Source organism: Lysinibacillus sp. A1, from assembly GCF_000801965.1.
GTDB classification, from domain to species: domain Bacteria; phylum Bacillota; class Bacilli; order Bacillales_A; family Planococcaceae; genus Lysinibacillus; species Lysinibacillus fusiformis.
The window spans coordinates 1-57,671 of sequence record NZ_JSZM01000005.1 but is presented as its reverse complement, the minus strand read 5'-3'; the positions used below and the strand labels follow the sequence as shown (position 1 = coordinate 57,671).

Below are 57,671 nucleotides of genomic sequence, written 5' to 3'. Positions count from 1 at the left end.
TAAATAGGTGTCTTTATTACTAACGTCTAAAGCACGAGAAATAAGCTCAGTTTGTACTTTACTTTCACTTAAAGGTCTGGCGATAATCTCAACATCTTGCTCTATTTTCCCTACAGCAATTAGTTTATATGTTGCTTTAAAGCTGTTGTGAGGACTTACTTCAATTTCAGTATATACTTCAAAGGATTTATTAAAGGGTATTGTATTCTCAGTTACTATTTCATTTCTATGAGAGGAAATGTCTGTTTCTAATCCAAAATCTTGATCCTCCATAATCTCACTTCCTTATCACATTGTATTGTGATTAGGCTTTTTCTGCTCTCACGATAATGTCGAATGAACCGTTAACGTCAGGCGTTGAACCTAATTCAGATTTTAGTCGAATGAAAAATGGAATTTCTTCATTGTTTTTTAACACACCACCTAGTCTTAAATCAGGTTGAGGTGTAAAAGGGGATGAACTTGTACTAAATTCACAAGTCATTCCTGTAGGAAAATTTGCTGTATTAGCATACAAGTGAATATCTTTAATATCATAGCCATATTGGTTTTTAAGGAATACTTCATGTTCAATTGTAGTTTGGCCGGCAATGATGATACCAAAATCTAGATATTTAAGAACTTCACCGATTTCACTAGAGAAGTATTGGCCATAAACATCTTTGAACATAAGACCTGTATAGGTTCCCATGAATTGAGTAGACCAATAATCAGTAGTACCAAAGAAATCTTGGAACTCTACTTTAAGTGTGTTCCAATTATCAATCCTAATGTCTTTACTACCAATCGCTAACTCAATATTCTGAGGGGCTTCACCTAGTTTAGTAAAGCTTCCATCAGAAGGGTAGTAGTAACCATTGTTTAGTAATACACGATATTGAACACGCGTTAAATCATCATCACTTAACACTGCCTTAAGAACATTTGTGTCAAAAGAAATGTCAATTTTAGCAGTAGTGTTTAAGATGTATAGACTTGAGTTTTCAATAGTTGTCGTATCACGAGGTAGATAGTCTTCGAACGAGATTTCTTCGACAATTGTTTTGACTGTGTCACGAGGGTTGTCTGTAATAAACATACCAATATTAATGTGGTCACTTGTCCATGTCCGCCATTGCATATCAGTGATATTGTTTAAGTCTTTGTAAGTCATGCCTGTTAACATGATTTTTTGTGGACTTGAAGCATCAGCAACAACGAATTTCTTTTCTTTTTTGTCCCATACATACCATTTATCAGGTGTTTCTCTACCAACAAAGTAACGAGCTGCATCACGATAGGATTGTGAAATATCATTGACAAATACATCATCTAAAGAACCATACAAACGTTTAGGGTTAACTAGTTTAACGAATTGAGGTTGTGGGATTGCTTTCATATCAAGCACTCGTTTAGCAGTATCAGAACCTTCATCTGTCCATATCACTACTTCAAAATCTCCTTCAAGTTCATCTAAAGGCGACCAATTAGCTTCAAGGATTAAATCAGCATTTGTTACAGTTTCATCATCTGTGTAGTAAAGAACCTCCACACCATCACCAAATTCATCATAAATATCAAAAGGCTCAGTTGTAGTTGATACAATAATATCGTCACTAGATTCTGTATATATGAATACAGTAGGTAGCTCACCAATATAGTCATAGATACTATATGGGTCAACGCCTGTTTCTACAGCGATTTTAAAAGTGTCTGAATCAGTGTAGTAAATTGCTTGAGCTGAATCACCTAGTAAATCTTGTGCTTTGAAGCTCTCTTTGTTTAACACAACCGATGTGTATTGTTTATCTTCAAAGTCAGACCACATAATTACTGATTTATCTCCTGTTAGCTCTTTCCATTGTTTTTCTGTAATATGGTTTAGATTGTTCATACCATATTGGATGAAGTTTTCTTCTGTTGGTGTTGTTGATTTCCAAGAAGTGCCATCATGGTATTTGTATTGTGAGTTATGTTGGATGAGATATTTGTCTGGGATAGGGGAGATTACTCTGTCGTAGATTTCGATTTGGTCTAGTTGACAATTCAAATACATATCATTATGAAAAACTCTTCTACAAATTTCAAAGTCGTGTTCTTGTACAAGGTCGAATGGCTGAGATAGCGAATTACTATAAACTGGACTGTCAAATGAATCTAAATAGTATTTCACTCTACCATCTTTCATTATTTCCACCATAATATCATGCCATAAATTATCACATATATTACTACCGACACCAAAGCTTTCTAGAGTTACCCCTTTAGTGTTTGAGCAATAAATATAAAACTGACCTGTTCCACTAAGTATTCCCAATCTAAAACCATTGTAGTTTGCACCTCTTAAATTGCCCATGATAGCTCTGTTTGTAGAGGGTATTTGTGGTATTTTTATTTTAAATCTTATTACAATACTATTACTCAGGCGTATGAAATCAGATTTAAATGAAACATACTGATTAGTGCCATTAAAATCCATAGCATAGCCCTTACCATTCCAACCTGTTACACGAGTAGGGGCATTATTTAAAGTTCCTGTATATCCACCAATAGAATCCATAGCATTACCACTAGGTTCATCAAAACCGATTAAAGATTTACCATACTTACTTAAATTATCTTTTGTATTAGCCATTGTATTGACCTCCAATATTTTTCCATATTAAAAGGACAACCAAATTAATAGTTGTCCTCAATCATTGCTGTTTTAAAATCAGTACCAATAGGAATTGTAAACATTCCACCTTTTCCTAATGGTGTTCTGTTATTAGTTACAAGCTCATATTCAGTTGTAGGCTTAGTAAAATCAATTGGTGGTCTATCGACTGCTGAGTCAATCTCTCTAACTACACCACCTTGAGCTAACATCATATATTCTGCTGTGTTAGGAATCTCTTTTACACGAGCTGAGGTAGGAGATAAAACAAGGTTTTTATTGTCTTTTGTTTTAACGACTAAGCGTTTTTGTTCGAAGTCAGAAGGGGAGAGAGCTTTGTTGTAGATTTGTAAATCATCAAGCACACCTTGAAAATACTCATTGGCATTATTATAAAATGCGTCTGTGCCAATAAATAGATTGTTAGTACCTTGTTTTTCTACTGTTCCAATTAAAGATTTAAAGACTAATACCTCATTGATATAAAAACTTATGCTATCTGTTTCTGTGCTACCGCTAAAAGCAATCATAATATCTTGAAATACATTGATTTCTATTTGCATTGGTGTCGTAAGTGATTTCGCATTAGTTCCACGAATAACACATGATACTTTTCCATCAACAAACATAACTGATAGACCAACTCCTGTTATACTAGTGGCATTTGAAAGCAGTCTTGAGGTAGCTTTATAACTAGGAATTTTAACCTTAAATCTAATAGTTTTTTCTCCAACAGGTATTATAGGGTTGTTCATTTGGATAATTTGACCACTCCCACTAAAATTCATGGAAGAAACTTTACCATTCCAACCTTCAACTCTTGTTGCGCCTGTAACTGTACCAATATAGCCATTGCCTAATTTATCGTATACATTACCACTAGCTTCATCAAAACCAAACCATGCAATGCCATATTTGCTCAATGGTTTCTCTAAGCCTGACGTTAGGTAATCATATTTGACAAGAATTCCATCTGTATCAATAGCATCTACAACTAAGTAATTATTATCATTTAATTTAAGCTCTACTTTATGAAGACCGTTGTTTAGCCCTATTTTTTCATAAATTAAAGCTTGGTTTACTGTGGTTGTAGAATACGCATTGTAATTCTCTGTTATCCCATCAATTGTAATGGTCGCATTTTTACTTCTATTTACTCCTGTTGATACAATAAATCTAATCTTTGTACCTTCAAAATAAATAGTAGATGCTCCATCTTTTATGTTTGTATAAGTTTCTGTATTATTATAAGCTGATGTCATACCTGTAGCATGAATCCATGTGCCAAAGTACCCTATAAAATTGCTTGTGTCGTCATATCGCTTCCATCCATTCTCAGGTTGTGGAAGAGTTTGTCCTATAGTCGCCAAATCTATTTCACCTCTCTTATATTCAAAGTATTAATTACTCCAATATCGTGTGTAAACACTTTACCACTCGTACCATCAACAGGTGTGTTGTTAAAGTATCTATGCTTATCAAAAGGCACATCTAATTGAATGATTTTACCTTGTTCAACACCATGTTCAATAATGCTTTCAGTTGTGTTATCAGGAAGGTGAATAAGAGTGTTGTCTGATAGGGAATAGAGTTTATCTATTGTTGGATTTTTAATAGTCATTCTTTTTGTTTTTCCATATATATAAGGGGAATAACCATCAGGCAACCTATAGGTGAAATCAGAGCCACCAAAATTAGTAGTATATGAGCCACCAATTGCACTACCACCGTCACTAATTGCAGGAAACACTTCGCCCATGCTTTTTAAATCGGTAAACGCAACCCCTTGACTCACACCATTCTTCCAAAACTCAATAGTACCCATGTCTAGGTTTAACAAAACACTAACTATATCGCCTGTTGTATATGACGCTCCATATGTACTTTTTGGATTCCATTTTTGCCCATTAGTGTAGTAGTATCTTACATCACTGTTACTTAAACTCGAAGATAATAGAGAAGCGTTTGAGCCAATTATTCCAATCAAAGGCGCTCCTGCTGTATTCAATACTATTTCCCAATACCATTTTCCATCAGAAGCTCCTTCTGTTGCTCTAACTGAGTTAATGTGGCTTATTGAGCTAACAGAAAGCCCATCCTCTGAAATTATACAGCTAGCCCCTTTGCTTATTCTATCCCATGTCATATTATCATTCCTTTTGTCATATGATTTTCAAATAAAAACTCAGCACTAGTTAAAACTAATGCTGAGTGGTTTTTTATTTATTTGTTTTATCCAAAGACCTTGCTCGTTCTCTATAATGGTATCATCTTGTAAGATGTAGTTTTTAGTAGCTATTGGTTCATTTAGATTTAACAGCTCATTCTGACCATATTCAATGAAGTTTTCTTGTGAACACTTTGGTAAGTCAAAAATAGTGTTTCCTTTATAACCAAATTGCAATTGTCCAATAGCACTATAGCTACTATATCCATCATTAGAAATCACTGTTAGCCTATATATACGATATTTCCTAGCGTTGTCAAATGTAATCATACGTGTTTCATTCAATGCCCAATTTGTCTGTCCTGTGATAGTTGCTATTACATCAAAAGTTAAACCATCATTTGATGCACTTATTGTAAAATCCTTTGGACAAGCATTTGCTGTACTTCCTGACCTAGAAGTAAGTTTTATTTTATTGCAATATTTAGGAGAACCGAAGTCTAGTTGTATCCAACCTGTTATAGAGCCACCAACTGTTACCCAACAATCTTCACTACTAATATTTGTTCCATTAAATGCTTTCCATGCAGGGAAAGTAGAACTCCAAACACTACTAGAGCTTGCTATTAAAGGAGAGGGGGAGGTGTCACTTGTCATTTTTGTTTCATACCAAGTGTCAACTTGTTTGTCAAATGAGTATATCTTATTGTTAGAGTGAAGTAGTATTCTTTTTTCTTTGAAATAATATTTATACACATTAAATATCTCAATGTCCGATAAAGTAGATTCCCAAATTATAATGTCATCGTAAGAGCCATATATATAAGTGTAGGTATTGTAAGTACCATTAACATAACAAGTTGAGAAGTTTAATCCAACATTATGCGACAATGTAATTGCATGTATTTGAACACCGTTTAGATAAATCTTGTATACACCGTTTGAAGCAGTAAGAGATAGGTGTACCCATTCATTTAAGTTCAGGAATATACCACTACCACTTACTAAATGTGCTGAACCATTATAATAGTAAAAAGAAATCTCTCTGAACGGTGAAATAGCAATAAAGACTCCATTTGCACCACCTGTTGTTATACCTAATATTGCATTTGTGTAAGTATTGCTAGCGGTATTGATAGAGTTCAATTTATACATCGTTGATATTGTGAAACTAGCATAGCTTGATAATACATTTGTTCGATAAATACCTTGAGAAGTGGCACTAACTTTTCTTGCTGACCCTTTGTTGTTAAAAGAACTATCTAGAGTTGAGGAAGTAGTAGCATTTAAACCATTTCCACTACTATCTAGTAAAGTGGTAGAAACAGCATCATCCATCAACCATCTTGCTTTGTATCCTTCTTTTATTTTCAATTTTAAATCACCTCATTTTCAACTAAAACTAATGCTTAGTGGTTTTTTGTCTAACTCTTTTATCCAAACTTTATCTTCATTCTCTGAGACATCTGTTTGTAATACATAATTATTTTCATGTATAGTTCTATTCATTGGGGGTGTGTTAGACATACCATAATCTAAAATATTTCTCATGGAGCATGATGGTAATTTATAAGACCTTAATCCTTTAAAGCCAAATGTAATATCACTTATTCCGATATAAGGCGCACCATTATTAGACTCAATGAAAATTCTTATATATTGGAATTTTTCATAGTTTTCAAATGAAAAGGTTTTTATTTCTTCTTGTGTCCAAATCAAACTAGTAGCATAGTATAATTCTTTCCAACTAGCATTATCATTAGAACCTTGTATTTTTAAATTTTTAGGATTAGCTGATATTACGTATGCAGAAGTTATGGCAGAAGATATGCCTTGAATACTAACCGAGTCAATATTTACTTTTTCACCAAAATTAAGAGTTATCCATTGATTTGTTGTACTTCCATTGGGTGCTAACCAAGAAGTTTTAATGTCTCTGTCAAAAGCTTTCCAAGCATGGTAAGCAACGCCATAGACACCACTAGAACTCACAGAAAAGGGGGGAGGGGAAGTATCAGAGGTTAAAATAAAGTCCAACTTACGTTCAACTTCTTCAAAAGAGTATCCTTTGAGATTTGATTGGAACAAAAATTTGTTTACAAGCCAACCATACAACCCTGAGTAAACACCAATCCCTTGAATAATTTCATCAAAATTTGTGATATGATACTTAGAATCAAAAGTACATTTATTATATACATTTACTCTAGTTCCTTCTGAATAAAAGGTGAAGTTTGTAACACAATTTTCTAATGTTGTTGAGCCTATTCCTGAATAGCTACTAGTAAAATTCTTTTGTACATCAAATATACAATTTACAAACTTAATAGTAGCACTAGTGCTATTCCCATACATTAAACTAGGAGATACGTTTGTGTTGTATCTTATAACGCAATTGTGTACTTCACCCCTAACGTTTGCGCCTGCATAGCAAATTGAGGTTTCATAATTAAGAGTTCTACTACCTGTATTAAAATCAAATATAATCTGATATGCTCTTGTACCTGCGTTTTTGAACATAATACAATGTGTATCTCTATTACTATGTTTTGTGCCATCACATAGAAAGACTGTTTTTCCTTTTTCACCAATAAAAGATATTGCTTTATTATCATCCCAAAGTCCACCTGAATCATAAGCTCCTGCAATTCTAGTAACATCATGAGTACCTGCTTTTGCAAAAATAGCGTCACCATCTGTGGCACATTTAGAGACTGCATAATTTACAGTTGCAAAAGGAGAGGATAGTGAGCCATCATTTGTATCCAATCCTTTTGTTGAGTCAACATAATAAATATTATTAAATGTTAACACTTGTTTATTTATTTTTATAGTAGGCACTTATTTCACCTCAATTCCTATGCTTCTAATATCAAAATATTTCTTTAAATCTATAGTTTTAGTAAATACTTTACCTGTCTCACCATCACCTAAAATCTCATTTTCATTTACCATTGCAGGGTCTAGTCTTGTTAATTCTCTATCGAATAGGGGAGCTAGATTGTCCATACCTTCTTCTGAGAACTGAATATAGTTTGGAAGACTGTTAGATACTGTTAGTATTTTTTTGGGGAAGTATTCAATCATAAAAGAGGTATTGTAATAAGTTCCATCACTAACATATTGGCTTTTGTCTTTACATACTGTTCCAGTATTCTCACTTTGTGGATACCATGCCATTAAATTATCTGAAACACTATCTATATCAGATAGTTGGAACATGTTTTTTGATATTTGTAATTCTGTTCTAGCAACAGACCAAATTCTTGAGTCTTTTAATTCTCCATTAAAATACTCTATATATCCCGAAGTTGCGGCAGGATTAGCTCCCAATGAAAATATAGCAGATGTGCTTCCAACTGTTCCACTGTAGGCAAGCTCACTCACCTTAGTACCATTAACATACAATTTAATAATATTTCCATCAAATGTTGTAGCCAAATGTGACCATATGTTCAATGGAAGCATATCTCCATAGCAAACCCTATACGCACCATTTATATAAAATCTAGCATAGGGTTTTCCATTTAAAAGACCAATAGAGTGTCCTCCATTTTCAACATTTGACATAATATCTTGATTTGTACTAGAGAATGTGTATGGCTTCACCCAAGTTTCTAATGTTACCACGTTATATTTGTGGACTTTTGTTGTTCGCATACGAGAGCTTGTGCCATTGTAGAATACTGAGTAGTCTTTTCTCTGTGAAACTTTTTTATACTCGCCATCATGTAGAATAAATGATTTATTTACTATCATTTTTTGTGCGAAGAACTCTGAGAATACAGGGTATCTTGAAGTTGAAGTAGCAATTCTGTAAGTTCCTGCTGATATTTTTCCTGTCATATCCAACCAAACAGTAGCATTTAAGGGGCAATTCGATTCTTTTAGATTTACAAAATTTCCATCATTTTGTTTTTTTTGAATGAATACTTTCCCTGTACCTGAGTTACCACCACTATCTGAGTAATATCCACCACAAGCCCACAAAGTAATTTCTTCGCTACAAGAAAATTCAATATAGCCATTTATATTTAAGAGTGTAGCGTTTGATAGTCCATCACCTACTACACCATTTAATAAAATTGACTTTGGGTCTGCTCCTTCGTGATATGAGGACAATATAATAATATTAGATTCATCCTCACCTTTTAAATGAGGGGGTCTTCCTTGTCCTGCCATTATTTCACCTCAACTCTAATACTCCTAATATCAAAATATTTCTTTAAATCTATAGTATTACTGAATATCTTGCCAAATTCACCAGCATCTAAAATGTCTTTTCTCTGTGTCATTGGGATTGGCTCTAATTTTCCAACTCTACGGTCAAGTAGGGGAGATAGATACATACCTTTTTCAAGGAATTGGTTTGATTTAGGGAGAGTGTTTGAAACTGTTTCCCAATGTGAGGGAACAGCAGATAGGGCTTTTCCTATTAGTTCAATTTCTCCAATGGCAATAATTACACCACCATTGTTGCTTTCAACTAACAAACGATAGAAGATAAAACTATTGCTATTATTGAATAAATACTTTCTAGATTCTCCACTTCCCCAATTTATTTGATTGCTTATAGAGATTATTGTTTCCCAATTACTCCCATCATTTGAACCCAATAAATTAAAATCCTTTGGTGAGTGTGTATCATACCCTAAACCATTTCTTGAAGTAACTTTTAGCTCTGCCAAAATTCTAGGAGAATTAAGCTTTACCTGTATCCACGCATTTGATACCACACCATTTTCAGTCATCCATGCTGTTGTCTCAGATAAAATGCCATTAAATGCCCTCCAAGAAGGAAAACTGCTTTGTTCTGAACTAGAGGAAATAACAAAAGGTGCAGGGGCGCTGTTACTAGTCATTACAGGAACAACGTTGGTGCTTGTGTATTCAGGTGTCCCTATATCCCATTTTTTATATGCACCATCTTGATAGATAAATGATTTATCAGGAACATAGTGTGTTTTCAACTCAATCTCTCTTACATATGTCCAATAAGTACCACCCCCTGATTGATTGTTTCTACCTTTAATGGTTAGCTTATCGCCTTTTTTTATTTTTAACATAGATAGTGGTTGGTCTACATTCTCTGCAAAAGCTCCTAAAGGCACATCGTTTAAAAGTACCTCTCTATCAACAAGTGCATAACCGGTTCTGATTACTTTAATGCAGTCAATATATAGCTTTCCCTCTAAACCACTGAAAACAATATCTATAGTAGCTTTTTGACCATTATAGTAACCTAAATAGGTAGTTTCAGTTCCATCAAATACTTCTGAGTTACCACTAAGTATGCTTCTTCTGTCGCCTTTTCCACCCCAATTGTCATAGCTTGTTACAATATCCATTTACAACACCTCTAATCTGTCTATTCTTTGCCATTGGCTACGAGTGATTTTTTTTCTGTGTAAACTTCCTGTGTCTGACCAAGTTGAATCTAACTCCTTGTCATAAGTGTAATCACGTTTGAGACTTAAAGATGTTGTACCTTCTCCATAGAAATCTAATTCTCCTAAGCCTGTGTATGAAGCATGTCCATTGTTTTCAGTGAATTTAAGTCTATATGCTTTATAAGTATCTTTGTTTGAAATAGAGTATTCTTTGTCTTGATAACCTACTGTCCATGATTGATTAGTTTGAGTATCTAAGTTCACCCAAGTTCCATTAGTACCATTTGTAGTATCTAAGCTCCCTTGAAGAACCCATGACTTAACCATACCTGATAGCTGACCACTAGTACCACCTGCGCTTCTTACCTTATATTTACTAACTCTAACAGGATTGTTAAAATAGAATCCTACAAAACCTGTTAGAAAACCATTTCTAGAAAGATAACCTTCAGCTTTGTTTGCTTTATCAAAAGCATACCAAGCTGAATAACTACTACTATACTCTGTTTCTGAGAACGCAAAACCCAATGAGGATGAAGTGTTTGATGTTAATTTAGGAACAACATATCCACCTATTTTTACTTCCTTTTCTTCAAGAAATTCATTGATATTAAAGTCTCTCTTAGCAATAAAGAATAAGTCAGTTACAAACCCTGCAAACAGGTCAATCCTTACCTGAATAAACTGTTTAGTAGCAGATTGAATAGTTCCATCTTCCGCAATAGCAACCCAATCAGACCAATCATAATTGTTTGATGAAACTCTTGTTAACACAGCGAAAGAGCTTGCACCATTTACTATGCTGTCTGTAAATACTTTCTCGAAATCTTGAAAAATATCTCCTAGATTAATAACATCAGAAGTCCACGAGCCTTGCTCTACATAGATAGGTTTTCCTTCACCATCTACATCAATATCCACTAATTCTAAAAAACCAGTGTCTTTGTTGATCTTAGTTTTATCATGTGTTCCGGAGACACCAATCGATAAACCTATTTTTTTCTTCTCTGTATTGCCACCTATAAGAGCCATATGAGCATTTTCCTTTCTTAATTGTTGAGTATGATTATATGGTCATCTTGTCTATCGCCTGTATCAATAGATTCGATGCCACCCATAAAAGTAACAAAACTCCCACTTAAGTTTGTATATGAATTATCTAAGAACAACACCAATAGTTTTTTATTTTTAGGTGCTTTAATTTCTCCAATTTTGGCGTTTAAACCGTTTTTAACAAGGTCGTCTATTAGCTTGTTTAGTGAATGTTTTCCTGTTTCTATTGTGTAAACTTTTTCATTTGAAGACTCAAATAAAGATAGCTTGTTATTAGAGGTTGTTATTTCTAAGGAATCATTTTTATCGGGAAGATGTAACCAAAATCGTTTCATCATGTATTTCCTCGCTTTCTATTATTTGATTGTCCAATTAATTTGACCTGCTCGATTGGCTTCTAAAGGGGCATAGAAGCGTTCCACCTCAATCCCTCTTGTTTTGAATACCAAATGACCGTCCATTGTTTTATTGGAAGTTAGCTTAACTTCAATGAACGCACTCTTATTAAAGGGAATTGAGACAATAGGCTGAAAGAATAATTGAACATCATCTTTCCTGTAAGTTGTTTTATAGCCAAAATTAATGGACTTTATATCTGAGCGTTGTACAGCACCCTGTACACCATTGAAGTCCGAGTAGGCTTCTTTATATGTAATAAGGTCTTTGTCTGCAAAATTTGTTGTTAAATGAAACGTTTTTCCGTTTTCATCAATATACTCGATTTCAATTCTTTTACCACTTAGGTTAAAAGAGCCATCGGTCATTTCGAAGAAAAATTTCATTCCTTGACCAAACAAACCAAAACGTATGACCTGATTTCTCTGAATTAAATAATAATCATTTTTCTTATGCGTGAGTAGGTCATACTCAGCATAGTTTTTACCATTTACATAATCAGCATTCCAATTAAAAGGAATGCCGATTGCTTGAGCATTTTCTGAGCTTGAGAATAACATTTTTATCATCTCCTTCATTGCATTGAAGTTTTTCTTTTAATAAATCCATAAAAAAAGGGTAGGGGAGAAATCCCCTTACCCTTTAGAATAATTATTTTATTTCTTAAATATGATTATGTTCCTTTTACACATAACGGTATGAAACGCGTTGCATTAACAGATTTTTACCTGCCGAAGCGGTCATAGGCACATCTGCGAAAACAGAAATCTGGACAAAGTTACCGCCTGCAAAGTCTGCATTACTACCATTAACGTCAGTGTTGTTAGCTAAACCTAAAATCTCTTTTGCATTAGGTTTTTTCTCAATTTGAATAGCCATATATTCTACCTTTCCATCAAGTACAGGATTTCCCTCAACTTTCACCCATGATGTAGGCTCTGTTACATCTGTAGTACCTGCTTTTGTTACTTTATAAATGAAACCATTGGCTACTGTTGGTTGAACATAAGTATCTAATGTCAAATCCTTAGAAGCTGACCAAACATGAGCAGTCGCAGCATTCACATTTGTTGTAGTACCTGTTGTTCCTAAATCCTTAGTTCCAGGAGGGTTGACTGTATTAACGCCACCTTTACCAACAGGTGTCCAACCATTTTCATTCAAGCTATCAACACGCACATTAAACCAGTTGTCACGAACAGCTTCAACGACATTCCCTTGGCTACCATCCCCGCCTTGACGGTCACGAGTAGTGAAAACTACTTCCTCCATCTTAGAAACATCTTCTGTACCACCACGATTATTCCAAATATAAAAGACTTTTATGTGTGAATGAGAATCTGCATCGACAGTATTGTAGTTTACTGTGTTTTTTACTTCGCTTGCTTTTGTGTTAGCACCTTCATACCATGATACTTGAGGTTGGTTTGTCATTTTAAATTCCTACTTTCCTTGTATTATTTAAATTAAATTGTGAGGGTATTATGAGTGAGTTATAAATTATTTCAATGCTACTTTTACATTGACAGATAAATTTTGTGCATCAACAGAAAAAGAAGGGATGTATAGTCTAAACACATCTCCCTTCTTCACCGAACTGTCCCTTAATGTATATGCTTGATTATTTAAATAACGATCTTCATCAATGATTACTGGGTTGACTGTAATATCCAGCCAATCAATGAAGTTCGATGATTTTTGTAATTGAATAGGGGTAGGCATTGAACCTAAAATAGAAATCGATGCTTGAATATCAACAATTTCACCGTCCCAATCAAATATGATATGTGGGTCTTGAACGCCTTGCAAAATATCTTTTGGAATAATGAATACAATTGTTTTCTCATTTACAAATTCAGTTATGTTTTGAAGCTTTACGAATTGTTCTTTACTCATTAATCCATTTATTACTTCGTTGGCTAATGGAACATTTCCACCTAAGGCATCGATAGGAATCCATGCCTTTCCATTCCAACGATAACGTATGCCTGTATCAAAAACCTGTATTGTCCATCCAACTTCAGGGTGGGGGAATTTTTTAGCAATGTCATCATATGTATGAACAAATGGTTGATAAATTAAAACTGTTGTTTCGTATGCATCTCTTACTAGTTCAGTTGCTTCATTAGCATTGTGAGTGGCAATTAAAGCCTGGTCAGTGGCATGATTGGATTCATTAATAGCAATGACCAGTTTTTTTAAGTATTCTTCATAGTTATCTGTTCGATCAATTAGATCTTGAACTTGTATTTTACTTTTTTCAATAATTTCGTGCAGTGTTTCGGTAGAATTGGTACCATCATAATGGACAATTCGTGTCGAGGGGTAAAGGATTAAACCTCTTCCTTTGTACACCATTGACATTGTTTCTGCTTCCTTCACTGCATGGAAATAAACAAATCCATTAGAATAGTCTACATAAAATTCATTTTTTTCTAATTTGTGCTTGATGAATTTTTCATAATTAATTTCAAACATACCTGAAATTCTAACCTTATACATTTCATCAGGTATTTCTAATAAAAAAACACGTTGATTGACAACACGAGCGATATCCAGTCGATCGATATATGGGTCGCTGGGTGTTCCTTTGCGCCAAACGATATGAATAGGATTATTAAATTCTAAATAATTAGTAGGCAGTGACAATTTTCTCACCTCCTTTCCAAGTGAATTTTAATTGGCAAACACATTATTAGATCCTTCTTGTATAGAAGCACTGGAGCTTGCATGTGTTCTTACAGAATCACCTTTTCTAGCAAGCTGTTTACCACTCACAAATACCTTGGAACTACCTGAGCTTACAGAACCATTGGCACTAGAATGTCCACCGCTGACATAAGACCAGCCACTTGGAACAGTATATGAATCTTGTTCTTGTGTTTTGGCACCTGAAAATGAAACTTCCTTACCATTCACAAAAACAGTAGGTGCTCCATCATCAATGGTCCCTTCCACAGTTGCGTCGATATCTAGCTCATCATAGGGCGAGCTAGGTGGGATTTCGATACCAAAACAAACATCTCCCACCCAATAGCCTCCATAATATTGACCATCTTTATATTCTGGAACACACTGGGGCTTATTAGGTTTCCTTACTTTAACGTGCTTACTAGCAATAGAGCTACTTATTTTATTACCTCTTACTGATACTTCAGGCATGCTAACACTCCTTAGTTTAGATCAATACGAGTACCATTTAATTTAATGCCTGTTGCAGACATAGTCATCGTATTACTTCCAAATTTTAATTCTAAAAGTGAGTTATTCATTGTGATACTACCGCTCCCACCTTTAATTGATACCGTCCTAGGTGAATTAATCTCTATAGATTTTGTGCTTTCAGTGTTTAAATTAATAGAGTGTTTTTCACCAGTTTCATCTATATACTCAGTAAAGAAACCTTGAGAGGTTTTATATTGCTTAGCTTTATTATTGTTAGTATTATTACCTGAACCACTACCCCAAATAGCAATAGGATAGGCTTGTGATCCTGAACCCTCAAAATACATTTCATATTTAACATTTTCCGATGAACCATTTTTGGTAATAAATCTTAAAAATTTTTGTTTAATATGGACATAATTATCAGGGTCCATAGGGTCATAAGTTCTGAGTCTAGTAACCGTCAAATCAGAGATAAAGCTATCATCGTCAGCTAATTCTTCAAGAATCGACTCATCTAGCTCACCATTCATAATGAAAAGCTTTCGTGCATACAAGTGTCCATCTTTATTTACCCAAAATCTAGGCTCATGATTGACATCAATTGCAATACCCTCATTAGCATTGAGGCGAATTTCCTCACCGCTATTCCCATTAATAGTGATACCATCATTTTGGTCAAAGATGATCTTTTCACCTAAGAAACCATCAACTATTTTAAGGTTGTGCGTAGTTATGTCTTTTGCATAAAGTCTTCCATCTGTCCCTACGTAAAATTTCTTCTGACCATCGACATAAATGGAGATAGCTTCATTAGCATTTAATCTAATTTTTTCACCATTTTTCCCATTAATAGTAATACCTTCATCCCAATCTAGGGTAATGGCATCGCCTAAATCACCATCTACAATTCGAAGATTTTTTGTTACCAATCCTTCAGCGTATAGTGTCCCGTCTTCCCATTTAGAGTCACCTAAAGTGGCAAATAGTTTACTAACCCATTTACCATTTTCCCATTTCTGCAGCGCAAGTCCATTAGTGGCATTTAGATAAGCTCGATACTTCCCATCATTCCGAACAGCGATAAAGCCAAAATCATTCATCATGAGATTGTTGTGATATCTACCCATTGTGAGACCTGAATAGAATAAGGAATCCTCAATTTCTTGTCTTAATCTAGTCGCTTCATCATAGTAATTTTTAAATTTCTGCACAAAAATACCACGATTCTCAATGGGACTCGTGGATTCTGTCAGTGGATCAGTCATATCAATATTTAAGAAGGATGATTCAAGGTAACCAGTATTTATGATTTTGATATAATTGGACATGTAAGTTGTTAACTCTAAATATGCATTTTTTATGGCACTCGTCGAATACCTGTCTGTAGTAGAGTAAACGGTAGGGAAGGTTTGAGTTGCAGTATTAAAAGCACCATCAATATCTGAAACATTATCTCTCTCACTCCGGATGTATTTTTGTGCCTGTTGAAGAAGCAGCTTGTAGTCTGAATGGATTTTATATAATTCTTTAATGAGCTCTAATTTTTCAAGCGTCGTTAATTTGCCATCTGCTACAATTTTGTCAAATAAACCAATATTAAAATAGTTATTTTCAGCATCTAAGATCACTTCATCAAGATTATTGACAATCTTAATATTCTCAGCAATCATGTTTCTAGAGTAGAGAGTACCATCTGTATTAGCCCATAACACCTTTTTCCATTCTTCATTATCTTTCTGGCTCACAGAAAATCCTTCACAAGTAGTTAATGCAACCCTTGTTACATCATTCCACGATATAAGTCCGAAGCATTCATGGTCCTGTGGAATTAAGTTTCCTTGTTCATCTTTTGTATTATTAGAAACTAACCCTAAATACATGGTTTCTTCACCATGCCGATTATAAATGGTAGTTCTTGAGCCCTGTGTTATCCATATACCAGATTCATCTTCAATCATCAAATTAACACCAGATATAATCTTCCCAAAAATACGCTCACCAAAAATTCCATCCTTTGAAATTGCGTGTTTCCATGACTCGCCATTATCATTGGTGATAGCAAGAAATCCATTTTGTATAACAAGCCAGCTTAATGGATCTTCTAAATCTTTTACAATAATGCCCCGTTCGCTTATTTCTATCTGCTGGTTATAACCAGCCATGACAGCATTTTTTAATGCATCCCATTTATTATTGATGATATCGTTAATGGCCCCGTTGTTCTGCTCGGACAAATTCCACTTCCATTTATCCATCTGAACAATTGTAGATGTATTGCCTGCTTTATTAAGCTGTTCTAACCAATTATTGTCTTCATCAAATTCATTTTCGATAACAAGAGAAATACTTTCATTTTCAAAGTCATGAGTAATTTCCGTAATTTTGGCTTTTATATCTACTTGTAATCTATCATATCTAACCCTAATAATGTCTCCTAAACCTAACTTGTCCCAATCATTTTGGCATTCAACGATGGATAGAAAATCAATTAAGTTCATATCTAATCTGATTTTTGGCTCTAAATATTGTCTGAATATTTCCTTACCGTCTTCCATTAAGTCCTCATCATCAACAATTGAATCATTAGTATATTCTTTTTCTATTTCAAAATCGGATAGCTCGGCTAACTGCTCAACTGTAAAGTTATGTTCTCTAGTTAATTTTTCCTGTAACGCAAGTAAATCATTTACGTAATCAGAAAGCTGATAGTTTAAATCTCTAATAAAGGCTTCTTGATTGGAGATCTCTAATCGTTTGGCCTCTAAACGTTGAATAATGTCTTGATGTTTTGGAGTTGAGGAATGAAAATTTGCATTTGATAAATCTAATTCATCTTCAATAAGGACTCTTTGGGAATTCAGGGTACTTAGTTTTTGTTCCTCTGTTTGGATAATGGAATTTTGTGTAGTGACCATTGTAGTTAAATTAGTAAACTTCTCTGATAAGGATTCAACCAACGCCTGATAGTCTTCTAATGCAATGCATAAACCATCTGTTAAATATTTAGAATGACTGACAACAATCCCGTTTTCACGTTTGAAAGGGTAGAGGTAGTATCTGTAATCTTCGAGATAGGATTGACCGGTAGGATTTAATCGATGTATAGATAAGCCATCTTGTCCATACACTTTTAAGCGAGTGATTGTATCAATTGTGTTTGTCGCTAAATTGAATGACTCTAAATATTTTCCATCACGGAGGTGGAAGCCTTTATCTTTACCAATATTTTCGGGTTTATAGAAATTGATTTCATATTTTATTGAATCCCACACAATTAAAGCATTCCAAACTTTTGCTAAATCATAAATAATTTCTAAAATATTATTTGATGCAACCTCATAGCTTCGATAAACCTCCTCGAAGGAACTGTCAACATAGCCTAATTTCCATTTTGTATTTACGGAAGATAAAATATCAGTAATAATTTGAGACAATGTTTTACTGACTACTTCAAATTGTCTTATATTTTTATCACTTAATTGGACACCGAGTGACAAAGCAGTATAACTAATATACTCATCATCACTATATGATTTACTGGATTCGTTCATTAAAAAGTATTCAGTGGTTTGTCCATATTTCAATTTGAAAAGATACCTGTTTCTTATTTTATCAATATTTTTATTTTCAAAAGGAATCCCATCTTCCATTAGAACAGTAGGTATTTTAAATGAAATTTCATTTAGGACCGAAACCTTAGTACTATAATTGATATCATATGCCTCACTAATTCTGGCAATTGTTTTTTTATCAGGGCTACATAAAAATATTCTTGCATCATCTGGTTTTAAACGGTAATCTATTTCACCTAATTTCAATGATTTTCACCTCACTCCTGTAAAAAGACATACTGATGTCTAACATCCATATCGAAATCCCCTTTTCCTTTTAGGAGATTAGACCCGATTACTAATGCTAGGAATTCATCATTATGATCATCATACCGATAAACACCTAAATGCTGCCTGTCAGAAACAATATCTTCTTTTTGACAATCAATAAATATTTCTTCATTATCGATAAGATTGTCTACAACTAATGTTTGATTTGTCATGATATTGGTTAGTTCTATACTGCCTTTTCCATTCTTTTTCTTAATCCATAGTTTTGGCTTAACAATAAAATCGCCCAGATTTTCTAAGGATTCGCAAGGATCGAAGGTGATAGAGAAAGATTGTATATAAGGTTTTTCGTTATCCTTTTTTGCATGAAGAACAATCTTATATCTAAAAATCAAACCATCTAAATTAAAGCCATCTAACAAATTGTTATCACTGAAATTTATTGATTTCCAATTAGTCCAATTCTTGTAGTCGTAAGAGAGGGAATAGAGAAACTCTATTTGTTGATGATGTATATTTATCATATTAGCGAGGATGGTTGTTAAATATTTTGAAGAAGCATTCGTAATTTCATAATATTTAGATACATAAGAGCCTGTTGAATTTATTAAGGAACCCCATTTCATTCTAAATACTCCTATTCTATTTTTCCAAAAGGTCTAAACTCACAATTTGTGCCAACCTTTTTCCAAATGATATTTTTTGCTTTTCTCCAGACAACTGAATTATCAATAAATGCTGTATCGTTTTGAACAGAAGACCATTCAGGCTCAGTTGGGGAGGAGTAGCCTGCTGTCTCACAAAGATAATAATATGTCTTACTTCCATTAGTAGGGAATACCAAGTCACCTACCTCATAATTGAATTCTTTGCGCCAAATTTTTCCTGATACCTCGGGGAATTCTTGTTGTGAGGAAGTAATAAAAGTTGGAGGGGTAGTGGAACTTTTCCCATCGACCACGCATTCATAAAGGCCACCATTATCTACAGGCGGCTTTACTAAATTGCCAATACTGTAATTTTTATTTGGTAACCATTTTTTTGCTTGAATACCTTCTCTTGTGACTACCCAGCCGATATATGAACCTGAGGCAGGGACCTTATTCCACATAATATGACCAATTGGATAATATTTATTATCACCTAGATCTTCAATAGATTGAGTAGAATCTTTTAAGTAATTTTCTAATTTACTAAAATTATTGCCATATTCAACAATGGTATTTTTTATATCATCATCTTCAAAAGAGGATTCAGTAGTAATGTTTAATTTAAGTCCATTTGTTGTTTCCATTTAAAATTCACTCCATTTTTTTATATTGGCATATTGTGCTCCCCAAGAATTATCAACTTTATCAATCGTTAAACCATTAGAGGTAACCTTCGAATTAAAAAAACTCCCTTGTTCAAAGCTTTTCATGTCGTCGATAATTTGATAACCAGTATTAGTATTTCTAAATGCCATATTATTAAAAATAAGTTCATGAGAGTAAGTATAGGGAGAATCACATCTAATAGTTAGTTCTACATAACCTTGCTTTAAACCATTATGTAATAATGCAGAATTTCCTTCTACCAGGGCGTATAATACTCTATTTGGATTATTGTCAAAAATTAAGGGTTTGTAATATGGCTGAAATAACCAACGAGCAATTTTTCTTAGATCGTGGTCATCAAGCCAATCTTCAAGATAAAAGGACAAGTTAAAGGAGAGGGGTTCATGTTCAACCTTTTGAAAATACGGTTTTTCATTATTAGCAATTTTTTTCTCAATAATTCTCCTTCTAGGAAGAAAGTTTTCTTCAAATAAACCTCCTCTTGTTGAAGCAATTTGAATCCCCATATCTTTTGATGAAATGTTGTCATACATAAAATGAATAGATTCCAACATTACTTTCTCATTCCTTTCCTACGCAATAAATCATCATCAATCATTTTACTAAATCGATTTAAGTCGTTTTTGTCACCGTTCATTTTATCGATGTGGAAGTTTATCTTAATGTCACCATACGTATCGCCAGTACTAACAGAGGATGATTTTTGGAATGGGGTAAACTTTAGTGAGAAAGGGGATAGATTCTTCATGATACTATCCATTATATTGATTGAATTAAACAAACTTTGTGTATCAGCTTTATTCAACATAATTTCTTGAGGGTGAGCAATAATAGCTTTGCCTCCTTTACCATCAATCCCAATTCCAGTCCAGTTCATGAAACCTCCACTGTCAAGTGAGGCAATTTTTTTCTTCATTAATTCACGGGTTGTAAGATTTACAATCATATCTAATTTGGAATTAAAGAAAGTTTTTAATTGTTGTATTTGTTCAGAAGAGTAATTATTTTTTACAGAATCAAATGTTACGTTTTCGGAGATTTGGGAATCTTCATTTCTGCCTTCTGAAGCGAGATTATCAGCTTTGTTTTTTAGAGCCATTTTAGTATTTGCATTTAAAGATGGTTCAGGTACAAGTTTCTCGTAAATAAATTTGCCTAACATTACTTTCATATCCGCAACAGATAGTTTACTTCTATTTTCTTGTGTATTTCCTGAATTCTCATTGAAAAACTGCTCAAAAAAGCTATTATATTTCCCGCCAAGCAAGTTTTTATTACTATTAAAATACTCAGATAATGAATCCATTTCTGCTTGTGTAAGAACCCTTGTGGCTTCATTAAAATTAGCACCATTTTCAGTAAATCGAGAATCTGCCTTATCGCGACCCTTTGCTGCTAAATTTTTTGCCATTTCACTAACGGCACTCTGATCCTGGCCTGAAACATTCGGTAAAACTCTGTCATATAAGAATTTACCTAATAGAACTTGTAAGTCCGCGTTAGATAAGTTGCCTTTAGATGTTTGTGGATTGGAAAGATTCGATTCAAATGAACCATTATCTTTGGATTCTTGACTGTCATTAAATTTTTTTATTAAATCTAGAGCCTCTTCTAATTCGAAGATAACATTGTTGCGAATAGACATACCTACATCTTTCATAGTATTGTCTAATACACCGCTAATTTCGGGTAGTGAGGCTTTTAATTTATCACGGTATTGAGTGAAGTTTGCCTCCACATTAGTTAAATGACCAGCGATGATATCTTCTCTCATTTTAGCGAATTTGCTTTCATCATTTAGTAAATTGCTATAGTACGACTCCCAATATTCTTTTTCAAGATTAATTTTATTGACTAAATTTTCATGCTCTGACTCTTGTAGCTCTATTTTTTCATTTATCTCTTCCTCTTTGGATTCTAATGCATCATTTAAAGACTCTTTACGTAAATCAATTTCTCGGTTATGGCGTTTTTCCGCAATTGTTTTATCAATTTCATCTAACTGTTCTTGTAGACTTTTCCTCTTTGCTTTCGCTTCATAAGAATTATCTAAAGCTAAAATATTTAGCTTGCTCTGTACGTCATTCCGTTCACTTTCTAAATCTAAAATCTCCATATCATAGCTTCTTTGAGATTCTTCTCGGTCAATGAGCCTTAGCTTATCTTCAACGCTTTTTCTAAATAAGTCCATTTCTTCTTGCAGATTTTTCATGATTGTTTCATGTTTTTTATTTTCGCGTTCAATTTCTTCATCAAGTTGCTTGATTTGCTCATCTCGAAGTTCTTGATGATAATCTTTATACGCACTAATAACTTTATCTGCAATTTTATCAAGTTGGGCTTTTTTTGCATCGTCCTTTTGCTTTGTATAGTCTTTAATAGCTAACGTGGCATTTAAATAGCCATTATACTCTTCATTTATTAATTTTGTGATTTCTTTGATACGTTCAGCAGTGATATCACGCTGTTTTAATTCCTCTAGCAAATTATCTCTAGTTTCTAAATGCTGTTGAGCAATTCTTTCTTGGGCATTAATAATGATGTTTGTATATTTCTCATAATCTGCCGAACCTTCATCAAACATTTTACGAATCAATTCAGCTCGATTTATTTCGGATTCTATATTATTTATTTTCTCATCCGATTGTGTTTTGATATTGATTAAAATATCATAGTCACTATCTTGAATATCAACCTGTAACTCTTTCATACCGATCGTTAACTCTTCAATGCGTTTTTTCGCAGATTGTAAACCATCGCCATACGCTTTATTTCCATTCACTAGGCTTTTTAATTGAGTTAGTTCATAAAGATTGGCATTCTGCTTTTCCTTCATCGCATTATTAATATTTACAAGTGATTTTACATACCTAGCAGAGGAAGTATCTAATTCTCCAAGTTTTGCTTTTTCATAGGCGATAACATTATCCTGAATTTGACGTTGTTCTTCATACTTTGACATGTAGGATTCAACTTTTTTTGAGCCTACATCCCAAATGGCAAAATCTATCTCACTATTGACATTGTTCAGTTCATGAAGACGTTGCGTATACTCATCAATGACCTTTTTTGAAGCAGTACCACTCTTAATAACGCCTTCCAGATAAGCAATTTCATTTTGGTTGATTTTCTTTTTATCATTTAAAGCAGCTGTTTGTCTGTCTAGTTCTTTACGATAGGATTCTGATGTGACAGTGAGTTTTCTTAATCTGTTATCACTAGTTTCCAATAAGTTATCAATCGTTGTCTTTTTGTTTTCAAAAGAGGAAAGATAGCTATCAATTATGTCGCGCTCAAGGTCTTCTACTAAATCTTTTTGATTTAAAATCTGTTGCTGTAAACTTACTAATTCAGATTTTGTTTGATCAATAGCTTGTTGTGTCGTGTCAACTGCAAAGGATGTAGAAGTTGTGGCTCCATTTTTTGCAGCAGTATAGTAACTTGTTGGGTCTAAGCGTTGTCCGCTACCATTCTTTACTTCGTAATGTAGGTGAGGGCCTGTCACTCTAGTACCAGAAGCACCAATATTACCTATTTGTGTGCCCACATCAACATAATCACCAATTTTAGCAATAGCTTTATCTAGATGGGCATAAAGATGTTTGAAATTATTTGCATCTTGTACGACAACAATATTTCCATAAGAGTCGTCATAGCCATTTTTAACAGCATCACCACTAGCTATTATTTTGCCTGCAACATTCGCATCTAAGCGAGTCCCTTTAGACCCAGAAATATCCATGCCGAGATGGAAATCAGGTTCTCCTGAAATCGGGTCTTTACGGCCTCCATATGCACTAGTGATTTTGCCAGACCAACCGTTTAGATTAGTAGTTGTAGAAGAAGTGAGGGACTTGCTTGTTATATTACCTGTTTGCTGAATTTTCCCTGAGGCAATCTGATTTTTTAAAGAAGCCTCTTGCTGTTGCATCACTCGAAGTTTTTCTTTTTCAAATTGAATTTGAGTTTCTAAAGCTTTTCGATACTCACTAGAATGCTCAGGTAGCTTAGACAGCAACCTTTGTTGTTTTTCAATTCCGAGATTTAACTCTTCAAGTTTTTGTTTGTATTTATCGGTTATGTATATTGATTGCGTTGTTGACTTGTTGGCATTTTTTTCAGCGTTAGTTAATTTAGTAACAGAGTTACCAACTTTACTTAATTGTTCACCATAATTTATTTTTAAATTGGTTAAATCAATTAATTCAGCGTTTTTCAATTTTATTTTAGGTTCGTATGTTGCAGCGGCTCTATGGTAAGCCATTTCATTTTGTAGCTTTGCTAGATCAGAAGAAGAAGTAGGCTTTTCATCTATTTTTTTTGCATGTTCCGCTAATTTTGATTCTAGTTGTTGAACTTCGATGTTTCTGATGCTAATTCGTTTATTCGTTTCAATTGCAAGTTCCAGAGTAGCCTTTTGTTCTTCAGATAATTTATTTTCACGATTTAACTTATGGGCTTTTAATAAAGCATCATTTGCTTTATTTTCAGCAATCATCAAATTGATTTTTTCTGCTGAAATACCCATTAATATAGATTCATCATTTACTATATTAGGATAGACAGATGATAAGTCTCTTAATATTTCATTCCTAGTTTTATAAAGGTCTACTATTCTTTGTTCTGCGGCTGTTAATTTTTCTTTATTTAATAAATCAACTAAGGTTTGTTGTGAATAATCTTCTAATTGTTTTGAGATTTCTTGATAAGTAAATAAAGAATCATCTAATACACTAATATATGAAGATGAAATCCCGAGGGCCTCTTCAGATGAATCCTTATAATTTCTCATCTTAGATGCCAGATTATCCAGCTCATTACCTGAAGAAGAAGTTTTTGAAGTGAAATTTACTAGAGAAAGCCCAGTAACATTCATTACATTGTTGTATTTCTTGAATTCATTTATTATATTATTTAATTTATTTTTGGCACCAGTTTGAATAGACTCAAGTTGTGATTCGTCCATATCTGGATTAGCAGTTTTAAATATGTCTTTTAGGTTGTCTACATATTTAGACACTTCTTTCTCTTTTTCTTTAAACTTTTCTGGAGTTGCATAATATAGTTTGTTGAATTGGGAATTCATTTCTTCTATTAAATTAGAGGTATTATTCCCACTCAGTAGTGTTGATAGGGCTAATTGTAGGTTCTTTATTCCATCCGCATTAGAATCAAATATTAGTTCAGAGCTAATTGTCTGTGCGAACTCTTTAGTACTGCCTTTTAAATCTTCATTTTTATTTATAATACTTTCTAACTCTGTTATATAGGCATTTTTTAATTTGGAAGTACTATCTGCTAAATTAAGATTAGTATTGTTTATTAGATTACTAGTGTAATTTACTTCATGTTCTAACCTTTCGTATTCATTTGCTAATTCGTTATTTCCTAAAGCCAAAGCCTCATTACGCCTCTGATTTAAAATTTCTTTTAATTCTGTTAGCTTTTCAAAGGAATTATAAATTAAATCGCCTTTTTCATCCAAAAGAGGTAATGAAAATTGGCTGAAAGAACTATTATAAATAGTACTAAATTTTTTTAATTGTTCTTGTATTTGTGAATTATAATCGGTAATATTTCCTTCATATTTATCAATTATTTTAGAGTTATTTTCATTTTCTTTCAGAGATGACTTTTCTTTTTCTATTGCTAGTTGCTCTTTCAATAGTTCGGTTTTAATTTTGACTGATTCAACAGAGCCCACTATTTTCCTGTTATATTCATCTTCATCTGAAATTAAAGATGGTAAAAGGGTAGTTAATTTGTTTTGTATATCGTAGTATTCAGAAAGTGTGTTCGTATCAGCATTTCCGTTGTTGACTATTTCATGTAATCTTTCATATTTTGGAAGTAATTTATCGATTGTGTCTGCATTTTGTTCATAGGATGCGAGTAACTGTTTATTGGCCATCGCTACATCATTTGCAAATTTTTCTGCCTCGGCTTTGGTTTTAGCTTGCTTTTCAAATAAAAAATTTAATCCTGCTTCCGCTGATAATAATAAAGCACCAACACCAGTTGTTGCCAACAATCCTTTTGAAAGAGCTGTAATACCGCTTAAAGCCGATGCACCAGTACTTCCTCCTTCAGAGGTTGTATTCTGGTTTTCTACAATAGCTGGGGGTGGTTTAATTTTACTTACAGTATTGTTGTATAATTCTGTTAATTCAATTGCCCTTTTAGTTCCATCAATTAAGGTGGTACCCATTTTGTTTGAACTTTGAGCGGCTGTATTAGCATTGTTTCCAAAATCAACTATACTCTGACTCATCTTGTCAATTTGGTTTGAAATATCAGAAATGCCCGCTATGTTTAAGCCTTCACCAAGCTGGATGTTGGTCAGTTGGGTATTTAAATCGGTGATTTGTGATGCTAATTGTTCAAAATCAGTAGTATTCGTATAGGCTTTTTGGAGTTCGTAGATATTATATAAATTAGATTCTAAAGCCTGTAAATTTTGCTGGGCTTCTTGGATTCCATAAAGTTTAAATTGACTTGTAGAGATTGTTTCCATTTCTACTTTCAATTGTGACGCTAAATTTTGCAGAGATTGAAGATCGCCAGTCGGAATTTTTGCCAGCTGTTTAGAAATTTCTTTCACATTTATATGTACATCATCAAACATTTCATTAAGGGTATCTATAGATTTTAAAGAATCAGTAATTCCCTGCTTGAAATTTTCGAAAATAGAAAGGGGAGCGGATGATTCAGTTCCCACATTTTGCAGCTTTAAATGAAATGCTTCTAATTGCTGTTCTAAAGCTTTAATTTGCTTTCCATACTCATTAAATATTTGAGTATTTGATCCTGTCACGTCTAAATTGATCGATAGATTGGGGATGTTCTTTAATTTTTTTAAGTATGTAGAAATATTTTGTTTCGAGATCCTGTCGTTAATTTTTAGAGCCACTAGAAACTCTGTTGGTTTTTTTTGTTCACCATCAGTACTCAATCAATATTCCCTCCTCATTAAATCAAATGAAAAATCAGCTACTATGTTATTTAAGATGGTAGCTGATTTTAATTTGCATATTTTTTTAGATGACAATAATTGCTCTAAAATATTCAAATACCCACCCAATTAGGTAGGGGAGTAGTTCAAAATTCTAATTATCTTTATCATTAAGAATTGAAATCAACGGTTTGTTCTTTTCGACTGAGCTCTTCTTCTAGTGCTAAATATTTAAAACTTAAATTTAGACGCTTTTTAATTTCATCTAAAACATTAGAAATTTCTTGCATTGGGAACATGTTCAGTAGGAACATTTCATACCAGCCGATGTCAACTAGTTCATTCATAGTAGCAAAATGAAGTTCAACAGACTTATCTTTTAATTCAGTCTGTAAGTCAGTGAAATGTTTAATAATTAAAAAAAGAATATAATTATTTAATTCATCATCATTGTTGAAAAAATCTAGCTTATGCTGCTCTACATAGGTCAACGTATCGGATAAATCTTTGATTAAAATAGTTATTTTACGCTTACTAAATTTAGGGTAGTAATAAATAAATTTTCCTTGATCTTTATCAATGAAAAATTTTTGCTTTTTATTTAATTCTTCCGCATTCCTATGGATATCTGTCAATGTTATTTTCGTCCCACGTTTTGTCATAGTACACTCCTTTACTGAGTAAAAAGTGAAAAGGGTAGAATAATTCTACCCTTTTTAAATTAATTCACTTATATGATATCTACAATAATTTTTTCGCTGTAAGTACCATCTGTTACTTCAATAATTGTTTGATCATTGACTTTTGAAGAAGATCCTAAAGTAACGACTCCATCTGCATTTACAGTTGCGACAGACGAAGATTTAGATGTCCAAGTTAAATCTTTGTTTTGTAGCAATACATTGCTATAGCCTGCCCCACGAATACCTAACACTGAAATTAGTTGTTTGTCTCCAGCGACTGTAGAATCTAGAACTACATGAGATGGGTTGGCAGCAAGTGCAGTAAACTGTACTTTATCCTCAGATAAATTACGCAATTTAATATAAGCATAATTTCCTTTTTTATCGGCAAGTGAGCTACCAGCTAGTGAAGAAGAAGCAACACCTTCATGTGTCATTGAAATTTCTACAGCACCATTCGGTTTGAAGTTTGGTACTTCAATAATAACTTCCCCAGTTTTACCATTATTAGATCGAATATCTACGTTTAATTCCATACGAACTGCTTTAGGGAATGAGTCAGCTGAAATTTCAATTGTATCCATCATTTCCTGAACAGCGTAGATAACCTGGATTTCTTTTCCAGATAATGCAGGGACACTAATTTCCTTACCAGTTGGCGTATATTGTGTGAATGTACCGTTTAGCTGCTCCACATGTACCTTACCTAGAGGAGTTTCAGCTAATGTACCTTTACCAGTAGCATCAAGTAAAATAATTTCATCTGTATAATATTCAGCTAATCGATGATTGATTTCAGTACCATTTTGTAAAGCAATATAGGCAGTATCAAAAGCAGCGTCTTCAATTGAGAACGTTAATTCTTTCTGATAGTTTAATTCGTACACCTTTTTTGAGCCTTTACCAGCATGAATTGCCTGTGTTTGAATAGCTTGAGTCATAGATGAGTTAAGTAATGTTTTACCATTTAAAATTAATTCATCCGTTAAACGATCAAATAAACGAACATTTGCTACTGAAGTTAAAAATTGATTTTGTTGTGACATATAAATTACCATCCTTTTAGTTTTAATTTTTTATTTAACTAGGTTCAAGTCCTAGTTTTTTCATTTGTTGATCAAATGCCGATTTTGTAATAATGACATCTTCGTTTTTCTTCGGTTCTTCAATAAAGCCTAACCAATGGGGGAGATCTTGGTCATTTTTAAATTCAATCATCCCAGAGTAGCGTGCGTTAAGAATAGCATCGCTACTTACCATATAGTCCATGCGTGATAATCCTTTATGGAATTGGTATAAAGTTAACTGTTCAATTTCATGATAGGGTAAACCAGATTTACAATGGTAGGCAATGATTTGTTGCTCTAAATCTGCTTGTCTTGTTTTTCTTTTCGCCATAAATGCACGTGCTTCTTGTATGGCTTTTTTTGTACCAGGATCAATATAATCATCATCTAAGTCAATAAGATTTTGTTCACTAATAATGGTCTTGATTTTATCGAAATCTCGCTCATACAGAGTAATACCATCGATTTCCATAAAGACCATGCCTTTTTCATTCATCGCAATATGAATATCCTTGGTATTAAAAACTAATCGATATAATGATATTAATTTCTCTATAATTTCATGCCCACCATCGTTTTGTGACACAGAAATTAAAAAGAGCAAGTAGGACATTCTAATTATTTCTGGTTGTTGAAAATCATTCTTAGGTAAAAGTAAACATTGTACGGCATCATAAAATTCATCTACATCCTTCATTTTTACAGGATAAACATTTAAACCTTTATAATTAAGAGGTTTCCCAAAAGCCCGTTTAGTGGTGATGTTCATGATCTATATCCTGTAGGTTGTTGTCCTGAGGGCATAATGTAACTCCAGCGATAACCAACAAAACCTTTTGGTAAATTGGTGATGGGCAGTCCACTATGGAATCTTAAATCCCCAAATTCTTCAATATCCTCTTGAAACAGCACCTCATTTAGCACTTCACCAAGCCAATCAATACGAAAATCAATATTATTGACAGAATCAGGTGTATAAATATCAAAAATATATTGCTGGGTGCTTGAGTAGGGATTATCCGTAAATTGATTGATGTTTTTTAGATAATTTTTTTGAGGCAACCGAGGTCCTGTATATAAACAAATTCTGCAAAAGTTTGTTTCGAGCGATAAATCACTAGGTTTATCACCAATAACGATTAAATTATTAAGTATTTGTTCTTTCTCGGGTAATTGAGAGACATCCAATTTTGATTTGTCTAGTGGATCATCGGATGGATCTTTAGGTATGTAGTACAGCAAACGAAGAAGTTTTTCATTATTGATTAATGAGTGATAGAATTCAGTAATGTTTTTTACAATTTTCATTCTCCTTTATCCTCAGCCTCCTAAAGAAGAGTGTCATTTTGAAGGTTTCTTCATTAAAAATTTGTTAGATCCATTTATACAACCAATAGGCATCACCTTCTTTCATTTAATGATAAGGATTCATACTAATCTAGTGAAACTGCATCTCAAAAATTTAAGTTACACTATTATGAAGATGAAACCTTCATGATAGGTCTGTAAAAGGGAGCCATACAGACCTATTAGAAAATTTCATTTTTAATATGTATTTTAAATTAATTCACTTATTGGGTAGATTCTTCGTCTAAGTCCTCAATGCCAAGTGCAAGAGCTTCAAAATATGAGGTATTTGAAAATGTATTATGTCTGTGAGAGCCTTTTTTTATTTCCTTCTGTTTATAGTGGGAGAGTACATAATTATCTTGTAATTGATGTGGTGTACTTTGATTTTTAAGTAATTTTGCTAATTCTCTCCGCCTTTTATTTCGCCTTTTCGCTTCCTTAATATACTTTAAGCTTTCTTCTTCTAATAATAGCTCATCCCTAGTAAAATATCCCTTGGTCATATAATACCCAAGCATATCCAATAAAACGATTGTATGGTGAGCTTGCGAGGTGATATGTAAATAGATCTCTAAAGATATTTCTTCACCACCATAAATAATTTTCTCATTTTCTAAAATTGATTGTATGTATAACACTCGTTCTTCTATCGGAAGCTCTAAATTTAATTCAATTATCGTATGTGGTAATTGTATTTTCATATTAATTCTCCTTCTACTTATTATGGTGACTGGTGTAGGGGATAATCCAATTTTTTCGCCCAAACATCTAATGCCTTTACTTTTTACATTTTTTACATTGGGAATGGAATAAATCTTTACTGCTATTATTCAAACTAAAAAATTCATCTGTAGCAGGAAGAAACTCACGACATTTACTACATATTTTTGTTTTTAATCTTAATTTATTTATATAAGTTACTTTTCGCCATTGTCTATCATTCTCTTGCTTAATTTTTAGACAGATTGTGTTAAATCTACTTCCAATAGTTTTGACAGGAATTCCTAAAATTTTTGCGATAGTATAATTGGAATAATCTTTAGTAATATAGGAAAGTAGTTTAATTTGTTCTTCGTTCAATGATTTTTTAATTAATTCATCCAAATCTGCAAATAGACTGATAACATCTGTGTTCATTTTTAAAGAATTTGTTGCACAAGCACCTTGATTGAAACTTGTATCATCAATCGATCCTCTAAAAGTTAATAACTCTTTTATAACTGTTATATCAGATAATACTAACTGATTATATTTCGTATCCTTACTAGTTTGAAAAGCCATGCCAAATCCATCTCCTTTTATTTTTCCATATTTATGCTTTTATATTATAATCGTATTAATAAATAAATCAATATTTTAAATTAATTAATTTATTAAAAGGGGTTTAACAGGTTCTTGGTAATGATAATATAATTGGATTAATTAATTTAAAAATATTATAATTGGAATTATTATATGTTACTATTAAAGTAAATTTATATAATTGGAAAAAAGAGGAGGAAAGAGGATTGAAGGTTGGGAAAACTAAAGAGTTATTAATAGATGAGATTAAAACTAAAATTCCTTTGTTGGTTCAAAGCAATTTAAAATTAGATGAAATTTCCGCACAACTACATAAACATCAAATAAGTATTGGTAATATTCTTGAATTAATTAATGATGAGAGTAGGCTATATGAAGCAAATTTACAAGAACTTTTATTACTGGGAGAACAGCTTCATATAAAATTTAATGATGCTGATGATGATTGGATAAAGGAATGGCTTAATGCATCAGAGATTAAAGAGTTGAGGTTGTACATAAAGGAATCACCATATGAAGAAGTAATTACATTGCCATATACTTTTGAGAATGCTGTTAAAACTGGTCGCAATGAGTATGTCGCAGTAATTCCTAATTCAATTATTGGTAAGCTTTGGATGAGTGGTATTACGATGTATAATCCAAATATTCAAAGGCAGGCAAAAAAGAAAAAGATAAAAAATGGAATTATAGAGGTTATGAACTTAAATCCAAAGTCTTTACGGGATATTGAAAAACAAGCGTTAGAAGGTGATTTAATAACCTCTACTTTGCGCTATAATGCTAAAGTTGGCTCTGGTGAAAATGGAATTGAATTTATTTATGACGATCGTGAGAAATCCCTTACCTTATTGGAGGGATCGTCATTAGATGTTTTAGATGGAGCACATCGAACATTTTCTATTTATAATGCTTATATGAAGAAAGTCAATTTAGAAGGTGCTATGATTGTTATTTTTTCAAATATGACGGAAGTTCAATGTAAACGAGTTCAGGTAGATATGGCAAAAGCAAATCCTATACCAAAACCACGTCTACAAGAATTAGCTAAAGATAAATTATCCGATGAAGTAGTCATTGAATTAAAAGCTGAGGGAGAGTTAAAGGGGAGAATTACATCGAACTCCAACGTAAAATATTCATATGGTGAAGTAGTCACTTTTTCTGAATTATCAAATGCGATCGATAATAGTTTTTCGATAGAAAATCGCTTAGAAGTTATTAATATAGCCAAAATTATTAATGAATATATGATGTACCTCTTTGCGCAACATAAGGCAAACTTAATGGATAAACATTCATTAATGTTTAAAAGTAGAATGTTTATAGGACACATTGAATTGGCTGCTAAAATGTATGAGTATAGTATTCCATTCGAAAATTTAAAAAAGAACTTAGACAAAATAGATTTCTCCATTACTAATACTTTGTGGGAAGAAGTTGGAATTCTTAAATATGGTAATATCAGCTCTCGTAATAGAATGAAAATCCAAAAAATATTTCAACAATTAATTTTAGAATGAGGTGTAAAAGGTGCTTAAAGAAAACGTATTAAATAAAGATATTAAGGAATGGTATCTAAAGTCGTTAGATATACAAGATAACAGTCTTACAACTTATTTATCACTATTTAATAAGGCAACAATACTTGAAAATCAAAAAAATAAAGATATCTTTGATATGAATAAAGTAGAGTTGGAAGAGCTGTTTTATAGTTTGAAGTCGCCTAGCCCGCAGTCTATTAGTGCATCTATCGGTTTTCTTGGAAGATATATAGATTGGGCAATCATGAACGGCTATACAAATAACCGATCGCAGAGACTACCAAGTATTATTGATATGGAGTACTGTAGTAAGTTTGTTTATAAAGCATCTATTGTCCGTTATACAAGAGAACAATTATTAACATATATGCAGTTATTTGAAGATCAAAGACATGCAGTATTTTTACTATGTTTATTTGAAGGAATAAAAGGTGAAGGCTATAGCGAGATCTTGAATTTAAAGATGGAAGATTTAAAAGATGACAACGGTGTCTTTCTAGCTAAATTGACGAATAGCAAGGGATATAATCGAATTATTGAAATATCCGAGGAATTATATTGGCGGCTAGACAGGTTAGATAAAATATCTTCAACAAGTTTACAGCCAAAGCAAGGCCAAAAGTATTTTTCAGATAGTACTTATATTTTTAAAAAGGCGAATGCAAAAGGAGAAGATATTCAGCTTAGGGCATCCTTTGGAAATAGAGCATTAGATTTAGCAAAATCAATCTTTGACAATAGCAATTTAATCGCTAGTACCATTCAAGTATCAGGGATGATGTGGTATATATGGGAATTACTTAAGAATCAAGAAGAGAAGATACTAAATAAAGAAATTTTAGAGAAAGTTGCAAGTAAATATGATACTGGATATGTAAATAAAGATAGTAACTATGTTAGTTATTCTATCCTACAGCATAAACTGGATTTTGATTTTATTAAAACTAACTATGGTTTGATCAATATAGGATTATAGAACTGGTGTATACCAGTTTTTTTATTTGGCGAAAAATACTAATAGATATAAATTTGTAAATATTCTCTAGTAAATCGCTTGAAAACGAACGTCTGTTCGTGTTAATATAAAAACAATATAATTGGTTTAATCTATAAGGAGCGATTTACATGAATGATAAGGAGACAACAGCAGTATTGGAGCTTGTTATTTATAAAGATAGTGATATTTCTTTAGAGTTAATGAATAATTTCTATGGCAGTATTTCCAATGTAATTTTAAACGACGAAGGTGGAAATGCATTGAGTTGTGAATGTATGGATAGCTCGCTTTCTAGTTTAATTCTAATGGATAAATGGAATGATGATGAGGAAGAGCTTATTAAGGCAATGGGTGATACTAAATTTATTTATAAAAAATCCCAGGCTATAGATATCCATTATGATAGTTTAGTTCAGTTGGATGATCATAAAGATAATATTTTTTCTGTTGTTGAGTTCCAAAATATTGTTTATTTATATAATGGGTACCAAAGAAAATCCATTATCGATAACAATATTACATGTCTAAATAGTCTTAAAGAATATTTAAATACTAACTATCCAAAACATAAAATTTTAGAAAGAATGAATTAAGTTGGGTCATTGTTAGTTATTCATAAATAGATTAATTAATGTAAAAAAATGAGGTGTTTTAATGGAGAAGTATTTAGTTAAAGAGTTCGCATCCGAAATAGTTGAACAATCGAAAGGTAGAATAAGTACGATAGATGCAGAAGCATTGGCGATTGTTTATATAGCAAAAATGAAATCTATCCATCCACCCTATAGCTTAAGAAAAATCCTTCAAAAAGGGGTACACCACCTTTAGTACATATTTATATCTCATAAAAGGAGGCCTACATATGAATGCAATTAATAAAGATGAAACAGAAGGTACACTAGATACTAATTTTATAGAAGTTCTGTATATGCTTAATCAAGGTAGGGGGATTGAAGGTGAACAAAATTTTAGGGAATGTATGAATAAATGTATAAAGCTTCAAGTAGGTTTATTAAATTCTATTAATCTTGTTGAACGGACATATTTTGAAATACATAATAAAAATGAGCTTACTCATTTAGCATTAAATGCAGAGTCCAACACTTAATTGCTGTTACAACTAGGGAATTGTATTCATTTAATGAAGGGAATGAGTTAAATGAACATAGTAAAAAATGATAGAACAATTGCTTTAAAGGTTGATAGCTATGCAATGGCATTAGGTTATCAAGAAATGGGCGAACTAAATCTACTTATTTCAACGGAGATGGATCATTTAGAATGGGAGGCGCATATAATTATAGAAGGGTTATTAAAAAGGGTAAATGAATACATATAGGAAAGCTAGAGGAATAGAATTGGTGTTTTCAATAACTCTGAAAAACCAATCGTTACTTAACATACAATACAACTTTGATTTTTACATAATGTGTTGGAGCATAGTCCATGTATGCTCCTTTTTTAATTGAAAAATTAAGAAAATTTTTGAAACTTTTCCTGAGTGACATCCGTATAGTAGGTAATATGATGAAAAGGGGTGAGCAACTTGACGCTATTTGGCTATTCACTCGAGCAAATCTTTTTGGTGGTTTTGATTTTTGCTGGTCTTGCCACGATACTAGTTATGTTTTTTGGTGATGCAGTCGAAGGTATTGGGGAAGGACTGCCCATTTTTAATCCGAGTGTCATTCTTTCTTTCATTACGTTGATGTCTGCAGCAGGATTTATTTTAGAAAAACTAGCCTGGTTCTCTAGCGTTTGGAACATTATTGCTGCATGTATCATCGGCGCTATTTTAAGTACTTTATTTTATTTATTTATTCTCGTTCCACTACGGTCAGCGGATGTTTCATTAGCGTATACGGAAGAATCACTAGGTGGGCAATTAGGCAAAGTCATTGTACCAATTCCTGTAGATGGGTTTGGAGAAGTTGTTATCGAAACAACAAGTGGTATGATTTCGAAACGAGCAACAGGTTACGATAATGAAGCCATTGACTATGATGAAACTGTCCTTATCGTGGACGTGAAGGAAGGTACACTTTTTGTTAGAGCATATGAGAAAAAATTTGTCTAAAGGGGAGATATGTCTATGTCAATCGATATTCTAATTGTTTTAGGAATTGTAGCATTTGTATTAATTGCACTAGTAGGTTTATATGTAACAAAATATAAAACAGCAGGTCCGGATGAAGCACTGATTGTGACGGGTAGCTATCTCGGCTCTAAAAATGTACATAAAGATGAGTCGGGCAATCGCATAAAAATTATTCGAGGTGGCGGTACATTCGTATTCCCTATTTTCCAGCAAGCAAAGCCATTAAGTTTACTATCTAGCAAACTAGAAGTAACAACGCCTGAAGTGTATACGGAGCAAGGTGTTCCTGTAATGGCTGATGGTACAGCCATTATTAAAATTGGTGGTTCTATTTCAGAAGTTGCGACTGCAGCAGAGCAGTTTTTAGGAAAGCAAAAGGCAGAGCGTGAAGGGGAAGCACGTGAAGTGTTGGAAGGTCATTTACGTTCAATTTTAGGCTCCATGACGGTTGAGGAAATTTATAAAAACCGTGATAAATTCTCACAGGAGGTTCAACGTGTAGCTTCGCAGGATCTAGCTAAAATGGGTCTTATCATTGTTTCCTTTACGATCAAGGATGTACGTGATAAAAATGGCTATTTAGATTCACTCGGTAAACCGAGAATTGCACAGGTAAAACGAGATGCTGATATTGCGACAGCGGATGCGGAAAAAGAAACACGTATTAAACGTGCAGAAGCATCTAAGGAAGCGCAAAAGGCAGAGCTAGAGCGTGCGACAGAAATTGCGGAAGCGGAAAAAGAAAATCAATTAAAGGTTGCTGAATTCCGCCGTGAGCAAGATATTGCCAAAGCACGTGCTGACCAAGCCTATGAGCTCGAAACAGCTCGAGCTAAACAGGAAGTGACGGAGCAAGAAATGCAAATTCGCATTATTGAGCGTCAAAAGCAAATTGAATTAGAAGAAAAAGAGATTTTACGTCGTGAGAAGCAATATGATTCTGAGGTGAAGAAAAAGGCTGACGCTGATCGTTATGCGGTGGAACAAAATGCCGCTGCCGAAAAAATGCGAGAGCTTGCTCAAGCAGATGCAGAAAAATACCGTATTGAATCTTTAGCTAAAGCAGAAGCGGAAAAAATCAGATTAGATGGTCTTGCTAAAGCGGATGCAGAACGAGCACAAGGGGAGACAGAGGCAGATATTATTCGCCTTCGTGGTCTTGCGGAAGCTGAAGCTAAACGTAAAATTGCGGAAGCCTTTGAGTATTATGGTCAAGCAGCTGTACTGGATATGGTTGTGCGCATGATGCCAGAATATGCAAAAGAGCTAGCGAGCCCACTTGGTAATATCGATAAGATTACAGTCGTTGATACTGGTGGTGGAGAAGGTAGTGGCGCGAATAAAGTAACGTCTTATGCCACTAATTTAATGTCTACGCTACAAGAAACGTTAAAAGAAACCTCTGGTATTGATGTGAAGGAACTGATTGAAAGCTATGCTGGTAAGCATACATTGCGTCCAGAATTAGAGCAAATTGCTCTAGGGCTTGAAAAAAAACAAACAACAGTTGAAGCTGAAGAAACGAAAGAAACAGTAGAACAACCATAAGTAAAAGCGACCTGATGATTCATGCATCAGGTCGCTTTGTTATTTTTGTTGCTGCCACTCAGTTAGAAGCATGCCATATACAACATGATCTACATAATGATCATACAGCCATTCTGCTGCTCGCAGGGTGCCCTCTTTTATGAAGCCGAGGCGTTCTGGAATAGCGCTGCTTTTTTCATTGCCAACAGCCACTCGAATTTCTACTTTGTGAAGGTGTAATGTTTCAAAGGCATATTGTAATAGAGCTTTTACAGTTTTGGTCATAATGCCATGCCCCTGTGCACCTTCACTAAGCCAGTAGCCAATGGTACCGATTTTATTAGTAGGATGAATAGTATTAAAGCCAGCGATGCCGACAATTTCATTTTTAAAGAGAATGACAAGAGAAAGGCTATTATTAGCTTCATGCCCCTTGATACAGCCTTCAATATAGGCGATTGTATCTGCTACTTCCTTTGTATAATCCAACCATGGTAGCCATTCCTTTAAATGCTTTCTTGAAGCATCCGTACATGCAAAAACTGCCTCTGCATCCTCTAGGGTAATTGTACGTAAAGATAAATCATCGTTAATGTATATATCCATCTCATCACCTCATTATTATTTTAGGGCATCGTGCATGAAGCCTTTCATCTCTCGGCTTAGCACTGTCAGCTCTTCGATAATTTCGCTAAAATCTTGTACGAGCTGTGCTTGCTCATTCGTTGCATCATTGATTTGACCCATATTTTGTTTTAAATTCTCAAGATTTCTATTAATATTTCGTAAGGAAGCTTCGATATTTTCGGTTGCGCTAGACGTCTCAAAGGACAATTTTCGAACCTCCTGTGCCACGATATTAAAGCCAGCACCATGTTGCCCAGCTCGAGCCGCCTCAATGGAGGCATTTAATCCAAGTAAATTGGTTTGGCGAGAAATACTTTTAATTAGATCAGTTACGTCATTTGTTTTTTCCGAATCCTCTAATGCATGTTGTGCCTGCTTATTAATTTCCTCACTAGTAGCCGCTAATTCCTCTGAATGGGAAGCGATTGTATGTACTTTATCTTGAAGATTATTAACGATATTGTCCATTGTACTCATATAATCTTCGAGTTTTAGTTCATTATCAATAGGTAGTCCGAAAGCCAATGCTCCTACGACTTGGCCGTTTTCACGAATGGGGAAGGAAAAAGCATTGATGGCTACGCCGTATACATCCTTAGGAATGACCACATCTGCATTTTGTCCAGTAAAGGCAATGTAAACATTTTGATCATTAGCATTTACTTTTTGTCCATCCTGGTAGCCTGAATCCACACGTTTACCTGCTAAATATTTGATGACTGTTTCACTTTCCTTTTCAATGACAGCAACAATCGCTTCTTGTTTTAATGCTAGATGAATATAAGGTGCTGAAAGGGCTAAAGCTTCAATAATTTTCATAAAATTTCCTCCAAGTCTAGTCAATGAAAAATGGTTGGCTCATCTGTTTTCAATATGACAATGGTGCTAGATGATTACTTTTAATGTAGCACAATATTTGCCAAGTCAAAATAGCAAATTCTATTTTTATTTTTGGTGAAACTAGAAAATGTCTCTTTTTTATTGTCAATGAAAATTAGTCATTTAGTGCCGAAAGGCAGGGAGAGTTTGTCCATTTTTTGACGAAGGGATGTGTTTTTTATGGAATATTGTATTAGACTAATAGATGTGTAGTAATGAAGGAGAGATTTTCATGGAATATATACAAAAGGGGACGAAGTCGTTTCATAAAGCTAATTGGGCTTTGTTTTTAGCAGGCTTTATTACGTTTGCAAATTTATATAGTACGCAACCATTATTGCCAACCTTCGCGGAAGCGTTCAAAGTATCACCAGCCGTTGCTAGTTTATCTCTTTCAGTAACGACCTTTGCTTTAGCGGTGAGTTTAGTCATCGTTGGTTCATTATCAGAGGCGTGGGGAAGGAAATCGTTAATGACCATTTCGATTTTTGCTGCTTCTATCTTTACACTTACGCTAGCATTTTCTCCTAATTTTGAAACAATAATTGTGCTACGAGTATTGCAGGGTATTGTTTTTGCAGGATTACCTGCCATCGCTATGGCCTATTTGGGAGAGGAAATGGAGCCAGCAAGTTTAGGGGTTGCCATGGGCTTATATATTAGTGGAAATTCAGTAGGCGGTCTTAGTGGCCGAATAATTATCGGCACATTAACGGACCACTATAATTGGCATATCGGGATGTTTATACTAGGGTGTATTAGTTTACTTGTGAGTGTGTTGTTCGTCTGGATATTACCAGGCTCCAAACACTTCAGCCCCCGTCCCTTACAAATAAGGGCATTATCAAAGACTCTTTTTCAGCATTTGAAGGACCCTTCGATGCTTTGTCTATATGGAATTAGCTTTGTTTTAATGGGGAGCTTTGTCACTCTTTATAACTATATAGGCTTTAAATTAATGGCACCCCCCTATAATCTAAGCGCCACAATTGTTGGCTGGATATTTGTTATATACTTAGTTGGCACATTCAGCTCAGCGTGGTTTGGCGGTTTAGCTGACCGTTATGGGCGACAACGAATGCTATTACTAGCGATTGCCATCATGTTAGCAGGTGCCATCATGACGCTTCATAGTTTTCTAACTTTAAAAATAATCGGGATCACCGTTTTTACCTTTGGCTTTTTTGCAGCTCATTCCATTGCGAGTGGCTGGGTAAGTAAACGGGCATCTCATGATAAAGCACAAGCCTCCTCCCTCTATTTATTTTTTTATTACTTTGGCTCTAGTGTTGGAGGAACTGTAGGTGGGCTATTTTGGATGAAAAACGGTTGGGTAGGTGTCATAGCAATGATTGCGGTATTTTTAATGATTGCTTGTGGCCTATCATTTTTATTAAAAACTATTATTACTAGACAAAGAATTACAACCACTTAAATGATGTGAGGTGTTGTTTTGCTGGAATTAACGTTTTATTTTTTTATTATTTTAACCGCAGCCATTTTACAGACAAGCACGGGATTCGGCTTCTCTATTATGGCTACACCATTTTTACTGTTGCTTTTCTCACCACCACAGGCGATGCAATTAAATATTATTTTATCCCTTGTTATTTCATTTTCGTTGCTATGGAAGGTTAAAAAAGATATTGAGTTCGCGTTGCTAATAAAAATTATGATTGGGAGTATTGTAGGCGCACCTGTTGGTAGTCTTTTATTTGCCATCGTGGATGTCACTACATTTAAGCTGCTCATAGCAATTCTTTTAATTGGGTTAACAATTATGCTTATAAAGAACCTTTCCATTCAACAAACAAATGGAAGAGATTATGGTGTTGGCTTTATATCAGGGATGTTTACAACAAGTATTGGGATGGCTGGACCGCCACTGCTCCTCTATTTTGCAAGCACACATAAAAAGAAAGAAACGATTAGGGCAACGTCACTAGCTTATTATATTTTTATTTATTTGATTAGCTTACTATCACAATTAACAATCGAAGGTACAAGTAAAACCGTTTGGCTCTATAGTTTATATGCCTTGCCGTTTGTTTTGATTGGCCTGATAGTAGGACAACTATTATTTCGTAAGCTCAATCAGAAGCTATTTTTAATATTTATTTATGTACTATTAGTCGCCTCTGGTATTATGCTATTTATACAAACCATTTGGGCGATGCTATAAACGATAAAAAGGATCGAAGAGGCTTAGTGTTCCATCCTTTCACACTGTAGACAAACTCTCACTGAATTTTGAGATTGCCTACAGTCTTTTTTCTTTTGCCATGAAACGAAGTAAAGTCGTTGATATCCACTACGGGCGGACGCTTTCCGCGGGCGGAGTTGAGCTGCTTCCCACTTTTCCCGCAGGAGTCGCCGCCCTTCGTTCCAATAATGACAAAAGGATGGAAGAGACATAGTCTTCCATCCTTTTTTATTAACCCATAATATTGTAGCCAGCGTCGATGTAAATAGTTTCTCCAGTGACACCACGTGATAGGTGAGAGAGCATAACAATTGTCATATCGGCTACTTCATCTTGTTGAACATTCCGTTTTAAAGGAGCTGTTTCCTCGATTTTGTGTAAAATTGTATTAAAGGAAGGGACACCTTTTGCAGCAAGCGTACGAATAGCACCAGCTGAAATAGCATTTACGCGAATATTGTCTTGACCAATATCAGCAGCAAGATAGCGCATAGAAGCTTCTAATGCAGCCTTTGCTACACCCATCACATTATAGCCATCAAGCACTCGTTCCGCCCCTAAGTAACTCATTGTAACGATAGAGCCACCTTCTGTCATATACGGATGAGCTGCTTTGGCTGTTGAAATTAGAGAGTAGGCACTTGTATCTTGTGCAAATGCATAGCCTTCACGTGTTGTTTCTAAGAAGCGGTTGTGTAAATCTTCAGCATGAGCAAATGCTACGGAGTGGACAATACCGTGAATAACGCCAACCTTTGAGCCAATTTCATCAAACGCTGCTTTTGTACTTTCATCACTATTAACGTCACATTGAACAACAAGGGAATCAGTTTGACCAATATTATCTAATTGCTTTTGTAATTTTTTCAATGAGCGTTCTTGACGATATGTGAAAATAACGTTTGCACCTACATCAAATAAACGTTTTGCAATGCCCCATGCGATACTACGATCATTCGCTACACCCATGACAACAATATTTTTATCTTTTAATTGTAATAAATTATCCATCATTATGAAGAACTCCTTTGTGAGATAATATCTGTTATTAGTACCAACTACTAAAATCTTATCATACATAAAAAACTGTTGCAATAGAGTAGCCGATTATCGGGCAAAAAAAATTCATCTCTTCTAAGTGAGAGACGAATTAAAAAGCAACCTAAAAAGCTATATAATCTTCATACATATCTACTGCTTGATAAACAGCACTATTAATAGTGATTCTAAAGCAATTTTGGCTACGAATGGTTTGAGCAAGAATTTTGATGGCTCTTGTTTGGTCTCTATGGAAAGGAGTGTTGTCCGTTTGAAACCCATCATCTAAATATGCGAGAAAATAAGGTTTATCTTCCTGCGAATATAATAAATCTGCCTCAGTACTTTTCCCAACGGTCTTATAAACCCATAAATCAATGGCATTTCCTAATTGGAATGCAGCAAAATATTGTAAATCATCATTATTACACTTGTTTATTTTTCGAATTATTTGAATTTTTTTGAGCTCTTCCAGCAAAAATGTATTGATAGAGTAGTAGATGGCCTTAGAGGGATTGAGTATCAGTTCATCAGTATGCTGAGATTTTAAAAATACCCAATTATTTAAAACTATGGCCCAGGAATCGAGTGTATTTAAACATTTAGCATACACCTGTGGAAAAATCATTTGCCATTTTGCGGCAAGATTTTTAAATTGATCAATATGGTCTTGATCGATATGAAATAAACTATGCTCTACTTGTAACTGCTCAAACATCATCATCATTCCTCCAATAGATTGGTCCGTATAGAAAAGAGCTATATGATGGATTATCATGTTGCAAAAGTTAGCAAAATATTTCATCCAAAAGAAAAGGCACCCATTGAAGGATGCCTTTTGGGTATACAGACAAATTAAAGACTATTCGAATTTTAATGAGTCACCATCAAAAGTTTCATCTGCTACTTTGATAGAATCAGTTGGACACCCTTCAAATGCGTCTTGCATATCCTCTAATAGATCTTCTGGCACTTCAGCAGTTCCCATGTTATCATCTAAAATAACGAAGGCAATACCTTCATCATCATAATCATAAATGTCTGGCGCTGCGGCTCCACATGCGCCACAAGCGATGCATGTATCTTTATCAACTATTGTGTATTTAGCCATTTTTTTCTCTCCTTTAACGATGTTCCTACAAAGCTTCATACTCATTTTAAAGATGTTTATCTTACATTTCAACTTAAATACTATTAAATTGGAGGAATTTGCGTCAATGTTTCATCAAATACTATTGCAAATCTTTCAAAAACTCAATACGGAACGAACGATTTCGGCTGCCTATCATGTCCTGAGAGGAAAGCGTTCAGGTCAGACCATTCAAGACATTGGCCTTTTTCAATTGCATCAATATTTTGGCTTATTACCTAAGCTACCACGGACTACCTTTGATGAGGCAGTAACGTTATTTATGCAATATAGTTGGTTAAAAGTGCAGGATTCTGGTCATTTTCACATGGAAAAGCTAGGTTTACAGCGAGCACAACAAACGCCAACATTTTTCTTTGATGGATGGCATTATCGAGGGAATGAGCATGTGTTTTTTGCACGTCTTTCATTAATTGTGCAAAGTTTGTCACATCAAACTGCAGTTATTCGTTCTTTTTCGCCCATCAGTAGAGATCCTGCGATTCAAACTTGGGCTCGATCCTTTTTGCAGGATCATCATTACCTACAAGGTCAATTACAACAACAATTATTAGACGAATGTACCAGTGTACTAAAGAATCTTCCAGTTTCAGATAGTAGCAAACAGCTTGTCCTTTACCGTTTAAGTGGATATCGCTTACCTGGATGGACATGGCAACAGCTTGCCGATAAACGACAGGAAACTGTGCTTGATAGTCAATTAGCTTTTATTGAAACACTACATATATGGTTAAATGAAGTGCAACAAAGCAATGATTACCCATTGCTTAAACAAGTGGCACAAGGACTAAGAGTGAAAATATTGCTAACCGATTCTGCACAGCAAACAGCACAATTATATGAACAAGGATATTCAATTGAACAAATAGTGAAATTAAGAAAGCTGAAGCAAAGTACTATTGAGGACCATTTTGTGGAATTAGCGATGTATGAACCGAACTTTTCTATTGGTCCATTCGTCTCATATAAGGAAGCTGAAAAAGTTTGGCAGGCATCGAAGCATTTTCAAACGAAAAAATTGAAAATCTTACATGATGCTTTAAAGGAATTGAGTTATTTTCAATTAAGGCTTGTCCTTGCGAAGGGAGAAGTATAAATGGAACTGGAAGAACTATTGCATAAACATTTTGGTTACTCATCATTTCGACCAGGACAAAGGGAAGTCATTGAAGCAATACTTCAAGAGAAAGATGTAATGGCATTATTGCCCACAGGAATGGGAAAATCATTGTGCTATCAGCTCCCGGCCTATATTTTAGATAAACCTGTGCTAATCGTTTCTCCGTTGCTTTCTTTAATGCAAGATCAGGTAGAGGAATTGAAACGTTTTGGAGAAAAGAGGGTTGTCGCCTTAAATTCCTTTTTATCTCTCACTGAAAAACGGTATGTATTACATTATTTAGAACAATATCGTTTTATTTTTACCTCACCAGAGATGCTACTTCAACAGCAGATGCAAGACAAATTAGCGCAAGTGAAATTAGGTTTAATCGTAGTGGACGAGGCTCATTGTATATCGCAATGGGGGTATGATTTTCGACCAGATTATTTACGGATAGGTGAGTGGCTATCAAGGCACAATCGACCTCCACTGCTAGCACTATCAGCGACTGCAACAAGCAAGGTCATGCAAGATATTCGGGAAACATTATCGTTAAAGGAACCATTTGAATTTATGTATAATGTGGATCGGCCAAATATTCATTTAGGACGCATTGTTCTAGAGGATAAGGCAGATAAAGCGTGCTGGCTTATGCGACATGTCAAAGAAACTGCTGGCCCAGGAATACTGTATGTTTCCTCACGCAAACGAGCGCAACAATATAGTGACGCATTTTTACAAGCGGGTATTCGTACTGCAGCCTATCATGCAGGCTATGGGGCTGAGGATCGCCAATTTATTCAGCAGCAGTTTATTGATGGCGAATTGGACTGGATAGTGGCAACAAATGCTTTTGGTATGGGGATTAATAAACAAGATATTCGTCAGGTCATTCATGAATCAATACCTGCTAATATTGCAAATTATATGCAGGAAATTGGTCGAGCAGGTCGAGATGGTGAGTCTGCGCTTGCCATTTTACTCTATAGTGATGGTGATGAAGAGCTAGCGAAGTTCGTTGTTACGGGTGATCTTCCGAGTCCACAGCATGTTGATCGCTATGAGGAACTCATTTCCCAGCAGGTACTGCCAGCACAGATGTTAAAAAATGGGGAACTAGGTGAGACGGCATTTCGTGTGTTAGACTATTGGATGCAACAAGAAACGAAGGAGCAAGTGAAGGCTCGACTAAATCATTTAGCCCTAGAAAAATACCATGCAGTCGATGAAATGTTGAAGATTATACAGACAAAAGACTGTATTCGTGAACATCTTGTCGGGTATTTCGGGCAAAAATTGCAAAAAAAACCGGAAAACTGTTGTGAAAACTGTGGAATCCATTATGATGAAATCAAGAAAGAACGCTTAACAGCCGAGAAAAAAATAGAAATGATTTCGTGGGAACGTCGATTGCAGCAACTTTTGCTGGGTAATTAGACTAAATCTGACGGTCATTTACTTTTTTCGTAAAATTCGTCATAATAGAATGACAGAAAGCGTAGTAAGGTTTGGGGGAAAGACGAATGAGTAAAGAAGATTATCGCGATAAAATAGAAGAACATCGACAATCATTTGAAGATGAGCAAAACGAACAGCAAACATTGTCGAGAGTTTCCAGAATGAATAAAAATGGAGATAAAAACAAAAAGCCAAAAAATCCGAAACGAAGAACACCGTTAATGACTATACTTTTTGTGATATTTATCCTTATCCCATTAACTATTCTTGTTTATTTTTGGAAGTTTTACGAACCAGGGAAATCAATAGAGCAAGCTGAGAAGGACTCAGCTGAACAGGTCGTCGAAATGGATTCTTCAGAGGCTTCCGCATCTGACAAAGACAAAAATAAAGACAAAGGCGATCAAGCTGATCAAAAATCAAACGAGCCATCTAAAGAAGATGCTGATAAAGTAACGGCAGATCAAAAAGAAGCTGAGGCAGCGAAAAAAGCACAAGAGGCAAAAAATGCTGAAGAAGCAAAAAAAGCGGAAGAAGCACGTAAAGCTGAGGAAGCAAGAATAGCTCAGCAACAGGCAGAGGCAGCGAAAAAGGCTGAAGAGGCTAAAAAAGCAGAAGAAGCGAAACAAAATGCTAAAGCAAGTACACACACTGTCAAAGCAAATGAGAACTTATTCCGTATTGCATTAAATCATTATGGTGATGGTAGTGAGGCGACTTTAGCTAAAATTCGTGCTGCTAATGGTATGTCTTCAAATACCGTTATGGTTGGGCAAGTAATTAAACTTCCTTAAATAAAAGCCATATAATGGTCATATAGTTTAGCAAGTATAAAATAAAGGACAAACGTTCACACCAAAACGTACGTCTGATTTAGCAAAAAGACGATTCTTCATAAGAAACGAATCGTCTTTTTGCTGTCGTAAGGAGAAGTGAGAGAATGCTTTATATAGGGCTATTGCTTATCATAGTGGTCATCTTTTTGCTTTATATGTGGAAGATGGCTCATGAGAACAATGTTTTACATCACCAGCTACTATTAAAGGGAGAGCCGGAGAAGGTACGTTTATTTTTTATTTCAGATGTTCATTTGCGAAAAATTAATAAAAGAATGATTGCACAGCTAACAGAACATTTTGATGCGGTCATTATTGGTGGAGATTTAGCAGATAATCGCACACCTATTTCACGTATTCATGATAATTTACAATTACTAACTTCCATTGGACCTACTTATTTTGTATGGGGAAATAATGATAGAGAAGTGGGAGAAGATCGGCTGAAGAGTATTTTGCAGAAATATCATATTCAAATTATTGTCAATGATGCGGTGCTGTTACCTACGAAAAATCGCTTCTGGCTTAGTGCAATTGAGGATACGACGGTAAAAGAATATAGCTTTGAAAAAGCCTTTGAAAAAGTTGGAGAGCGTGATCTAGTTGTTTTTATAGCGCATAATCCAGAGGTTTTTGCAAAAGTCCGCGCTAAGTACCGTGCTGATTTAATGATAGGTGGACATTTACATGGAGGGCAAATCCGATTTGGTCCATATGGTGTCCATCCTAATGGTTCATATCGAGAGCGAGATGGTGTCATGACTTTAGTAAGCAATGGTTATGGTACTACATTATTGCCAATGAGACTTGGTGCCAAACCACAATGTCATATAATCGACATCGATATTTCAAGTAAATAAACAAACAAAACTTGCTAGAAGGCGTATAATATAAAGGAATCGTCTATTTTCATAATGGATGTAAGCAAGGAACAGCAACTAAAGCTGTCCAAATTCGATTGGAGTGTCAAGAAATGCAGCAAGCAGATGCCATTATTGTTGGAGGAGGCCCATGTGGTTTAGCAGCAGCAATAGCTTTGCAAAATATTGGATTAAACCCCATTGTCATTGAAAAGGGTAATATCGTCAATGCGATTTATCATTATCCTACACATCAAACTTTTTTTAGTACAAGTGAACGATTAGGAATTGGTGATGTGCCATTTATTATTGAAGGACGTAAGCCCAAGCGGAATCAAGCGCTTGTCTATTATCGAGAAGTTGTTCGATTAAAAAACATTCAAGTTAACCGCTTTGAAAAAGTGCAAAGTGTCGTGAAAAATAATGGTATGTTTACTGTTACTTCAGACAAGGATAAATATGAAACACCTCATGTCATTATTGCGACAGGCTATTATGATCATCCTAATTTTTTAAATATCACTGGTGAACAATTACCTAAAGTTTTCCATTACTTTAAAGAGGGACATGAATTTTTTGATACGGATGTTCTTGTTATAGGAGGCAAAAATTCAGCTGTAGATGCAGCATTGGAATTAAATAAAGCAGGTGCTCGCGTAACGGTTGCCTATCGAGGAAGTGAATACTCTCCAAGTATTAAGCCATGGGTATTACCTGAATTTGAAGGGGTAGTCAAAACGGGAGAAGTTGACATGCATTTTAATACGAATGTGTTAGAGATTCGTGAGCATGAAGTGGTTTTAGAAATAGATGGCCAAGAAAAGGTGTTGCACAATGATTTTGTCTTTGCTATGACTGGCTATCACCCTGATCATTCCTTTATTAAAGCCATGGGTGTCGATATTGACGAAGAAACGGGCCGCCCTTATTTTACACCGGAAACGATGGAAACAAATGTGGAAGGCTTGTTTATCGCAGGCGTAATTGCTGCGGGGAATAATGCCAACGAAATTTTTATTGAAAACGGGCGTTTCCATGGAGATTGTATCGCTCAAACTATTGCTCAAAGAAAAGGATAATGGTGAGGCTGTATAGGCGTGTAGCTTATACAGCCTTTTTAGCAAGGAGGAATATGATTGATTGGTTTGTACTGGCTCTTCAGTTATTTAATAGGAAACTTCATGACAGCATTTTTCGTTGGAAAGATATATGGTGTCAATTTGCAGGAAGAACGCAGTAAAAATTTAGGTGCGCGCAATGCGGGAAGCGTCCTTGGCAAAAGGGCCTTTCTTCTGACTTTTCTAGGCGATGCCTTGAAGGGTGTGCTCGTGGTAGGCATAGGTCGTTTATGGTATTTAGAAGAATGGGTCATTGTTAGTGGTGCAGCCTGTGTGATTGCAGGTCATTTATATCCTTTCTGGCTAAAATGTAAGGGAGGAAAGGGAGTCGCAACTTTTATTGGAGTTGGTCTCGCACTATCACCAGGCTTGTTTTTATGGATGATTGCAGGTACTGCTGCCGTACTGATGTTGACAAGGAGCTTAACATTAGGCATGGTTGGAGGTTTTATCTTTTATGTTGGCGCGATCATACAGGCGGGACAATTAAAGCCCTACGCACTTTTGATGATTGCAATCGTGTGTATGCTCATAAGACATATGTCTAATATTAAGGAGTCATGGAAAAGAGGGAAGTAAAGAGATGTATTGGTGTAAAATAGCTCAAACAAATGAAGAATATGAGGCGATTGCGCGATTGAATTATGAGACATTTGTGGAGGAAATACCACAGCATGAGCCCAATATGCAAAGACTAAAAGTTGACCGATTCCATGAGCAAAATACATATATAGTGGTGTATAAAAAAACAGAATTAATAGGAATGGTAGCATTTAGAGATCAAAGACCCTTTTCAATTGATGAAAAAATTGGGAAGGTAGAGCAATTTTTACCGCAAGCGGTTTGTGACAAGATTTGTGAAATACGCTTACTTGCTGTGAAAAAAAATTATCGAACTGGGCGAGTCCTATTATAGCTCACACAAGCTTTAAACACATTTGCCTATGAAAAGGGCTATACGGCAGCCGTCATTTCAGGAACAACGCGTGAAGAAAAGCTTTATAAGCAAATGGGTTTTCAACAATTTGCTCCTGCTGTTGGAGCAACGGATGCCCAGTTCTTACCTATGGTGCTTACTAGGGATGTATTTGAACATGACCTACAACGTAGGCTTGCAAAAGATAACTATAATTTTTATCCTGGACCAGTTAAGCAATTAGAGTCTATTGGATATACCAATTTATCGCATCGTACGCTAAGTTTTAAGGCAATCTATGAACGAGTACAGCAAAAGTTACTACATTTAGCGAATACCAAGCATGTTGGAATAATCGTTGGAACTGGAACATTGGCCAATGAGGTGATGCTTGCTCAATTACAGGCCCAGCAATTGGGGAAAGGTCTGATTCTAACAAATGGGGAATTTGGTGAGCGGTTGAGAAAACAAGCAGTCCGTTGGTCATTAGATTTTGATGTCGTTGAACAAGAATGGGGAGCACTATTTGATTGTGAGAAAATAGCGTTATTATTAGAAACTGGAGCATATGAGTGGATGTTGGTCGTGCATGGGGAAACCTCGACGGGGACTTGTAATGATTTAGATGGTCTTAGTCAATTGGCAAAGTGTTATAATGTGAAGCTATGTGTAGATAGCATCAGTACGTTCGGTGCTATGCCATTTTCGTTACAGGACTGTTATTTGGCTACTGCAGTGAGTGGGAAAGCAATTGGGGCAGTAAGTGGGCTCGCATTTGTATTTTCACAATACTTAGCGCAATCCGCCACTACACTGCCTGCATACTTGGACTTAGCCAATTACCAGCAAGGTGCCATACCTTTTACGCTTCCAGCCGTATTGCTTGGTAATTTAGATGAGTCTTTACAAGCCTATCCAGTCCGCTATGAGCAGCTACAGCAACGTTTTGAGGCACTACTGCAGCTGCCCTATATGCACTTTCAATTACCAACAACTCGGTACCCAATGCTTATAACCATTCAACTGCCAAGGACACTTTCAAACCTACACATCGATTTAGCCTTAAATGGACTATTGGTTCATGGTGATAGCCCATATTTACGTCAAAGAGGATTTCTTCAGTTTGCTGTCATTCAGCCAGATTTCGAAGATGCTTTTGTACGTCTTAATGAAATGCTGCACTACTATGAACAAATAATCGAGGCATAAGCAAGTGCTCAATATGAATACATTGGCTTTACAGGAAAAAATCCTTTAAATTTAAAGGCTCTCCAGTTGTGTTAAGTCCAATTAATAATTTTAATCGTGCCTTTTGTCCATTTATACCCGTGGCAAATATCGCACCTAAGTCTTCCAGCATTTTACCGCCACCAATATATCCATAGACACCTTCTGCAATTCCATTAAAGCAGCGGGAAACGAGGACTACAGGAATATTTCGTTGGATCAGACTTTCAATGCCTTTAACAACAGAAGGAGGGACATTTCCTTGACCTAACCCTTCAAGCACAACACCCTCATATTTACATGCGAGCACGACATCTAATAAATCTTCTTCCATACCAGCATAAACTTTTAGCATGGCTACGCGTTTAGATAAATTATTAATTTCTACGTATTGACGACGAATTGGTGCATGATGAAACAAAATACGTGATTTTGTAATCAGCCCAATTGGTCCATATTGTGGAGATTGGAAGGTATTTACTGAACTTGTGCTCGTTTTCGTTGTATTGACGGCAAGATGTACCTCATCGTTCATCACAACGAGAACGCCTTTGTCGCGAGCTTCATCATCGACTGCTACCCGGATTGCCTCCATTAAATTATAAATACCATCTGCTCCAAGCTCATTGGATGAGCGCATGGCCCCTGTCAATACAATAGGGATGGCTAAATTTGTAGTCAGTTCTAAGAAATAGGCAGTTTCTTCTAATGTATCTGTACCATGTGTAATGACAACGCCATCGATTTGCTTTGCTGTAGTTTGTTCCATAATCAAGTTGCGTAATTGAAGCATCTCTTTTGGCGTGATATGTGGAGAAGGTAGGTTAAAAGCTTCTATTTCAATAATGGTCGCTAATGAATTAAGTTTATTGCTCTCTTTCATGAGTGGATTTTCTTTATTGGGCATAACTGCTCCTTCAGCACTCATCGCCATGGAGATTGTGCCGCCAGTATGAATTAATAAAATTGTTTTTTTCATAAAAAATAAAATCTCCTTTTAAAAAGTTTTTTTGTCATTACATGGTATAATAATAGCAGTCTATTGTTGAAAGGAGCCGGCATCATGATCATTTTATTATCTGCTGCCATTGCTCCCGGTCTAGCGCTTTTTAGTTATTTCTATTTGCGCAATCAAATGGCTACGGAGCCAAGAAAAACTTTATTACAAACATTTTTATACGGTGCATTTTTAACGTTCCCGATTCTGTTTTTACAATATGTACTAACAGAGGAAGGGGTTTTTCGATATTTTTACCTTCAAGACGTACTTTTCTCTAGTGTTGTTGAAGAATTTTTTAAATGGTTTGTGCTATTAATTGCCATCTACAATCATGTTGAATTTGATGATCCATATGACGGTATATTGTATGGGGCAAGCATATCACTTGGTTTTGCCACAATCGAGAACGTACTTTATTTATTATCCTTTGGCTTGGATACAGCATTTATGCGCGCCTTATTACCTGTATCAAGTCATGCATTATTTGGCGTAGTCATGGGCTACTATTATGGACGTGCTAAGTTTTCAAAGTTTGCCAAGACGAAAGAAATGATTGCTATGGCGCTTTGTGCACCAGTGGTACTTCACATTCTATACAATACAATATTATCATTTAAAGGTCACTGGATTTATTTAATGATTCCTTTTATGCTGTTTTTATGGTGGTTTGGCCTACGAAAGGTGAAACTAGCGCATTATCATCTAGTACAACATTTGCATATGCATAAAAAATTTAAAGCGTAGAAATCGTCAAGATTTCTACGCTTTATTCTTTTTTATCATGTATAAATTGCCTCTTTTGTTTCAAGCTATAAAAAAAAGGAGTGATAAAAGTGCGTTTAGTAAGCATACTTTTTGCTTTGATATTGGGAATTAGTATAATTGCGATTCCTCAAAATGAAGTGATTGCCTTTAGTGACCAGCAAATTACTCGTGGTGCCTATGGAGATGATGTCATTGAATTGCAAGCAAGGTTACAATACTTAGGTTTTTATAAGAGTAAAATTGATGGAAAATTTGGCTATAACACATACTGGGCATTACGTAATTTTCAAGAGAAATATGGTTTACCAGTAGATGGTATCGCTGGAGCGAAGACCAAAAAAACAATAGCTGGCTATTCTGATTACGATGAAAAATGGGTAAAAGCGCAATTAAATGCCGGTAATCAATTTACCTACTATGGTGGTGTTCCTCTTGATCAGCAAGTGAATAAAGGGACTAGTACAGGTAGTGGTGCCGGTAGTGGTGGAGGAAATAGTAGTGGCACTACTAATAACAATGGAACACAAACTCAAGTTCCTCCTAAATATACAGAGCGAGATTTACAGCTAATGGCGAATGCTGTGTATGGAGAAGCAAGGGGAGAGCCATATGAGGGACAAGTAGCCGTAGCGGCAGTTATTTTAAACCGTTTAGAAAGTCCCGATTTCCCGAATACAATTTCTGGTATTATATTCCAACCTTTAGCGTTTACAGCTGTAGCAGATGGACAAATTTGGTTAGAGCCTAATGATAGAGCAAAAGAAGCTGTTATTGATGCAATGAATGGCTGGGATCCATCTGAAAATGCTTTGTATTATTTCAATCCGAAAACGGCAACAAGTAAATGGATTTGGTCACGTCCACAAATTAAACAAATTGGAGAGCATATTTTCTGTTCATAGAAAGGAGGAAGATAGATGAAAACTTGGCTCGTGGTCTTAACGATAGCTGTTATCGGGTTAGGGGCATATAGTATAGATTTACATGGTGATAAAGAAGATTTACAACGTACTGTTCTAGCGCAGTATACAGATAAGCTAACAGATGCATCTGAAAAACTATCTCATCTACAGCGATCAGTCTCACAATCCCTACTGTTTCAAGATGAGCAAGCCATTCACAGTGAATTAGATTCAGTTTGGCGTTTAAGCTCAGAAGTTCGTTCTTCCATTGCTAATATTCCGATAGGGCAAGAATTATCTAATGAATGGATGAATTATTTAGGACGACTTGGCGATGAAGCGAAGAGAACTGCAAAAACAGGCGATTATGATGCTTGGCGTGAAAAAATGCCACAGGTCTCTACGAATTTACAAGCTCTTTCTGATGATTGGACAGCTGCAACCGTTGATTTTTATAAACATAATGGGAAAATGGATGTTTGGCTACAGCAAGTCGATAATAAAAATCCAAACACGAATTTTGATAAAGTGAAAGACACGTTAAAAGGTTATGGAGAAAAAGATTTCCCGCTGACATTATCTGAGTCAGATTGGCAGAAAAAAATTGCATTAAAAGCTTTACAGGATGCTGAAATTACAGAAAAAGAAGCGTTGGAAAAAGTGAAGCATTTATTCCCAGTTATTAAAGATGCAACATTTACTGTCACAAAAAGCAGTGACACCGCACCATATCCTTTCTATCACATACAATTCCATCAAGGGATTCGTTTAGGGTATGTGGATTTAACGGTAAAAGGAGGACATTTACTGTCCTATTTAGTAGAACGCCCTGTTGACGAGGCGAAGCAGTCGCAAGAGGAAATTCTCAAAAAAGCCGAAGATTATGTTAAGAAATTAGGCATGAACGATTTAGCCTATGTGGAATCGCGTGAAAACCATCAAGCATGGCATGTAACGTTTGCCCGTGTACATCCAGGAGATAACGCATTAATTTATGCGGATGGTGTTCAACTTAAATTAGCAAAAGATACAGGTGAATTATTAGGGGCAAACGCGATGGAATACATTCAAGAAGAAAATATTAAAAAGCAAACAGCAAAACCAATTGATTGGAAAACATTCTTCCAGGATGATATTCAAGTGCAAGAAGTAAAAAATATTTATACAGATAATGGTGAATTTGAACAACGTCTATGCTATGAGGTCATTGCCTTGCGTGATGGTAAAACACAAGAAACATTTAGAATCGTCATTGATGCAGAAAATCATAATGTTTTAAAAGTGGAATATTTAACTTAATAATAAGAAAATACTACCAATTTTTATAGCCAAAATTAATATCTCATGAGATAATTAAGCCATATTTATTGTACGGGGAGATGCTCATGGAGATTAAAATTGGCACACAATTACAACTTGAACCGACTTATACAGAGCGTGTGGAGAAATTCCGCTGTAAAGTTGTAGAGCAACAAGATCATATTCTTTATATTGATTATCCAATTAATATGGCGACAAAGAAAACAGCATTTTTGATAGATGGCTCTGAATTTAGAGCAACCTTTCGCACTGAGGACAAACAATCATTTGCCTTTAATACGGAGGTAATAGGCCGTAAAGCTGGCCATATACCTATGATTATGTTGCATTGCCCAAAGCCAGAGGAATTTATTAAAATTCAACGACGAGAATATGTACGAGTTGAAACACCCGTGGATGTGGCCGTTCAGTTCAAGGATCACAAATATCAGTTAGTTGCTGCGGATATTAGTGCAGGAGGCTTGGCCCTTGTTTTGAAAGGTGAAGTGGCTTTCAATGATGGGGATGAGGTGAAATTAACGGTTGCCTTACCATTTGCCAATGGGGATGTGAAATACGTGATAACAGAGGCAACTGTCGTGCGTATTTTTGAAAAAGATTCTAAACGAATTGCAACAATCCAGCTAACGGATTCTGATGATGTTGACCAACAACATATCGTGCGCTTTTGCTTTGAGCGTCAATTAGGCAATCGTCGTAAAGAATTGAATCCCTTTAATGCTTAATATTTTGCATAGTAATTTTTTAAAAGCCCTCTCCTAGCAGAGGGCTTTTTATAGGTTATATGATACAATATGAGGGGACAGAAAGTAGGGAAGAATATGAAAAAAAACATTCAAATTGCGATAGACGGGCCTGCTGGTGCTGGTAAAAGTACTATTGCAAAAATTGTTGCTGAGGCACTTGATTTTACTTATATCGACACAGGTGCAATGTATCGAGCAGTTACGTATAAAGCGATGCAACAAAACATATATTTAGATGATGAAGCAAAATTAGCTGAAATGTTAGCAGCAAGTACTATTGATTTAAAGCCGTCTCCACAAGGGCAGCTTGTCTTTTTAGATGGTCACAATGTATCAGCTGATATTCGATCAAATGAAGTCACTTCATCAGTTTCTCAAGTAGCTGCCCATGCAAAGGTTCGTGAGTTATTAGTAGCTCAACAACAAAAACTCGCAGCAAACGGTGGCGTCGTTATGGATGGCCGCGATATTGCTACACATGTATTGAAAGATGCAGAACTAAAGATTTTTATGTCTGCAACGGTAGAGGAACGCGCAAGAAGACGATTTATAGATAATCAAAAAAGAGGAATCGACTCTTCACTTGAAAAACTTCAGGAAGAAATTGCATTACGTGATAAAAAAGATAGTGAGCGTGAAGCATCACCACTTATTCAAGCAGAAGATGCCGTATTTTTAGATACGACAGCGTTGTCTATCGAAGATGCAGCACAAGCTATTTTAAAATTAGCACAAGAAAAAATGCTATAAATCCTAAAATTTCAGACATTTTTCAAATTTAAAGGATTTATTTTTGTCTTTGTCTTCAATATCGAATAAAATAGTAAGGGAAGATGCGAAGGAGGGTTACATATGTCTGAAGAAATGAACTATGCAGAACAAACGTTTAACGAGGGTGATATCGTCAAAGGTATTGCAGCGCAAGTTGATGAAAAAGCAGTATCTGTATCAATTCCAGGTGCACCATTTGATGGTATTGTCCCAATCAGTGAATTATCAAGCTTGCACATTGAGAAAGCTTCTGATGTCATCTCTGTTGGAGATGAGTTAGACCTGATGATTACAAAGGTTGAGGAAGAAAATTTTGTCCTATCAAAACGTAAAGTGGATGCTTTAAAAGCATGGGATACACTTGAGCAACAATTTACCGCGGGAGAAATTTTCGAAGCGGAAGTGAAGGATATTGTTAAAGGTGGTCTTGTCGTAGATTTAGGTGTACGTGGCTTTGTACCAGCATCGCTTGTAGAAGACTACTTTGTCGATGATTTTGAGGGCTATAAAGGCAAAACTTTAAGCTTTAAAATTGTTGAGCTTGATAAAGAAAAGAATCGCCTAATTTTATCTCATCGCGCAGTAGTGGAATCAGAAAAAGCTTCCCAAAAGCAAAATGTTATTAATCAAATTAAGGCTGGCGATGTTTTAGATGGTAAAGTACAGCGTTTAGCATCGTTTGGAGCATTTATTGACCTTGGTGGTATCGATGGGCTTGTCCACATTTCACAAGTGTCTCATGAGCATGTAAGCGATGTGAGTGAGGTTTTATCAGAAGGACAAGGTGTAACTGTAAAAGTTCTATCTGTTGATCCAGCAAATGAACGCATTTCATTATCAATCAAAGAAACGATCCCTGGACCTTGGTCTAATATCGAAGAACGTGCAGCAAAAGGTGCTATTTTAGACGGAAAAGTGAAACGTCTTACATCTTTCGGCGCATTTGTGGAAGTTTTCCCAGGTGTTGAAGGATTAGTGCACATTTCTCAAATCGCTCATAAACATATCAATACACCACATGAAGCATTAAAAGAAGGACAAGAAGTACAAGTAAAAGTCCTTGATGTTAATGCTGAAGACGGTCGATTAGCGCTAAGCATTAAAGAATTACTCGAAAATCCTGAAGCAGAAGAAGTGATTGACTACGAATTACCTGAAGAAAACACAGGTTTCTCTTTCGGAGACGTAATTGGCGATCAATTAAAAAACTTTAAATAAGAAGAACGAGGCTGGGACAAAACCCAC

Annotated in this window: 55 protein-coding genes (1 of these 55 running past the window's edge); 24 read left to right on the top strand and 31 right to left on the bottom strand. The window is 35.0% G+C overall.

The features are described from left to right. The 25 genes from PI85_RS03440 to PI85_RS03320 form a co-directional block, all read right to left on the bottom strand. Positions 1-273 carry the start of a DNRLRE domain-containing protein gene (locus tag PI85_RS03440; protein WP_036124488.1) on the bottom strand. 1,653 nt of this gene lie to the left of the window's left edge, so only the first 273 of its 1,926 coding nucleotides appear in the window; the start codon lies at positions 271-273; the stop codon falls past the left edge of the window. A gap of 31 nt (positions 274-304) precedes the next feature. Beyond that, complete coding sequence (locus PI85_RS03435) at positions 305-2,614, bottom strand: LamG-like jellyroll fold domain-containing protein (RefSeq protein WP_036124490.1); 2,310 nt, start codon at positions 2,612-2,614, stop codon at positions 305-307. Between the two features lie 44 nt (positions 2,615-2,658). Further along, positions 2,659-4,005 (bottom strand): LamG domain-containing protein, encoded by a 1,347-nt coding sequence (locus tag PI85_RS23480; protein ID WP_052323437.1) that lies wholly within the window; start codon positions 4,003-4,005, stop codon positions 2,659-2,661. 2 nt (positions 4,006-4,007) lie between these two features. Beyond that, positions 4,008-4,781 carry an SPRY domain-containing protein gene (locus tag PI85_RS03425; RefSeq protein WP_036124491.1) on the bottom strand — a complete coding sequence of 258 codons (774 nt, stop codon included), beginning with the start codon at positions 4,779-4,781 and terminating at the stop codon, positions 4,008-4,010. Between the two features lie 45 nt (positions 4,782-4,826). After that, positions 4,827-6,176 (bottom strand): discoidin domain-containing protein, encoded by a 1,350-nt coding sequence (locus tag PI85_RS03420; protein WP_036124492.1) that lies wholly within the window; start codon positions 6,174-6,176, stop codon positions 4,827-4,829. Positions 6,177-6,194: 18 nt separating this feature from the next. Further along, positions 6,195-7,643 carry a discoidin domain-containing protein gene (locus PI85_RS03415; protein WP_036124494.1) on the bottom strand — a complete coding sequence of 483 codons (1,449 nt, stop codon included), beginning with the start codon at positions 7,641-7,643 and terminating at the stop codon, positions 6,195-6,197. Next, the gene (locus PI85_RS03410) at positions 7,644-8,984 is read right to left on the bottom strand and encodes a LamG domain-containing protein (RefSeq protein WP_036124496.1); all 1,341 of its coding nucleotides are present in this window, start codon (positions 8,982-8,984) and stop codon (positions 7,644-7,646) included. Beyond that, positions 8,984-10,150 (bottom strand): discoidin domain-containing protein, encoded by a 1,167-nt coding sequence (locus PI85_RS03405; protein WP_036124498.1) that lies wholly within the window; start codon positions 10,148-10,150, stop codon positions 8,984-8,986. Before PI85_RS03405 ends, PI85_RS03410 begins: the two co-directional genes overlap by 1 nt. Further along, the gene (locus tag PI85_RS03400) at positions 10,151-11,224 is read right to left on the bottom strand and encodes a hypothetical protein (protein WP_036124500.1); all 1,074 of its coding nucleotides are present in this window, start codon (positions 11,222-11,224) and stop codon (positions 10,151-10,153) included. Between the two features lie 17 nt (positions 11,225-11,241). Further along, on the bottom strand, positions 11,242-11,583 hold the full coding sequence (locus tag PI85_RS03395; RefSeq protein ID WP_144422596.1) for a hypothetical protein: 342 nt from the start codon (positions 11,581-11,583) through the stop codon (positions 11,242-11,244). Between the two features lie 18 nt (positions 11,584-11,601). After that, entirely contained in the window at positions 11,602-12,201 is a 600-nt protein-coding gene (locus tag PI85_RS03390) for a hypothetical protein (RefSeq protein ID WP_036124504.1), read from the bottom strand. Between the two features lie 124 nt (positions 12,202-12,325). Then, positions 12,326-13,075, bottom strand: coding sequence for a hypothetical protein (locus PI85_RS03385; protein ID WP_036124505.1), 750 nt, complete (start codon positions 13,073-13,075; stop codon positions 12,326-12,328). Positions 13,076-13,141: 66 nt separating this feature from the next. Further along, the gene (locus PI85_RS03380) at positions 13,142-14,290 is read right to left on the bottom strand and encodes a hypothetical protein (RefSeq protein ID WP_036124507.1); all 1,149 of its coding nucleotides are present in this window, start codon (positions 14,288-14,290) and stop codon (positions 13,142-13,144) included. A 27-nt stretch (positions 14,291-14,317) separates the two neighbouring features. Then, positions 14,318-14,803, bottom strand: a complete 486-nt coding sequence (locus tag PI85_RS24795) for a PAAR domain-containing protein (RefSeq protein ID WP_036124508.1) — start codon at positions 14,801-14,803, stop codon at positions 14,318-14,320. 11 nt (positions 14,804-14,814) lie between these two features. Next, a complete protein-coding gene (locus PI85_RS03370) occupies positions 14,815-18,627 on the bottom strand; it encodes a phage tail spike protein (RefSeq protein ID WP_036124510.1) in 3,813 nt (1,270 codons plus the stop codon). A gap of 11 nt (positions 18,628-18,638) precedes the next feature. Continuing rightward, positions 18,639-19,277, bottom strand: a complete 639-nt coding sequence (locus tag PI85_RS03365) for a hypothetical protein (RefSeq protein WP_036124511.1) — start codon at positions 19,275-19,277, stop codon at positions 18,639-18,641. Between the two features lie 11 nt (positions 19,278-19,288). Further along, a complete protein-coding gene (locus PI85_RS03360) occupies positions 19,289-19,945 on the bottom strand; it encodes a hypothetical protein (protein WP_036124513.1) in 657 nt (218 codons plus the stop codon). Then, positions 19,946-20,542 carry a distal tail protein Dit gene (locus PI85_RS03355; RefSeq protein ID WP_036124515.1) on the bottom strand — a complete coding sequence of 199 codons (597 nt, stop codon included), beginning with the start codon at positions 20,540-20,542 and terminating at the stop codon, positions 19,946-19,948. Further along, complete coding sequence (locus tag PI85_RS03350) at positions 20,542-26,940, bottom strand: peptidoglycan DD-metalloendopeptidase family protein (RefSeq protein WP_036124517.1); 6,399 nt, start codon at positions 26,938-26,940, stop codon at positions 20,542-20,544. Before PI85_RS03350 ends, PI85_RS03355 begins: the two co-directional genes overlap by 1 nt. Before the next feature lie 170 nt (positions 26,941-27,110). Then, complete coding sequence (locus tag PI85_RS03345) at positions 27,111-27,602, bottom strand: hypothetical protein (protein ID WP_036124519.1); 492 nt, start codon at positions 27,600-27,602, stop codon at positions 27,111-27,113. 68 nt (positions 27,603-27,670) lie between these two features. Next, positions 27,671-28,669 carry a hypothetical protein gene (locus tag PI85_RS03340; RefSeq protein WP_036124521.1) on the bottom strand — a complete coding sequence of 333 codons (999 nt, stop codon included), beginning with the start codon at positions 28,667-28,669 and terminating at the stop codon, positions 27,671-27,673. A gap of 34 nt (positions 28,670-28,703) precedes the next feature. Next, complete coding sequence (locus tag PI85_RS03335) at positions 28,704-29,459, bottom strand: hypothetical protein (protein ID WP_036124523.1); 756 nt, start codon at positions 29,457-29,459, stop codon at positions 28,704-28,706. Further along, positions 29,456-29,998 (bottom strand): hypothetical protein, encoded by a 543-nt coding sequence (locus PI85_RS03330; RefSeq protein ID WP_036124525.1) that lies wholly within the window; start codon positions 29,996-29,998, stop codon positions 29,456-29,458. The genes PI85_RS03335 and PI85_RS03330 overlap by 4 nt, the downstream gene beginning before the upstream one ends. A gap of 263 nt (positions 29,999-30,261) precedes the next feature. Further along, positions 30,262-30,741, bottom strand: a complete 480-nt coding sequence (locus PI85_RS03325; RefSeq protein WP_036124527.1) for a hypothetical protein — start codon at positions 30,739-30,741, stop codon at positions 30,262-30,264. Between the two features lie 76 nt (positions 30,742-30,817). Continuing rightward, entirely contained in the window at positions 30,818-31,321 is a 504-nt protein-coding gene (locus PI85_RS03320) for a sigma-70 family RNA polymerase sigma factor (protein ID WP_036124529.1), read from the bottom strand. A gap of 227 nt (positions 31,322-31,548) precedes the next feature. Between PI85_RS03320 and PI85_RS03315 the strand changes: the two genes are divergently transcribed. The 8 genes from PI85_RS03315 (at position 31,549) to PI85_RS03285 (ending at position 37,529) form a co-directional block, all read left to right on the top strand. Beyond that, complete coding sequence (locus PI85_RS03315) at positions 31,549-32,865, top strand: hypothetical protein (protein WP_036124531.1); 1,317 nt, start codon at positions 31,549-31,551, stop codon at positions 32,863-32,865. A 10-nt stretch (positions 32,866-32,875) separates the two neighbouring features. Further along, positions 32,876-33,862, top strand: a complete 987-nt coding sequence (locus PI85_RS03310; RefSeq protein WP_036124533.1) for a site-specific integrase — start codon at positions 32,876-32,878, stop codon at positions 33,860-33,862. A 149-nt stretch (positions 33,863-34,011) separates the two neighbouring features. Continuing rightward, on the top strand, positions 34,012-34,476 hold the full coding sequence (locus PI85_RS03305) for a hypothetical protein (RefSeq protein ID WP_036124535.1): 465 nt from the start codon (positions 34,012-34,014) through the stop codon (positions 34,474-34,476). Between the two features lie 61 nt (positions 34,477-34,537). Continuing rightward, a complete protein-coding gene (locus PI85_RS24360; protein WP_155269843.1) occupies positions 34,538-34,711 on the top strand; it encodes a hypothetical protein in 174 nt (57 codons plus the stop codon). 34 nt (positions 34,712-34,745) lie between these two features. After that, a complete protein-coding gene (locus tag PI85_RS03300) occupies positions 34,746-34,991 on the top strand; it encodes a hypothetical protein (RefSeq protein WP_036124537.1) in 246 nt (81 codons plus the stop codon). 51 nt (positions 34,992-35,042) lie between these two features. Beyond that, complete coding sequence (locus tag PI85_RS24500) at positions 35,043-35,222, top strand: hypothetical protein (protein WP_036124538.1); 180 nt, start codon at positions 35,043-35,045, stop codon at positions 35,220-35,222. A 207-nt stretch (positions 35,223-35,429) separates the two neighbouring features. Continuing rightward, a complete protein-coding gene (locus PI85_RS03290; RefSeq protein WP_008174302.1) occupies positions 35,430-35,960 on the top strand; it encodes a hypothetical protein in 531 nt (176 codons plus the stop codon). A gap of 15 nt (positions 35,961-35,975) precedes the next feature. After that, entirely contained in the window at positions 35,976-37,529 is a 1,554-nt protein-coding gene (locus PI85_RS03285; protein ID WP_036124540.1) for a flotillin family protein, read from the top strand. A 39-nt stretch (positions 37,530-37,568) separates the two neighbouring features. Here the strand turns inward: PI85_RS03285 and PI85_RS03280 are convergent, their stop codons facing one another. Beyond that, a complete protein-coding gene (locus PI85_RS03280) occupies positions 37,569-38,114 on the bottom strand; it encodes a GNAT family N-acetyltransferase (RefSeq protein WP_036124542.1) in 546 nt (181 codons plus the stop codon). A gap of 15 nt (positions 38,115-38,129) precedes the next feature. Beyond that, entirely contained in the window at positions 38,130-38,954 is an 825-nt protein-coding gene (locus PI85_RS03275; protein ID WP_025117432.1) for a methyl-accepting chemotaxis protein, read from the bottom strand. A 292-nt stretch (positions 38,955-39,246) separates the two neighbouring features. On the opposite strand from PI85_RS03275, the gene PI85_RS03270 reads away from it, so the two are divergent. Beyond that, positions 39,247-40,449 (top strand): MFS transporter, encoded by a 1,203-nt coding sequence (locus PI85_RS03270; protein ID WP_036124543.1) that lies wholly within the window; start codon positions 39,247-39,249, stop codon positions 40,447-40,449. Between the two features lie 21 nt (positions 40,450-40,470). Then, positions 40,471-41,196, top strand: coding sequence for a sulfite exporter TauE/SafE family protein (locus PI85_RS03265; protein WP_036127733.1), 726 nt, complete (start codon positions 40,471-40,473; stop codon positions 41,194-41,196). 252 nt (positions 41,197-41,448) lie between these two features. Here the strand turns inward: PI85_RS03265 and PI85_RS03260 are convergent, their stop codons facing one another. The 3 genes from PI85_RS03260 to PI85_RS03250 all read right to left on the bottom strand — a co-directional run bounded on the left by PI85_RS03260 (position 41,449) and on the right by PI85_RS03250 (position 43,366). Next, complete coding sequence (locus PI85_RS03260) at positions 41,449-42,231, bottom strand: enoyl-ACP reductase (RefSeq protein ID WP_080709378.1); 783 nt, start codon at positions 42,229-42,231, stop codon at positions 41,449-41,451. 148 nt (positions 42,232-42,379) lie between these two features. Continuing rightward, on the bottom strand, positions 42,380-42,976 hold the full coding sequence (locus tag PI85_RS03255; protein ID WP_235318446.1) for a hypothetical protein: 597 nt from the start codon (positions 42,974-42,976) through the stop codon (positions 42,380-42,382). A gap of 141 nt (positions 42,977-43,117) precedes the next feature. Beyond that, positions 43,118-43,366, bottom strand: a complete 249-nt coding sequence (locus PI85_RS03250; RefSeq protein WP_004232564.1) for a ferredoxin — start codon at positions 43,364-43,366, stop codon at positions 43,118-43,120. A gap of 106 nt (positions 43,367-43,472) precedes the next feature. Here PI85_RS03250 and PI85_RS03245 point away from each other — a divergent pair, with 106 nt between their 5' ends. The 8 genes from PI85_RS03245 (at position 43,473) to PI85_RS03215 (ending at position 50,904) form a co-directional block, all read left to right on the top strand. Continuing rightward, entirely contained in the window at positions 43,473-44,501 is a 1,029-nt protein-coding gene (locus PI85_RS03245) for a helix-turn-helix domain-containing protein (RefSeq protein ID WP_036124544.1), read from the top strand. Then, complete coding sequence (locus tag PI85_RS03240; RefSeq protein ID WP_036124546.1) at positions 44,502-45,944, top strand: ATP-dependent DNA helicase RecQ; 1,443 nt, start codon at positions 44,502-44,504, stop codon at positions 45,942-45,944. A gap of 86 nt (positions 45,945-46,030) precedes the next feature. Further along, positions 46,031-46,759: a LysM peptidoglycan-binding domain-containing protein gene (locus PI85_RS03235; protein ID WP_036124547.1), complete on the top strand. Its 729-nt coding sequence runs from the start codon at positions 46,031-46,033 to the stop codon at positions 46,757-46,759. Positions 46,760-46,905: 146 nt separating this feature from the next. Continuing rightward, positions 46,906-47,661: a metallophosphoesterase gene (locus PI85_RS03230; RefSeq protein WP_036124548.1), complete on the top strand. Its 756-nt coding sequence runs from the start codon at positions 46,906-46,908 to the stop codon at positions 47,659-47,661. Between the two features lie 113 nt (positions 47,662-47,774). Then, positions 47,775-48,740: a YpdA family putative bacillithiol disulfide reductase gene (locus tag PI85_RS03225; RefSeq protein ID WP_036124550.1), complete on the top strand. Its 966-nt coding sequence runs from the start codon at positions 47,775-47,777 to the stop codon at positions 48,738-48,740. Positions 48,741-48,797: 57 nt separating this feature from the next. Further along, on the top strand, positions 48,798-49,358 hold the full coding sequence (locus PI85_RS03220; RefSeq protein ID WP_036124552.1) for a glycerol-3-phosphate acyltransferase: 561 nt from the start codon (positions 48,798-48,800) through the stop codon (positions 49,356-49,358). Positions 49,359-49,362: 4 nt separating this feature from the next. Next, complete coding sequence (locus tag PI85_RS24790) at positions 49,363-49,695, top strand: GNAT family N-acyltransferase (protein ID WP_235318445.1); 333 nt, start codon at positions 49,363-49,365, stop codon at positions 49,693-49,695. A gap of 93 nt (positions 49,696-49,788) precedes the next feature. Beyond that, positions 49,789-50,904 carry an aminotransferase class V-fold PLP-dependent enzyme gene (locus PI85_RS03215; protein ID WP_235318444.1) on the top strand — a complete coding sequence of 372 codons (1,116 nt, stop codon included), beginning with the start codon at positions 49,789-49,791 and terminating at the stop codon, positions 50,902-50,904. A 28-nt stretch (positions 50,905-50,932) separates the two neighbouring features. On the opposite strand, the gene PI85_RS03210 is transcribed toward PI85_RS03215, so the two are convergent. Continuing rightward, complete coding sequence (locus PI85_RS03210; protein WP_036124554.1) at positions 50,933-51,901, bottom strand: asparaginase; 969 nt, start codon at positions 51,899-51,901, stop codon at positions 50,933-50,935. An 84-nt stretch (positions 51,902-51,985) separates the two neighbouring features. Here PI85_RS03210 and prsW point away from each other — a divergent pair, with 84 nt between their 5' ends. From prsW to rpsA, 6 genes are all read left to right on the top strand, one after another. Then, complete coding sequence (gene prsW, locus PI85_RS03205) at positions 51,986-52,666, top strand: glutamic-type intramembrane protease PrsW (protein ID WP_036124557.1); 681 nt, start codon at positions 51,986-51,988, stop codon at positions 52,664-52,666. Between the two features lie 89 nt (positions 52,667-52,755). Then, positions 52,756-53,589: a spore cortex-lytic enzyme gene (gene sleB, locus PI85_RS03200; RefSeq protein WP_008180429.1), complete on the top strand. Its 834-nt coding sequence runs from the start codon at positions 52,756-52,758 to the stop codon at positions 53,587-53,589. Positions 53,590-53,604: 15 nt separating this feature from the next. Next, a complete protein-coding gene (locus PI85_RS03195) occupies positions 53,605-54,888 on the top strand; it encodes a PepSY1/2 domain-containing protein (RefSeq protein ID WP_036124559.1) in 1,284 nt (427 codons plus the stop codon). An 86-nt stretch (positions 54,889-54,974) separates the two neighbouring features. Continuing rightward, positions 54,975-55,634, top strand: coding sequence for a flagellar brake protein (locus PI85_RS03190; protein WP_036124560.1), 660 nt, complete (start codon positions 54,975-54,977; stop codon positions 55,632-55,634). Between the two features lie 96 nt (positions 55,635-55,730). Continuing rightward, positions 55,731-56,405 carry a (d)CMP kinase gene (gene cmk / locus PI85_RS03185; protein ID WP_036124562.1) on the top strand — a complete coding sequence of 225 codons (675 nt, stop codon included), beginning with the start codon at positions 55,731-55,733 and terminating at the stop codon, positions 56,403-56,405. 102 nt (positions 56,406-56,507) lie between these two features. Further along, positions 56,508-57,644 carry a 30S ribosomal protein S1 gene (rpsA, locus tag PI85_RS03180; RefSeq protein WP_036124564.1) on the top strand — a complete coding sequence of 379 codons (1,137 nt, stop codon included), beginning with the start codon at positions 56,508-56,510 and terminating at the stop codon, positions 57,642-57,644. Positions 57,645-57,671: the final 27 nt, after the last annotated feature.

Bases quoted from the DNA above. Each gene is read 5' to 3' on its own strand.
- PI85_RS24360 (WP_155269843.1), top strand. From the start codon at position 34,538: ATGGAGAAGTATTTAGTTAAAGAGTTCGCATCCGAAATAGTTGAACAA.
- prsW (WP_036124557.1), top strand. From the start codon at position 51,986: ATGATCATTTTATTATCTGCTGCCATTGCTCCCGGTCTAGCGCTTTTT.
- PI85_RS03215 (WP_235318444.1), top strand. From the start codon at position 49,789: ATGGGTTTTCAACAATTTGCTCCTGCTGTTGGAGCAACGGATGCCCAG.
- PI85_RS03365 (WP_036124511.1), bottom strand. From the start codon at position 19,277: ATGAAATGGGGTTCCTTAATAAATTCAACAGGCTCTTATGTATCTAAA.
- PI85_RS03225 (WP_036124550.1), top strand. From the start codon at position 47,775: ATGCAGCAAGCAGATGCCATTATTGTTGGAGGAGGCCCATGTGGTTTA.
- PI85_RS03305 (WP_036124535.1), top strand. From the start codon at position 34,012: ATGAATGATAAGGAGACAACAGCAGTATTGGAGCTTGTTATTTATAAA.
- PI85_RS03435 (WP_036124490.1), bottom strand. From the start codon at position 2,614: ATGGCTAATACAAAAGATAATTTAAGTAAGTATGGTAAATCTTTAATC.
- PI85_RS03355 (WP_036124515.1), bottom strand. From the start codon at position 20,542: ATGTTGGAATCTATTCATTTTATGTATGACAACATTTCATCAAAAGAT.
- PI85_RS03255 (WP_235318446.1), bottom strand. From the start codon at position 42,976: ATGATGTTTGAGCAGTTACAAGTAGAGCATAGTTTATTTCATATCGAT.
- cmk (WP_036124562.1), top strand. From the start codon at position 55,731: ATGAAAAAAAACATTCAAATTGCGATAGACGGGCCTGCTGGTGCTGGT.
- PI85_RS03325 (WP_036124527.1), bottom strand. From the start codon at position 30,741: ATGAAAATACAATTACCACATACGATAATTGAATTAAATTTAGAGCTT.
- PI85_RS03405 (WP_036124498.1), bottom strand. From the start codon at position 10,150: ATGGATATTGTAACAAGCTATGACAATTGGGGTGGAAAAGGCGACAGA.
- PI85_RS24795 (WP_036124508.1), bottom strand. From the start codon at position 14,803: ATGCCTGAAGTATCAGTAAGAGGTAATAAAATAAGTAGCTCTATTGCT.
- PI85_RS03425 (WP_036124491.1), bottom strand. From the start codon at position 4,781: ATGACATGGGATAGAATAAGCAAAGGGGCTAGCTGTATAATTTCAGAG.
- PI85_RS03190 (WP_036124560.1), top strand. From the start codon at position 54,975: ATGGAGATTAAAATTGGCACACAATTACAACTTGAACCGACTTATACA.
- PI85_RS03390 (WP_036124504.1), bottom strand. From the start codon at position 12,201: ATGTTATTCTCAAGCTCAGAAAATGCTCAAGCAATCGGCATTCCTTTT.
- PI85_RS24790 (WP_235318445.1), top strand. From the start codon at position 49,363: ATGTATTGGTGTAAAATAGCTCAAACAAATGAAGAATATGAGGCGATT.
- PI85_RS03410 (WP_036124496.1), bottom strand. From the start codon at position 8,984: ATGGCAGGACAAGGAAGACCCCCTCATTTAAAAGGTGAGGATGAATCT.
- PI85_RS03195 (WP_036124559.1), top strand. From the start codon at position 53,605: ATGAAAACTTGGCTCGTGGTCTTAACGATAGCTGTTATCGGGTTAGGG.
- PI85_RS03385 (WP_036124505.1), bottom strand. From the start codon at position 13,075: ATGACAAACCAACCTCAAGTATCATGGTATGAAGGTGCTAACACAAAA.
- PI85_RS03270 (WP_036124543.1), top strand. From the start codon at position 39,247: ATGGAATATATACAAAAGGGGACGAAGTCGTTTCATAAAGCTAATTGG.
- PI85_RS03275 (WP_025117432.1), bottom strand. From the start codon at position 38,954: ATGAAAATTATTGAAGCTTTAGCCCTTTCAGCACCTTATATTCATCTA.
- PI85_RS03280 (WP_036124542.1), bottom strand. From the start codon at position 38,114: ATGGATATATACATTAACGATGATTTATCTTTACGTACAATTACCCTA.
- PI85_RS03285 (WP_036124540.1), top strand. From the start codon at position 35,976: ATGTCAATCGATATTCTAATTGTTTTAGGAATTGTAGCATTTGTATTA.
- PI85_RS03300 (WP_036124537.1), top strand. From the start codon at position 34,746: ATGAATGCAATTAATAAAGATGAAACAGAAGGTACACTAGATACTAAT.
- PI85_RS03340 (WP_036124521.1), bottom strand. From the start codon at position 28,669: ATGTCACAACAAAATCAATTTTTAACTTCAGTAGCAAATGTTCGTTTA.
- PI85_RS03335 (WP_036124523.1), bottom strand. From the start codon at position 29,459: ATGAACATCACCACTAAACGGGCTTTTGGGAAACCTCTTAATTATAAA.
- PI85_RS03235 (WP_036124547.1), top strand. From the start codon at position 46,031: ATGAGTAAAGAAGATTATCGCGATAAAATAGAAGAACATCGACAATCA.
- PI85_RS03400 (WP_036124500.1), bottom strand. From the start codon at position 11,224: ATGGCTCTTATAGGTGGCAATACAGAGAAGAAAAAAATAGGTTTATCG.
- PI85_RS03395 (WP_144422596.1), bottom strand. From the start codon at position 11,583: ATGATGAAACGATTTTGGTTACATCTTCCCGATAAAAATGATTCCTTA.
- PI85_RS03260 (WP_080709378.1), bottom strand. From the start codon at position 42,231: ATGATGGATAATTTATTACAATTAAAAGATAAAAATATTGTTGTCATG.
- PI85_RS03240 (WP_036124546.1), top strand. From the start codon at position 44,502: ATGGAACTGGAAGAACTATTGCATAAACATTTTGGTTACTCATCATTT.
- PI85_RS03230 (WP_036124548.1), top strand. From the start codon at position 46,906: ATGCTTTATATAGGGCTATTGCTTATCATAGTGGTCATCTTTTTGCTT.
- PI85_RS24500 (WP_036124538.1), top strand. From the start codon at position 35,043: ATGAACATAGTAAAAAATGATAGAACAATTGCTTTAAAGGTTGATAGC.
- PI85_RS03320 (WP_036124529.1), bottom strand. From the start codon at position 31,321: ATGGCTTTTCAAACTAGTAAGGATACGAAATATAATCAGTTAGTATTA.
- PI85_RS03345 (WP_036124519.1), bottom strand. From the start codon at position 27,602: ATGACAAAACGTGGGACGAAAATAACATTGACAGATATCCATAGGAAT.
- rpsA (WP_036124564.1), top strand. From the start codon at position 56,508: ATGTCTGAAGAAATGAACTATGCAGAACAAACGTTTAACGAGGGTGAT.
- PI85_RS03245 (WP_036124544.1), top strand. From the start codon at position 43,473: ATGTTTCATCAAATACTATTGCAAATCTTTCAAAAACTCAATACGGAA.
- PI85_RS03210 (WP_036124554.1), bottom strand. From the start codon at position 51,901: ATGAAAAAAACAATTTTATTAATTCATACTGGCGGCACAATCTCCATG.
- PI85_RS03360 (WP_036124513.1), bottom strand. From the start codon at position 19,945: ATGGAAACAACAAATGGACTTAAATTAAACATTACTACTGAATCCTCT.
- PI85_RS03250 (WP_004232564.1), bottom strand. From the start codon at position 43,366: ATGGCTAAATACACAATAGTTGATAAAGATACATGCATCGCTTGTGGC.
- PI85_RS03330 (WP_036124525.1), bottom strand. From the start codon at position 29,998: ATGAAAATTGTAAAAAACATTACTGAATTCTATCACTCATTAATCAAT.